58 protein-coding genes (2 of these 58 running past the window's edge) are annotated in these 57,671 nt (G+C 40.4%); 31 read left to right on the forward strand and 27 right to left on the reverse strand.

Going from position 1 to position 57,671, the window contains the following annotated elements; translation table 11 throughout:
- A protein-coding gene (locus KNQ97_RS10130) for a sulfurtransferase (RefSeq protein WP_000174475.1) crosses the window boundary here: on the reverse strand, positions 1 to 644 show its 5' portion. 205 nt of this gene lie to the left of the window's left edge; only the first 644 of its 849 coding nucleotides appear in the window; the start codon lies at positions 642 to 644; its stop codon lies off the left edge, out of view.
- Between the two features lie 150 nt (positions 645 to 794).
- Positions 795 to 2,009, reverse strand: coding sequence for a nicotinate phosphoribosyltransferase (gene pncB, locus KNQ97_RS10135; RefSeq protein WP_000074560.1), 1,215 nt, complete (start codon positions 2,007 to 2,009; stop codon positions 795 to 797).
- Between the two features lie 168 nt (positions 2,010 to 2,177).
- Here pncB and dtd point away from each other — a divergent pair, with 168 nt between their 5' ends.
- Positions 2,178 to 2,621: a D-aminoacyl-tRNA deacylase gene (gene dtd / locus KNQ97_RS10140; protein WP_253612178.1), complete on the forward strand. Its 444-nt coding sequence runs from the start codon at positions 2,178 to 2,180 to the stop codon at positions 2,619 to 2,621.
- Between the two features lie 39 nt (positions 2,622 to 2,660).
- Here the strand turns inward: dtd and KNQ97_RS10145 are convergent, their stop codons facing one another.
- The 3 genes from KNQ97_RS10145 to serB all read right to left on the reverse strand — a co-directional run bounded on the left by KNQ97_RS10145 (position 2,661) and on the right by serB (position 5,362).
- The gene (locus tag KNQ97_RS10145; protein WP_000778126.1) at positions 2,661 to 3,140 is read right to left on the reverse strand and encodes a hypothetical protein; all 480 of its coding nucleotides are present in this window, start codon (positions 3,138 to 3,140) and stop codon (positions 2,661 to 2,663) included.
- A gap of 253 nt (positions 3,141 to 3,393) precedes the next feature.
- The gene (gene aciT / locus KNQ97_RS10150; RefSeq protein WP_000255593.1) at positions 3,394 to 3,729 is read right to left on the reverse strand and encodes a ciprofloxacin tolerance protein AciT; all 336 of its coding nucleotides are present in this window, start codon (positions 3,727 to 3,729) and stop codon (positions 3,394 to 3,396) included.
- Positions 3,730 to 4,138: 409 nt separating this feature from the next.
- Positions 4,139 to 5,362, reverse strand: coding sequence for a phosphoserine phosphatase SerB (serB, locus tag KNQ97_RS10155; RefSeq protein WP_064479398.1), 1,224 nt, complete (start codon positions 5,360 to 5,362; stop codon positions 4,139 to 4,141).
- A gap of 59 nt (positions 5,363 to 5,421) precedes the next feature.
- On the opposite strand from serB, the gene KNQ97_RS10160 reads away from it, so the two are divergent.
- The 8 genes from KNQ97_RS10160 to glmS all read left to right on the forward strand — a co-directional run bounded on the left by KNQ97_RS10160 (position 5,422) and on the right by glmS (position 13,683).
- Entirely contained in the window at positions 5,422 to 6,729 is a 1,308-nt protein-coding gene (locus tag KNQ97_RS10160; RefSeq protein ID WP_002000748.1) for a hypothetical protein, read from the forward strand.
- Positions 6,730 to 6,968: 239 nt separating this feature from the next.
- Positions 6,969 to 8,090: a bifunctional 3,4-dihydroxy-2-butanone-4-phosphate synthase/GTP cyclohydrolase II gene (gene ribBA / locus KNQ97_RS10165; protein ID WP_001131392.1), complete on the forward strand. Its 1,122-nt coding sequence runs from the start codon at positions 6,969 to 6,971 to the stop codon at positions 8,088 to 8,090.
- 11 nt (positions 8,091 to 8,101) lie between these two features.
- Entirely contained in the window at positions 8,102 to 8,572 is a 471-nt protein-coding gene (gene ribE / locus KNQ97_RS10170) for a 6,7-dimethyl-8-ribityllumazine synthase (RefSeq protein ID WP_001007829.1), read from the forward strand.
- 3 nt (positions 8,573 to 8,575) lie between these two features.
- Positions 8,576 to 9,025: a transcription antitermination factor NusB gene (nusB, locus tag KNQ97_RS10175; protein WP_000084188.1), complete on the forward strand. Its 450-nt coding sequence runs from the start codon at positions 8,576 to 8,578 to the stop codon at positions 9,023 to 9,025.
- A gap of 15 nt (positions 9,026 to 9,040) precedes the next feature.
- Complete coding sequence (gene thiL, locus KNQ97_RS10180) at positions 9,041 to 9,958, forward strand: thiamine-phosphate kinase (protein WP_002057489.1); 918 nt, start codon at positions 9,041 to 9,043, stop codon at positions 9,956 to 9,958.
- Positions 9,936 to 10,451 carry a phosphatidylglycerophosphatase A gene (locus KNQ97_RS10185; protein WP_000380676.1) on the forward strand — a complete coding sequence of 172 codons (516 nt, stop codon included), beginning with the start codon at positions 9,936 to 9,938 and terminating at the stop codon, positions 10,449 to 10,451. The genes thiL and KNQ97_RS10185 overlap by 23 nt, the downstream gene beginning before the upstream one ends.
- A 16-nt stretch (positions 10,452 to 10,467) precedes the next feature.
- On the forward strand, positions 10,468 to 11,832 hold the full coding sequence (glmU, locus tag KNQ97_RS10190) for a bifunctional UDP-N-acetylglucosamine diphosphorylase/glucosamine-1-phosphate N-acetyltransferase GlmU (protein ID WP_000108581.1): 1,365 nt from the start codon (positions 10,468 to 10,470) through the stop codon (positions 11,830 to 11,832).
- Between the two features lie 12 nt (positions 11,833 to 11,844).
- Positions 11,845 to 13,683 (forward strand): glutamine--fructose-6-phosphate transaminase (isomerizing), encoded by a 1,839-nt coding sequence (gene glmS / locus KNQ97_RS10195; protein WP_000334188.1) that lies wholly within the window; start codon positions 11,845 to 11,847, stop codon positions 13,681 to 13,683.
- Positions 13,684 to 13,768: 85 nt separating this feature from the next.
- On the opposite strand, the gene murI is transcribed toward glmS, so the two are convergent.
- The 10 genes from murI to hutC form a co-directional block, all read right to left on the reverse strand.
- Entirely contained in the window at positions 13,769 to 14,569 is an 801-nt protein-coding gene (murI, locus tag KNQ97_RS10200) for a glutamate racemase (protein WP_001063774.1), read from the reverse strand.
- Positions 14,570 to 14,592: 23 nt separating this feature from the next.
- Positions 14,593 to 15,231, reverse strand: coding sequence for an HAD family hydrolase (locus KNQ97_RS10205; RefSeq protein WP_000414390.1), 639 nt, complete (start codon positions 15,229 to 15,231; stop codon positions 14,593 to 14,595).
- Positions 15,232 to 15,329: 98 nt separating this feature from the next.
- Positions 15,330 to 17,156: a DUF885 family protein gene (locus tag KNQ97_RS10210; RefSeq protein WP_253612180.1), complete on the reverse strand. Its 1,827-nt coding sequence runs from the start codon at positions 17,154 to 17,156 to the stop codon at positions 15,330 to 15,332.
- Between the two features lie 253 nt (positions 17,157 to 17,409).
- Positions 17,410 to 18,330 carry a formimidoylglutamase gene (gene hutG / locus KNQ97_RS10215; RefSeq protein ID WP_001016885.1) on the reverse strand — a complete coding sequence of 307 codons (921 nt, stop codon included), beginning with the start codon at positions 18,328 to 18,330 and terminating at the stop codon, positions 17,410 to 17,412.
- Positions 18,331 to 18,340: 10 nt separating this feature from the next.
- Complete coding sequence (hutI, locus tag KNQ97_RS10220; RefSeq protein ID WP_253612182.1) at positions 18,341 to 19,546, reverse strand: imidazolonepropionase; 1,206 nt, start codon at positions 19,544 to 19,546, stop codon at positions 18,341 to 18,343.
- Between the two features lie 51 nt (positions 19,547 to 19,597).
- Positions 19,598 to 21,010: an amino acid permease gene (locus tag KNQ97_RS10225; RefSeq protein ID WP_000081464.1), complete on the reverse strand. Its 1,413-nt coding sequence runs from the start codon at positions 21,008 to 21,010 to the stop codon at positions 19,598 to 19,600.
- A 64-nt stretch (positions 21,011 to 21,074) separates the two neighbouring features.
- Positions 21,075 to 22,613 carry a histidine ammonia-lyase gene (gene hutH, locus KNQ97_RS10230; protein ID WP_000421600.1) on the reverse strand — a complete coding sequence of 513 codons (1,539 nt, stop codon included), beginning with the start codon at positions 22,611 to 22,613 and terminating at the stop codon, positions 21,075 to 21,077.
- Between the two features lie 87 nt (positions 22,614 to 22,700).
- The gene (gene hutU / locus KNQ97_RS10235) at positions 22,701 to 24,377 is read right to left on the reverse strand and encodes a urocanate hydratase (RefSeq protein WP_000214181.1); all 1,677 of its coding nucleotides are present in this window, start codon (positions 24,375 to 24,377) and stop codon (positions 22,701 to 22,703) included.
- A gap of 251 nt (positions 24,378 to 24,628) precedes the next feature.
- A complete protein-coding gene (locus KNQ97_RS10240; protein ID WP_253612184.1) occupies positions 24,629 to 25,204 on the reverse strand; it encodes a HutD family protein in 576 nt (191 codons plus the stop codon).
- The gene (gene hutC / locus KNQ97_RS10245; protein WP_001138321.1) at positions 25,201 to 25,953 is read right to left on the reverse strand and encodes a histidine utilization repressor; all 753 of its coding nucleotides are present in this window, start codon (positions 25,951 to 25,953) and stop codon (positions 25,201 to 25,203) included. The genes KNQ97_RS10240 and hutC overlap by 4 nt, the downstream gene beginning before the upstream one ends.
- A gap of 351 nt (positions 25,954 to 26,304) precedes the next feature.
- Here hutC and KNQ97_RS10250 point away from each other — a divergent pair, with 351 nt between their 5' ends.
- The gene (locus KNQ97_RS10250; protein ID WP_253612185.1) at positions 26,305 to 27,417 is read left to right on the forward strand and encodes an acyltransferase; all 1,113 of its coding nucleotides are present in this window, start codon (positions 26,305 to 26,307) and stop codon (positions 27,415 to 27,417) included.
- A gap of 32 nt (positions 27,418 to 27,449) precedes the next feature.
- Here KNQ97_RS10250 and zigA read toward each other — a convergent pair whose 3' ends face one another.
- The 3 genes from zigA to KNQ97_RS10265 form a co-directional block, all read right to left on the reverse strand.
- Complete coding sequence (zigA, locus tag KNQ97_RS10255) at positions 27,450 to 28,715, reverse strand: zinc metallochaperone GTPase ZigA (protein WP_253612187.1); 1,266 nt, start codon at positions 28,713 to 28,715, stop codon at positions 27,450 to 27,452.
- 142 nt (positions 28,716 to 28,857) lie between these two features.
- A complete protein-coding gene (locus tag KNQ97_RS10260) occupies positions 28,858 to 29,541 on the reverse strand; it encodes a D-Ala-D-Ala carboxypeptidase family metallohydrolase (protein ID WP_253612189.1) in 684 nt (227 codons plus the stop codon).
- A gap of 162 nt (positions 29,542 to 29,703) precedes the next feature.
- Positions 29,704 to 31,092: an amino acid permease gene (locus KNQ97_RS10265; protein WP_000107090.1), complete on the reverse strand. Its 1,389-nt coding sequence runs from the start codon at positions 31,090 to 31,092 to the stop codon at positions 29,704 to 29,706.
- Between the two features lie 358 nt (positions 31,093 to 31,450).
- On the opposite strand from KNQ97_RS10265, the gene fahA reads away from it, so the two are divergent.
- From fahA to KNQ97_RS10285, 4 genes are all read left to right on the forward strand, one after another.
- Entirely contained in the window at positions 31,451 to 32,758 is a 1,308-nt protein-coding gene (fahA, locus tag KNQ97_RS10270) for a fumarylacetoacetase (protein ID WP_000435859.1), read from the forward strand.
- Positions 32,745 to 33,377, forward strand: a complete 633-nt coding sequence (maiA, locus tag KNQ97_RS10275; RefSeq protein ID WP_004839964.1) for a maleylacetoacetate isomerase — start codon at positions 32,745 to 32,747, stop codon at positions 33,375 to 33,377. Before fahA ends, maiA begins: the two co-directional genes overlap by 14 nt.
- Positions 33,378 to 33,394: 17 nt before the next feature.
- Positions 33,395 to 33,943, forward strand: a complete 549-nt coding sequence (locus tag KNQ97_RS10280; RefSeq protein WP_000141645.1) for a VOC family protein — start codon at positions 33,395 to 33,397, stop codon at positions 33,941 to 33,943.
- A 298-nt stretch (positions 33,944 to 34,241) separates the two neighbouring features.
- Positions 34,242 to 35,021: an IclR family transcriptional regulator gene (locus KNQ97_RS10285; protein ID WP_000568800.1), complete on the forward strand. Its 780-nt coding sequence runs from the start codon at positions 34,242 to 34,244 to the stop codon at positions 35,019 to 35,021.
- A 65-nt stretch (positions 35,022 to 35,086) separates the two neighbouring features.
- On the opposite strand, the gene hppD is transcribed toward KNQ97_RS10285, so the two are convergent.
- Entirely contained in the window at positions 35,087 to 36,142 is a 1,056-nt protein-coding gene (gene hppD, locus KNQ97_RS10290) for a 4-hydroxyphenylpyruvate dioxygenase (protein ID WP_000353163.1), read from the reverse strand.
- 521 nt (positions 36,143 to 36,663) lie between these two features.
- On the opposite strand from hppD, the gene KNQ97_RS10295 reads away from it, so the two are divergent.
- Positions 36,664 to 37,137, forward strand: coding sequence for a DUF523 domain-containing protein (locus KNQ97_RS10295; protein ID WP_151437829.1), 474 nt, complete (start codon positions 36,664 to 36,666; stop codon positions 37,135 to 37,137).
- Between the two features lie 9 nt (positions 37,138 to 37,146).
- Here the strand turns inward: KNQ97_RS10295 and KNQ97_RS10300 are convergent, their stop codons facing one another.
- The 3 genes from KNQ97_RS10300 to pncA form a co-directional block, all read right to left on the reverse strand.
- Entirely contained in the window at positions 37,147 to 38,490 is a 1,344-nt protein-coding gene (locus KNQ97_RS10300; RefSeq protein WP_253612191.1) for an MATE family efflux transporter, read from the reverse strand.
- A 177-nt stretch (positions 38,491 to 38,667) separates the two neighbouring features.
- On the reverse strand, positions 38,668 to 39,606 hold the full coding sequence (locus KNQ97_RS10305) for a bile acid:sodium symporter family protein (protein ID WP_253612192.1): 939 nt from the start codon (positions 39,604 to 39,606) through the stop codon (positions 38,668 to 38,670).
- A gap of 54 nt (positions 39,607 to 39,660) precedes the next feature.
- Positions 39,661 to 40,305, reverse strand: a complete 645-nt coding sequence (pncA, locus tag KNQ97_RS10310) for a bifunctional nicotinamidase/pyrazinamidase (RefSeq protein ID WP_031993889.1) — start codon at positions 40,303 to 40,305, stop codon at positions 39,661 to 39,663.
- A gap of 329 nt (positions 40,306 to 40,634) precedes the next feature.
- On the opposite strand from pncA, the gene dapA reads away from it, so the two are divergent.
- The 5 genes from dapA to KNQ97_RS10335 all read left to right on the forward strand — a co-directional run bounded on the left by dapA (position 40,635) and on the right by KNQ97_RS10335 (position 44,422).
- Entirely contained in the window at positions 40,635 to 41,528 is an 894-nt protein-coding gene (gene dapA, locus KNQ97_RS10315; protein ID WP_000193600.1) for a 4-hydroxy-tetrahydrodipicolinate synthase, read from the forward strand.
- A gap of 15 nt (positions 41,529 to 41,543) precedes the next feature.
- Complete coding sequence (locus KNQ97_RS10320) at positions 41,544 to 42,146, forward strand: hypothetical protein (RefSeq protein WP_001177091.1); 603 nt, start codon at positions 41,544 to 41,546, stop codon at positions 42,144 to 42,146.
- 36 nt (positions 42,147 to 42,182) lie between these two features.
- Positions 42,183 to 42,902, forward strand: coding sequence for a phosphoribosylaminoimidazolesuccinocarboxamide synthase (purC, locus tag KNQ97_RS10325; RefSeq protein WP_000917863.1), 720 nt, complete (start codon positions 42,183 to 42,185; stop codon positions 42,900 to 42,902).
- Positions 42,903 to 43,094: 192 nt separating this feature from the next.
- Complete coding sequence (locus tag KNQ97_RS10330; protein ID WP_000418560.1) at positions 43,095 to 43,298, forward strand: hypothetical protein; 204 nt, start codon at positions 43,095 to 43,097, stop codon at positions 43,296 to 43,298.
- Positions 43,299 to 43,582: 284 nt separating this feature from the next.
- A complete protein-coding gene (locus KNQ97_RS10335) occupies positions 43,583 to 44,422 on the forward strand; it encodes a formate/nitrite transporter family protein (protein WP_000349488.1) in 840 nt (279 codons plus the stop codon).
- Positions 44,423 to 44,436: 14 nt separating this feature from the next.
- On the opposite strand, the gene KNQ97_RS10340 is transcribed toward KNQ97_RS10335, so the two are convergent.
- The 3 genes from KNQ97_RS10340 to KNQ97_RS10350 form a co-directional block, all read right to left on the reverse strand.
- Positions 44,437 to 45,702 carry a replication-associated recombination protein A gene (locus KNQ97_RS10340; RefSeq protein WP_046127398.1) on the reverse strand — a complete coding sequence of 422 codons (1,266 nt, stop codon included), beginning with the start codon at positions 45,700 to 45,702 and terminating at the stop codon, positions 44,437 to 44,439.
- Between the two features lie 105 nt (positions 45,703 to 45,807).
- Positions 45,808 to 46,980 (reverse strand): PQQ-dependent sugar dehydrogenase, encoded by a 1,173-nt coding sequence (locus tag KNQ97_RS10345; RefSeq protein WP_253612193.1) that lies wholly within the window; start codon positions 46,978 to 46,980, stop codon positions 45,808 to 45,810.
- A gap of 109 nt (positions 46,981 to 47,089) precedes the next feature.
- Positions 47,090 to 47,548, reverse strand: a complete 459-nt coding sequence (locus KNQ97_RS10350; protein WP_000102817.1) for a YcgN family cysteine cluster protein — start codon at positions 47,546 to 47,548, stop codon at positions 47,090 to 47,092.
- Positions 47,549 to 47,742: 194 nt separating this feature from the next.
- On the opposite strand from KNQ97_RS10350, the gene KNQ97_RS10355 reads away from it, so the two are divergent.
- From KNQ97_RS10355 to KNQ97_RS10390, 8 genes are all read left to right on the forward strand, one after another.
- A complete protein-coding gene (locus KNQ97_RS10355) occupies positions 47,743 to 47,901 on the forward strand; it encodes a DUF1328 domain-containing protein (RefSeq protein WP_000490267.1) in 159 nt (52 codons plus the stop codon).
- Between the two features lie 172 nt (positions 47,902 to 48,073).
- Entirely contained in the window at positions 48,074 to 48,811 is a 738-nt protein-coding gene (locus KNQ97_RS10360; protein ID WP_000100767.1) for a dienelactone hydrolase family protein, read from the forward strand.
- 185 nt (positions 48,812 to 48,996) lie between these two features.
- Positions 48,997 to 49,359: an HIT family protein gene (locus KNQ97_RS10365; protein WP_000130110.1), complete on the forward strand. Its 363-nt coding sequence runs from the start codon at positions 48,997 to 48,999 to the stop codon at positions 49,357 to 49,359.
- Between the two features lie 140 nt (positions 49,360 to 49,499).
- A complete protein-coding gene (gene mutY, locus KNQ97_RS10370) occupies positions 49,500 to 50,534 on the forward strand; it encodes an A/G-specific adenine glycosylase (protein WP_114159247.1) in 1,035 nt (344 codons plus the stop codon).
- 47 nt (positions 50,535 to 50,581) lie between these two features.
- A complete protein-coding gene (locus KNQ97_RS10375) occupies positions 50,582 to 51,118 on the forward strand; it encodes a M23 family metallopeptidase (protein WP_253612194.1) in 537 nt (178 codons plus the stop codon).
- A 9-nt stretch (positions 51,119 to 51,127) separates the two neighbouring features.
- Positions 51,128 to 51,373, forward strand: coding sequence for a hypothetical protein (locus KNQ97_RS10380; protein ID WP_001287365.1), 246 nt, complete (start codon positions 51,128 to 51,130; stop codon positions 51,371 to 51,373).
- A gap of 30 nt (positions 51,374 to 51,403) precedes the next feature.
- Positions 51,404 to 51,964, forward strand: coding sequence for a DNA-3-methyladenine glycosylase I (locus tag KNQ97_RS10385; RefSeq protein WP_000857011.1), 561 nt, complete (start codon positions 51,404 to 51,406; stop codon positions 51,962 to 51,964).
- Positions 51,965 to 52,002: 38 nt separating this feature from the next.
- A complete protein-coding gene (locus KNQ97_RS10390) occupies positions 52,003 to 53,031 on the forward strand; it encodes an NAD(P)-dependent alcohol dehydrogenase (protein WP_000069844.1) in 1,029 nt (342 codons plus the stop codon).
- A 2-nt stretch (positions 53,032 to 53,033) separates the two neighbouring features.
- Here the strand turns inward: KNQ97_RS10390 and KNQ97_RS10395 are convergent, their stop codons facing one another.
- Positions 53,034 to 54,458 (reverse strand): PLP-dependent aminotransferase family protein, encoded by a 1,425-nt coding sequence (locus tag KNQ97_RS10395; RefSeq protein ID WP_253612195.1) that lies wholly within the window; start codon positions 54,456 to 54,458, stop codon positions 53,034 to 53,036.
- A gap of 90 nt (positions 54,459 to 54,548) precedes the next feature.
- Here KNQ97_RS10395 and KNQ97_RS10405 point away from each other — a divergent pair, with 90 nt between their 5' ends.
- On the forward strand, positions 54,549 to 54,923 hold the full coding sequence (locus KNQ97_RS10405) for a hypothetical protein (protein WP_103236398.1): 375 nt from the start codon (positions 54,549 to 54,551) through the stop codon (positions 54,921 to 54,923).
- Here KNQ97_RS10405 and KNQ97_RS10410 read toward each other — a convergent pair.
- Complete coding sequence (locus KNQ97_RS10410; protein ID WP_000843080.1) at positions 54,907 to 55,809, reverse strand: LysR family transcriptional regulator; 903 nt, start codon at positions 55,807 to 55,809, stop codon at positions 54,907 to 54,909. The genes KNQ97_RS10405 and KNQ97_RS10410 overlap by 17 nt on opposite strands.
- A gap of 120 nt (positions 55,810 to 55,929) precedes the next feature.
- On the opposite strand from KNQ97_RS10410, the gene dkgB reads away from it, so the two are divergent.
- Together dkgB and KNQ97_RS10420 are read left to right on the forward strand one after the other, a co-directional pair.
- Positions 55,930 to 56,733 carry a 2,5-didehydrogluconate reductase DkgB gene (gene dkgB / locus KNQ97_RS10415; protein ID WP_044120335.1) on the forward strand — a complete coding sequence of 268 codons (804 nt, stop codon included), beginning with the start codon at positions 55,930 to 55,932 and terminating at the stop codon, positions 56,731 to 56,733.
- A 4-nt stretch (positions 56,734 to 56,737) separates the two neighbouring features.
- Positions 56,738 to 57,671, forward strand: the 5' portion of a protein-coding gene (locus KNQ97_RS10420) for an MFS transporter (protein WP_001097146.1). Its footprint extends 257 nt past the window's final position; the window shows 934 of its 1,191 coding nt (coding positions 1-934); the start codon lies at positions 56,738 to 56,740; the stop codon falls past the right edge of the window.

The raw sequence follows: 57,671 nt of genomic DNA on the forward strand, positions 1-57,671 counted from the left end.
AGCGGATGCAATTTTAGATGATTTTGACGATTAAGTGCAGTACTCCATTCAAAATGGAGGGCATTTGGAATGTGACCACCGCGTCGCGCTGCTAAACGGACGCCACTATATTCATCACTGGTTCTGCAATCCCACAATTGCACACTTTCTTGCTCAACTTGTTTGCGTAGTTCTTCATAGTTCACTCGGAACTGAGCAGCATGTGATAAATCGATCTGAATTAAGTTATCAACTCGAGGAAGTTCTTCAACCTCGGCTGTGGTGGGTAAACCTGCACCAAGCCATGCATGAATTCCGCCATTAATTAAACTTGTACGGGTAAAACCTAAGCAATGGAGATTCCAGATTAAACGCCCTGCCCATGCTCCACCTTCATCATCATAGACCACCACGTGGTGATTTGGTGAAATATTCAATTTTTCAATAAGCGCTTGTAAACCTGCTTCATCCGGTAAAACACCTGTTGCTTCTTCATGTTGAGCAACTAACCATTTAGGCTGTAAGTGAATAGCATGCGGAACATGGAGCTGCTCATAAACTGATGCACGGCTCAAATCAACAATACGGATATATTCATTGCCTAAATAAGGCACTAACTCTTCTGCTTCTATTAATAAATCGAGTTTAAAATCAGGGAGTGTCATCGTCATGGTTACTTTTTATACCAGCTTAATTTCATCTTAGCATAAGCTTATATCTATCAAACTCTGATTTTCTGCTAGTGTTTAGCAGAAAATCAGATATTAAAATTCTCAAGTCTTAAGTGGCTGCCAAGCGCTTAAGCTCTATTGTAATTAAATTGCTTCATCCAGCTCTTCAATTTGGAAAACCTGACGTAAATAGGCCAAGAATGTATCGTTATCAGTCATGGTTTTGCCAGGGCTGTCCGAAATTTTAGCAACAGATTGGCCATTACACTCAACCAGTTTCAATACAATATTGAGCGGTGTTTGGCCCATGTCATTGGTCAAATTAGTACCAATACCGAAACTCACCTGAAAACGGTCTTTGAAATATTGGTGTAGTTCCCAAGCCTTTGGCAAATTAAGGCCATCACTAAAGGTCAACATTTTGGTTTTGGTATCAATTTTTAATTTACGATAGTGTGCATATGCTTTATCACCCCACTCGTACGGATCACCACTGTCATGACGTAAGCCATCAAATAATTTGGCAAAATACAAATCAAAATCTCTGAGGAAAGCATCCATACCAACTACGTCAGTTAAAGCAATTCCTAAGTCTCCGCGATATTCTTGAACCCATGTTTCTAAAGCAGCTTTTTGAAAGTCACGTAAGCGAACATCAAGTGCCTGAAAAGCTTGTAGGAATTCGTGGGCCATGGTTCCAATTGGCGTAATATTTAACTCTTTGGCAAGTAAGACGTTACTTGTACCACGGAACACATTTGGCACAGTGTTATGAAATGCAGCAACTACATGTTTTTGCCATTCAAAACTATAACGGCGGCGGGTACCAAAATCAGAAACTAAAAATGGTGGATCATTCGGTAGTTGAGATTTTTCGTATTGCTGAATTAATTCAAGTTTTGCTTGTAAACGACGCTCGCCTTCAGCCCAGACTTCATCTGTTTTAATCCGGCTAAAATATAATTCATTTACAATGGCTAAAACAAAAATCTCAAACATCATGGCCTGAACCATTGGCCCTTCAATACGGATGTCTAATCGACCTTCTTCATCTATACTCGCATGAATAAAACGGCGTTTGAGTTGAAATAATTCTAAATAATCGACAAAGTCGCTTTTAATAAAGCGTAATTTTCTTAAATATTGTAGTTCGTCTTCTTTATATTTGAGATTACATAAATGGTCGAGTTGCTCGTTTAAGTCATCCAAAATATCCACTAATGGATAGACAGTATCTTCTAAATTTCTGCAACGAAAGTGATAGACGCTATGCGTTTGCGGGAATTTATGCAGAACCACTTGTAGCATCGTAAATTTGTACAAGTCTGTATCAAGTAAAGAATGGATAATTGGAGACATAGTCAATGATTATTCGCTTGCTTCTTAGCATTAAAGCATATTTTTCTAGATGAATTGCGAGCTTTTATACCATTGTTGCAGTTCCATAAAATTTCCTTTTAAAAATCATTTAATTTAATTTCTGCTAAACTGCATCCATTCAATTAATTGCAGAAACTTTCTCTAACAATGCGCGCTTTAATACAACGAGTTCTTGAAGCTAAAATAGTAGTAGACGGTGAAACGACCGGTGAAATCCAGCATGGCTTATTGGTTTTTTTAGGGATCGGTCGAGACGACACGCTCGCCACCGGACAAAAGCTCATCGACAAGATTTTGAAATATCGTATTTTTGATGATGAGCAAGGCAAAATGGGCTGGAATGTATCTCAGGCAAATGGCGGAGTCCTGCTTGTTTCACAGTTCACTTTAATGGCTCAAACGCAAAAAGGACTACGTCCAGACTTTGGTCCGGCCATGCCACCTAGCGATGCAAAAGCACTATATGAACAGTTGGTAGAATATACTCGTTCACAGTTTGAAAATGTTCAAACAGGTATTTTTGCTGCGGATATGAAAGTTCATTTGATTAATGATGGACCAGTCACTTTCAATTTAGAAGTTGAAGCATAGATATAAAAAAACTCCCAATCGGGAGTTTTTTGTTAGATCTTAACGACCAGTTTTTTCTTTAATAAAAGCACGTGCTTGACGTACTTTATCTTTTACTGGTTTTGGTAATTTTGGTGGAATCAATTTAGCTGCTTGGTTAAACCAAACGAGCAAGCTGAAATCGCCTTCCATTTTAATGCTGCCGTCTTGCATACCCGTCATAAATGCTGTTGGGTCACCTTTGAGTAAAGTTTTTACGCCTTGTTCGCTATCTGCAAACTGCAAAATAAAGTCAGCTTTTTCAGGTGATCCAGCAACTGTATCGATGTGACCATGATTAATAATAATTTGGCGAGCCACACCTAAATCAGTACCAATTTGAATGCGGAATGCGCGGTCATGCACTAGCTCAATAAACTTAGGACTTGTACGTGCCAACTGTTTCATACGCAGCGCCAAACCTGCTACCAATAAATCTAACGGGTCTGTACTGACATCAACAAGTGGTAACTTGACTACAGGTATAGAAGAAAGTTTCATGAACATTCACGCCTATTGTATTTTTATGAAAACCTTGGGGCAAAACTCAGCAAGGACTCACCATTGCCTGTTTCGTGCATCGACTGATGATATTCTAATTGGCAACGCAATCTATATATGAAACGTCAACAGACCAGTCTATCGTAGCATAACTGGCTATTTTTTAATAAATGCTTTGTATAATAAAAATCATGTTTTCGTAAATAAAAAAGGCATGCTGTGCATACCTTTTTACCGTTAGATAACAATTAAATTATCGGCTAGAACATTGCTGCTGATCATCTTCATATACTGGCGTGTGTTCTATATATTGGCGATTTGCCAAAGCCTTCTGTGCCTGTTTATCCTCACGTAATAAAACAAATGTAACCATTACCATCGCTAGACTTAGTGCAGTTAAATAACTATATGTGACTGGCATTTCAAAAGTGACTTGAACTCCAAAACGGACCACTTCCAATAGCCCCCAAAAAAACATCCCTGCAAGCATAAAACCAAGCCAACGACGGTAAGGAGAAAAGAACACAGCAACAAGCGCGACAGCAATTAAGCTGAGTCCGGCGATAGCGGCAAAATTCGCTGTTACCATAGAAACCTCCGTCTTAATGAAAACGTCTAAAAACATTCGGTCTGAACACCAGACCTCATTCCAAAAACAACTTTAATTCATGATTTGTGTTGAAGCTTAGAAAGCATTATGGATGTTTTTTTTTAGAAAAAAAGACCTGTTATTTGTCGATGCGACATACTTTGTCGCAACATTCTTTTGTCATTACATTTTTGTAAATTTAAAAAAGTTCTACTTCCTATATGGCATCAATTCTGGCGTGTCATTACAAAAAACTATGCTGTTTTTTTGCCTCAAAATAAGTTTTTTTCAGTTTTTTTTATTGCCTTTTTTCTGTGCATAATTTTGTCATAACTTGCTTGTTTTTATGACTATTCTGCATAAAAAAAGCGCTACTCTTGAGCAGCGCTTAATGATTGTTCACTATTATTTAAGCACGGCTTAAATCTTTATCATGCATACCGAGTAAATACAGTACTCCATCCAGACCAACGCTTGAAATCGCCTGATTTGCATTTTGACGCACCAGTGGTTTAGCACGATATGCTACGCCAAGTCCTGCAATCGCAAGCATCGGTAAATCATTTGCGCCATCGCCAACAGCCATCGCTTGCTCTAGTGAAATACCGAGTTTGTTCGCCAGCTCACGCAGCAACTCTGCTTTACGGGCACCATCAACAATTACACCTTTTACTTCACCAGTCACAACGCCATCTTGTACATCTAAAACGTTAGCGTGAACTTCATCAATGCCTAATTTAGCTTGTAAATATTCAGCAAAATATTGGAAGCCACCAGATAAAATTGCCGTTTTATATCCAAGGGCTTTTAAAGTCGAAATGAGGCGCTCGGCACCTTCAGTGATCGTCAATCGCTCTGCAATTTTAGGTAAAACTGATGCATCAAGACCTTTGAGTAAAGCAACCCGCGCACGGAAACTTTGCTGGAAGTCCAACTCACCTTGCATCGCTCTTTCAGTAATTTCAGCAACTTGCTCGCCCACCCCTGCTTCAAGCGCCAATTCATCAATTACTTCTTGTTCAATTAAAGTTGAATCCATATCGAAGCAGACTAAACGGCGGTTACGTCGATAAGCGTTATCTTCCTGAACAGCTACATCAATATTCAATTCGCTTGAAAGAAGCAAACAAGCTGCACGCATAGCTTGAGCATCTAAAGTCGGACCACTGCTTAAACCAAACTGTACACAAGCACGGCGAGGCAATGTGCTATTTTTTTCAAGATCTACACGGCCAGATAAACGAGTTACAGTTTCAATGTTAAAGCCTTGGCTAGACACAATTTGTGTAACGGCTTGTAAATGTGCAGCAGTGAGTTCCGGTGCTAAAGCCGTGACGATATAACGAGTTCGTCCACCTTCGCTGACCCATTGATCGTATTCTGCGCCCGAGATAGGTTTAAAGCGCACTGTTAAGCCAATATCATGTGCTAAAATCAAAATCTCTTTCATTGCCAACGCGGTCGCAGTTTCATTTTCAGAGGCGACCACAATGCCCAATGTCAGTTGATTATGAATAACAGCCTGACCTACATCCAGTATTTGCAATGAATGTACGGATAGTACTTGCATTAATCGGGTAAACTGGTTTGGTTGGTCCGGTCCTAAAAAGGATATAAGAATGATTTCTCGCATGAATTGACTCTAGTCTGAGTGACAACTATTGTAAGAATCATAATCGAATTTCAATATAATTGCCTTGGAAGTTTAACTTGATTGCGCCTAGACAAGGGCTATTTGCTAGCCTACTGATCATTAGTTTTGCATTGCATACCTTTTTATTGGTGATTGCAACGACACACCAGCTCAATGAAAACCGTGCGAGTCAAGGTCAGCTCATGACCAGTCAACTCGTTGCAGACAGCTTATCTGAGCTTGAACCTGCCAATACGGTCTCTTTAGCTCTGATTGCCAATCGCTATGCGACCAATCCAAGTGTGGCATCTATCCGTATTCTTGACGCCAATAAACAAGTTTTGGCAACAAGCGGCATGTCAAAAACTCGCCAAGGTGAAATTTTTGTTCGTGATGCGCTTCAAAACGAGAAAAAAGTCGGTTCTATTGAAATCACACTAATTCAACCAAGTATTGGGGAAATTCTTCGTACCCAATGGCTTGCAATTTTAGCCTCACTGTTTTTACATGTTTTATTATGGCTTGCTTACCGTGCCATTGCTCGCCCAACGCGTAGTGAATACTTAGCCCGTATTAACGAAGAAAACCGTTTAAAACATGAAATTCAAGAGTTAACTCAAGCTCTCGCGCTTGAAAAACAAAATACAGTGACCTTGGTAGCCCAAGCTCAGCAGCAAGCTAAAGCTAAACCAATTGTTCGCTCACAACCAGAAAAAAGCTTAGAGTCTACAGACCAAAATACCTTGGCACTTAATATTCAATTTTATGACCCTAAACAGTTATTAAGTAGTGTTAACCAGTCTGTTTCTGTACCGTACTTTAAACTTTGTCAGCTCTTTTTAAATAAGAGTATTGAGCTATGCACGAAGCATTATCATTTGAAAGCAACTGATATTGATGTTGTAGATGAGTTTCATGCAGAGGGCGCAACACTTGCCATTTCGACTTCACATCCACACGCTGTAGAGTGTCTACTTATGGTAGGTACGGTTTTTCAATTGCTTTCAGATGTTTTATATAAGCGTTACCGTGAAGATAAACGCTTTGCGCTACAAACTCGCAGTGCCGTGTGTAATGCCGTAGAAGCAATGCAAATTGATGCCAAAGAAGCTGCTCAACGTTTAGCGCAACATCTTCATGCGAAAGAATCTGCACTCTACCTTGATAATGAACAGCTTAAAGCAATTCAAGACAGCTATCAGCTTGTTGCAATGCCTAACCCAAGTAATGTCATGACTCGTCATGCATTTATGATCAATGGTATGAATGCTGAATGTGCAGAGCTTGCACAAAATATTCGAACTGAAATTTTAATGGGGAAAAAATCAATCCCACAAAATGACAGCCCGAGTAGTGCAGCATCTTAAAAATTTATTGTGCGCATTTAAACCTAGCCATTCGGCTAGGTTTTTTTATCTAAATTTATGGTATTTATTTTAAATAATTTTATTTCTTTATGATTTATTTATCTAAATAAATCCGGTTCTATGATGTTGAGTCGTAAATTTGGATAAATCAGAATCATAGGCAAAATTCTATAAACAGCGTAAACTATGCGAAATTTATTCAATAGAAATTGTCTTACGACAAAAAAAGGTGAAAGCGAATGCCGCTGAGTCGTGTTGAAGAACTTGTCGCCGATATTCGTGCAGGCAAAATGGTCATCTTAATGGATGACGAAGACCGTGAAAATGAAGGTGATCTTGTCATCGCAGCAACGCATGTACGCCCTGAAGATATTAACTTCATGATTACACATGCACGCGGTTTAGTTTGCTTAACTTTAAGCCGTGAACGTTGTAAACAATTAAACCTCCCGCTGATGGTTGACCAGAACGGTGCCCAGCATGGTACTAACTTTACGTTATCTATCGAAGCAGCTGAAGGTATTACCACAGGTATTTCGGCAGCAGAACGTGCTCACACGATTCAAGCTGCTGTGGCAGCACATGCCAAACCAACCGATATTGTACAACCGGGTCATATTTTCCCACTCATGGCACAGCCAGGTGGTGTATTACACCGTGCAGGTCATACCGAGGCAGGTTGTGATTTAGCACGACTGGCAGGTCTTGAGCCTGCATCTGTCATTTGTGAAATCATCAAAGAAGATGGCACAATGGCACGCCGCGCAGATTTAGAAATTTTTGCTGAGAAGCATGGCCTAAAAATTGGTACAATTGCCGACCTAATCCACTACCGTATGACCAATGAGCAAACTGTAGAACGTTTGGATCAAAGAACGATTCAAACAGAATATGGTTCATTTGAGCTCTATCGCTATCGTGAGATAGGTAACCCTGATATTCATTTGGCTTTAGTCAAAGGTGAGCCAAAAGAAGGTGTTACAACGGTACGTGTACATGGTTTTAGTCCTGTTCGCGATTTGCTTAAGCTAAATAAAGCTGACGGTGAACCGGCTTGGAATCTAGACCGTGCGCTACAAACGATTGCAGCAAGTGACCGCGGCGTTTTAGTCTGGATCGGACAAGATCATTTGCAAGACTTGGGACCAGCGTTGGATGATTTAACTAAGCCAAAACCGGTGAAATCCAATGCAGCACTTTCACATCAATATCAAACTATTGGTGTTGGTGCTCAAATTTTGCGTGATTTAGGTGTTGAAAAAATGAAGCTTCTGAGCTCACCATTGCGTTTCAATGCCTTATCTGGCTTTAATTTAGAAGTAGTGGAATATGTCACTGCTGATCAAATCACAACGAAATAATCGAGGTTGCTATGGCAATTCGCCGTATTGAAGGTTTATTACATCTCGCAAGCGAAGGTCGTTATGCGATTTTAGTGGGTCGTTTCAACAGTTTTGTTGTTGAACACTTATTAGAAGGCGCGATCGACACGTTAAAACGTCATGGCGTAAATGAAGATAACATTACTGTTATTCACGCTCCAGGCGCATGGGAACTACCGATCGTTGCTAAAAAATTAGCTACATCAAACCAGTTTGATGCCATCATTGCACTCGGTGCAGTCATTCGTGGTAGCACACCTCACTTTGACTTTGTTGCTGGTGAATGTGCGAAAGGTTTAGGTGTAGTTGCGTTAGAAAGCAGCTTGCCTGTTATCAATGGTGTATTAACTACTGACAGCATCGAGCAAGCAATCGAACGCTCAGGTACAAAAGCAGGAAACAAAGGTAGCGAAGCTGCTTTAACTGCAATTGAAATGGTTAATTTATTAAAGGCAATTTAAAGCATGTCTCAAACACTGCAAGCCGCTTATGCAGCAAAACGTAAAGCACGTCGTTTTGCTGTACAAGGTATTTATGAGTGGCAAATGAGTCACAACCCTGTACATGAAATTGAAGCGCGTACACGTGCTGAAAATGCAATGCACAAGGTAGACTTGAACTATTATCACGAACTACTTACTCAAGTTATCGCTCAGCACGAAGACCTTGATGCGTTACTTATTCCGGTACTTGACCGTGAAATTGACGCGCTAGATGGTGTAGAGCTCGCAACTTTGCGTTTAGGTGCTTACGAGTTACGTGATCATCTAGAAATTCCATATCGTGTGGTACTTGATGAAGCAATCGAACTTGCGAAGCATTTTGGCGGAGCAGACAGTCATAAATACATCAATGGTGTATTAGACCGTTTAAGTTCGACACTGCGTAGCGCAGAAAAACAACAAGCAAAATAATAGGCTTGATGTTCTATGGCTGAGTTCTCAATTATTGACCAATACTTTAATCGTCAGTCACATCCTGACGTTGCGCTTGGTATTGGTGATGACTCAGCCTTAATTACTCCCCCTCCAAATCAACAATTGGTGATCTGTGCAGATACACTTGTTGCTGGACGTCACTTCCCTCTTGAAACCTCGCCCCATGCGATTGGCTGGAAAAGTGTTGCCGTAAATCTGTCTGATATTGCTGCAATGGGCGCCAAACCACATAGTATTTTACTTGCGATCAGCTTGCCTCAAGTTGACCATGAGTGGCTTGAAGGATTTAGTCAGGGAATCTATGACTGTTGTGATCAATTTGGAGTTGCCTTAATTGGCGGAGATACCACTCAAGGTCCGCACCTTACCATTACCGTCACAGCCATGGGCTGGATTGAAACAGGAAAAGCTGTATTACGTTCAGGCGCTAAGGTCGGTGATTATGTTTGTGTAAGTGGGCAGATTGGTGATGCTGCTTATGGGCTTCAGCATTTAGGACATTCCCTACAACAAAGACTGGACTATCCGACGCCACGTTGTAAGCTTGGAGAAGAGCTAAAAGGGCTCGCCTCTAGCATGATCGATGTGTCAGATGGTTTAGCTCAAGATTTAGGACATATTTTAAAAGCGTCCAAGGTTGGAGCACGACTCATCCTGGAAAAATTACCTGTTGATCCTGTACTGCAACAACTAGAAGAACAACAGCGTTGGCAATATGCGCTTGCAGGTGGTGATGACTACGAATTATGTTTTACAATAACACCGCAAAATTATGAAAAACTTTTGCAAAAACAACTAGACGTTAAGATTACAATGATCGGACAGATCGTTGAGCAAACAAAACTAACTTTTGAGCATTTGGGTTCAGATTACCCATTGCAAATTCATGGATACCAACACTTTGCATAAACCGCCGATTCATTTTAAAGACATGTCTTGGTTCAACCGCTGCATCGTTTTCTGTGGGGTTGGTTTTGGATCTGGTCTTGCTCCTAAAGCACCTGGTACTTTTGGCTCTGCTTTCGCCTTACTTTTTGTTCCCATCTGGTTATCTCTCGGGTTTACTTTAAGTTTAATCGCTATTCTCATCATGTCAGTGGTGGGTATTTATATTTGCGGTCAAACTGCAAAAGTAATCAACGTACACGATGATGGTCGAATTGTGTGGGATGAATTTGCAGGACAATCTATTACCTTTCTTCCCCTACTCTATTTACAACAAATAAATTGGATTTGGGTAATTACAGGATTTATATTATTTCGAATTTTCGATGTTTGGAAACCTTGGCCTATACGCGTCATTGATCGCCAAGTACACGGTGGTTTTGGTATTATGCTTGACGATATTATTGCCGGTGTATGGGCTGCTCTTTGTACACTAATTATTATCCATTTGAGTTAAATCATTCGAGTTATTCATGTCAACTACTGTCATTATTCTTGCTGCAGGCAAAGGAACGCGAATGCGTTCTCAGCTCCCTAAAGTACTACAACCTTTAGCTGGACGCCCGCTACTAGGACATGTTATTAAAACAGCAAAACAACTATTAGCAGAAAACATCATTACCATTTATGGACATGGTGGCGATCACGTAAAAAAGACATTCGCACAAGAAAATATTCAGTGGGTTGAACAAGCAGAACAGTTAGGGACCGGTCATGCTGTACAGATGACTTTACCGGTACTTCCTAAAGACGGCATTTCATTAATTTTATACGGTGATGTTCCTTTAGTCCGTCAAACAACGCTTGAACAACTGATTGAAGCATCAAATAAAACCGGTATTGGCATGATTACTTTACATGTCGATAACCCAACAGGTTATGGCCGTATTGTCCGCCAAGACGGTAAAATCCAAGCGATTGTTGAACATAAAGACGCAACCGAAGCTCAGCGTCAAATTCAAGAAATCAACACAGGTATTTACTGTGTCAGCAATGCAAAACTGCATGAGTGGTTGCCTAAGCTTTCAAATGAAAATGCACAAGGCGAATACTATTTAACTGATATCGTTGCGATGGCTGTTGCTGATGGTTTAGAGATCGCTTCAATTCAACCAGAGCTCGCATTTGAAGTTGAAGGTGTAAATGACCGCCTGCAACTTGCAGCACTTGAGCGTGAATTTCAGAAGCAACAAGCAAAAGAACTTATGCAGCAAGGCGTAACTTTTGCTGATCCTGCACGTTTTGATTTACGTGGTACAGTAAAAGTTGGACATGATGTTCGTATTGATGTGAATGTCATTATTGAAGGCGACTGTGAACTTGGTGACTTTGTCGAAATCGGTGCTGGCTGTATCTTAAAAAATACAACCATTGCAGCGGGCACTAAAGTCCAAGCGTACAGCGTTTTTGATGGAGCAGTTGTTGGGGAAAATACCCAAATTGGTCCATTCGCACGCTTACGTCCAGGTGCTAAATTGGCAAACGAAGTACATATCGGCAACTTTGTTGAAGTCAAAAATACAACGATCGGTCTAGGCAGTAAAGCTAACCATTTCACCTATTTAGGTGATGCCGAGATCGGTGCTGAATCAAATATTGGGGCAGGTACAATCACCTGCAATTATGATGGTGCAAATAAACACAAAACCACTATTGGCGATGCAGTTTTTATCGGTTCTAATAGCTCGCTGGTTGCGCCTGTGACTATTGGTAATGGAGCAACAGTCGGTGCGGGTTCTGTGATTACGAAAGATGTGGCTGAACAAAGTCTCTCCTTTGAGCGTGCTCAACAAATTTCTAAAGCAAATTATCAACGTCCCCAAAAGCTTAAAAAATAAGAGGATTGAAATATGTGTGGTATCGTCGGAGGCGTTGCAGAACGTTGTGTAACCGAGATTTTAATTGAAGGTTTAAAACGTCTTGAATATCGTGGTTATGATTCGGCAGGCGTTGCTTTACTCAATAACCAGCAAATTTTACGTGAACGCCGTGTTGGTAAAGTTGCCAATCTTGCAGACGCTGTTTCAGAACACCAGCTTACTGGAGCAATTGGTATTGCGCATACCCGTTGGGCAACACACGGTAAACCAACCGAAAATAATGCTCACCCGCACATGTCAGGCAAGGTAGCAGTCGTTCACAACGGTATTATCGAGAACTATCAAGAGCTTAAAGATGACCTTCAAGCTTTAGGATATGTATTTACTTCTCAAACAGATACTGAAGTGGTAGCCCATTTAGTTGCAGAAGCTCTAAAAAATACTGATAGTTTACTTGAAGCAGTAGAATCTGTAGTTCCTCAGCTTAAAGGTGCCTATGCGTTAGGTATTATTCACAGCGATTACCCAGATGAACTCATTACTGTACGTGAAGGTTCACCACTTGTAATTGGTGTGGGTATTGGCGAGAACTTTATCAGTTCAGACCAATTGGCTCTTTTACCAGTAACAAACCGTTTTATTTACTTAGAGGAAGGCGATATTGCCCGTCTTACTCGTACTTCAATTGAAGTATTTGTAAAAGGTGAACGTGTTGAACGTCCAGTTAAAGAACTTGATGCAACTGTAAGCAGTGCTTCAAAAGGTGAATATAAACACTACATGCTCAAAGAAATTTATGAGCAGCCTGAAGCAATCAAACAAACAATTTCTCAAGCACTTGATGGCAACAATTTACGTGATGATTTCTTGAAAGATGCTGATGCAGATTTCAGTAAACTTCAAAGTGTTCAAATTATTGCGTGTGGTACAAGTTATCACTCAGGAATGATCGCTAAATATTGGTTTGAGCAATTGATTGGTGTGCCTTGCCAAGTTGAGATTGCGAGTGAATTCCGTTATCGCTCACCAGTGATTGTGGAAAATACACTTTACATCTGTATTTCACAATCAGGTGAAACAGCGGATACCTTAGCTGCACTACGTGAAACTCAAAAACGTGCTAAAGCAAATAATATCGATATTCAGACTTTAACGATCTGTAACGTCGCAACTTCTTCAATGGTGCGTGAAACTGATCACCACTTATTGACACTTGCAGGTCCAGAGATTGGTGTTGCATCAACAAAAGCGTTCACGACTCAGCTTGCTGCATTAATGTTGTTAATTTTGAAAATTGGTCAAGTGAAACAACGTATTAGCAATGTGATGATTGAAGAGCTTGCTCGTGAATTGTGGCACAGCCCGAAAGTCATTCTTGATACGCTTAAGCAAGATGCTGAAATTTTACGTTTATCAGAATTGTTCGTTGAAAAGCAGCACTGTTTATTCTTAGGCCGTGGCACACATTATCCAATCGCATTGGAAGGTGCTTTAAAGCTTAAAGAAATTTCATATATTCACGCAGAAGGTTATGCAGCTGGTGAGTTGAAACACGGCCCATTGGCACTTGTTGATACTGAAATGCCAATCGTGATTCTTGCACCAAATGACGAAATGCTTGATAAGCTTAAGTCAAATATGGAAGAAGTTCAGGCGCGTGGCGGTGAATTATTCGTTTTCGCTGATGAAAATAGTGGTGTAGTTGAAAAAGACCGTCAACATGTCGTTCATATTCCAGCAGTAAACGAATGGCTTGCACCAATCATTTATAGCGTACCAGTTCAGTTGTTGTCTTATCACGTTGCTGTATTACGTGGTACAGACGTTGACCAGCCACGTAACTTGGCGAAGTCAGTAACTGTAGAGTAATTCAAAAAAGATCATTATTAAGGCATCACCTGCTTTAATAACTGATTGATTAAGCCCGATATGCATTAATTGCCTATTGGGCTTTTTATAGCTCTACAGCTTTTACAGACAATTTCTCAGATAACAAAGAAAAAGTAACATCCGCAACTTCCAACGGGTCTGAACTGGTCCAAATAATATGATTCCCCTCATTTGGACTTTCAGAACTTAAATGATATTGATTGAGCTGCCGAATTAATTGCGCTGTCACAGCTTCGGAAGGCTCAATAATTTGAATATCACGGCCTACAATTTCCTGAATCGTGTCTGAAACAAATGGATAGTGTGTGCATCCTAAAATAATCGTATCGACTTTTTGCTCGACCAACGGCGCTAAAATATTTTTTAAATAATCCTTAACTTCCGCTGTATGTGCTTTGCCCGTTTCAATTTTTTCGGCTAAGCCAATACAAGGCACTAAAGACACTTTAATATCTTGCGCGTACGTTTCAATTAAACTTTTTAAGTTTTTGCCCTTCACCGTGGTGGCAGTTGCCAAAACCGCAATATGCTTGCTCACAGTCATTGCCACAGCGGGTTTTACCGCTGGTTCTATCGCAATAAGTGGCACATTAATTTGCGCTCTAATCGTTTCAACCGCAACAGCCGTCATGGTGTTACAAGCAATCACAATCGCTTTGCATTTGCCCTGAGTAACTAGGTTTGAAATTAAATGCGTGGTTCGTGAAACAATCCAGTCGCTTTCTCTGTCTCCATAAGGGACATATTTCGAGTCGGCGAAATAGATAATGTCTTCATTCGGAAGCGCCTCCCGAATATGCTTAAAGAGAGACAACCCGCCTAAGCCAGAGTCAATCATTCCAATCGGGCTGTTATTGTTATTCATGCATTATCCTGTATTTCATGTATTTAGAAAAATTCTTTCATGGTTGCCAAGTCTGTGAGCACGACTTTGGGCTGAATGGTTTTTAATTTTTCGGCCGATGTATAACCCCAACCTACCGCAGCAAAATCAATACCTGCTTCATGTGCAGCTTCGCCATCCGTGGTTTGGTCGCCGACATAAATTGCTTGGTTTTTACTTACATCCAAAATGTTGAGAACACGCTTTATTCGCTTCGCTTTGCCAAATATAGACGAGCCACCATCAATATGGCTAAAAAGCTCACAGAGTTCTTTACCCAGTACATTTTGACAGTTTTCTTTAGAGTTTGAAGTAATAATTGCGAGCGTATAACCCCGCTTATGCAGTTCAATTAAGTGGTCCCGCATACCCTCAAACAAATGAATTTCTTCATCTCTTTCTTTCATTAACCGAATAAAGTCTTTCGCAATCCAAGGCAGTTTCCACCGAGAAACGTTCATCTCTTTCATAATTTCTCTAGGCGTAAGTTGTTTGTAGTAATCGACTTCGTGAAGGCTTACCGATTTAAATTTATACTTTGCGGAAAGTTGATTTAAAACGCTTAGAAAAAAATGAAAGGAGTCGGCTAAGGTGCCATCTAAATCAAAAATAATAGCCTGATATTCTTTTAGGTTTTTTTCCATTTCTAGTTTCGAAAATATATTTTTTATTATTATATTCTGTTTTCTATCGGTTTTTAAATCAGGCCCAACAAGGACCTGACCAAATTTCGATTTTTGTTTTAAGCTGCCGCTTTTTGTTCCTTTATCCAATTTTTAATACGGGCATCGAGTATATTTAAAGGCAATGTTCCTGCATTTAAAACCATGTCATGGAACGCTTTGATATCAAAACGGTCTCCAAGCTCATGTTTCGCGAGCTCCCGTAGCTCTAAAATTTTTAGTTGGCCCATCTTATATGCCAATGCTTGGGCAGGAATAGCGATATAGCGATCCGTCTCTGCCTGAATATCAGGTTCATCTAAAGCTGAGTGTTCTCTCATGAAATCAATCATTTGCTGACGCGTCCACTTTTTATAATGCACGCCAGTGTCCACCACTAAGCGACAAGCACGGAACAACTCACTCGATAGTCTTCCATAGTCTGAAAGCGGGTCTTTATAGAAACCAACATCTTTACCCAGTTGCTCTGCGTAAAGTGCCCATCCTTCAATGTAGGCGGTGTGGTTGGGTTGCTTTCGGAACATCGGCAAATTTGGCAAGTTTTGGGCAATATCAATCTGCATATGGTGGCCGGGAATTGCCTCATGGTAAGCGGTTGCTTCCATGGATATTTTGGAACGTTCAGAGAAGTCGCCAGTATTTACATATACTTGTCCCGGCCGTGAACCATCAGGTGTTCCTTGGTGATACTCCGCACCTGCCGCTTCTTTTTCTCGATATTGCTCTACAGGTAAAACTTCGACTTTATTTTTGGGTAATAAACCAAAGAGCTTTGGCAACTCTGGTTGCATTTGGGCAATATATCCGCGATAAATCTCTAAAATTTCTTCACGAGATTTTGGGAAAACCGCGGGATTTGTTTTTAGAGATTGTTGGAAACTTTTTAAGTCATTGAAACCTTGTGCTTTGGCAATTTTCAGCATTTCCGCTTCTATACGAGCAACTTCTTTTAATCCGAGCTGATGAATGTTTTCAGGGCTTTCCGAGGTTGTCGTATTATTTTCTACATAAAAGCGATAGAGTTCGTCACCGTTTGGCAAACTCCATATACCCTCGTGTTGTCGTCCATAGGGTAAGTAATCTTTCTGAATAAACGTCCCGAGTTTTTGATAGGCAGGCCGAACATTCTGATCTATGGCTTGTAGCACTTCACGGCTTAAACGCTCTTGTTCTGCTTTCGAAATATTTTTTGGAAATTGCTTTAATGGAGAGGCAAAAACACTGTCCTTCCCTGCGGGCGTCGCAATGCTAGTAATCTGCTTTGCCACCTTTTCAATTAAATATTTGGGTGGCATCAAGCCATCTTTTTGTCCTTGTTTCGCTAACTGAATACCTTGCTCAAGAATAAGAGGGATTTGTTTTAAACGAGAAATATAGTCTTGATATTGTTTAGCATTATCAAATGGAATCGAACTAATAAATCCCGGAAATTGTAAATGTAGTCCCCACATTTGATTAAAAGGCATCTCATACAATTTCAAATCATAATATTTAAGTGTTTCTTTCAACTGATAAATCATTAAATCTTTATTTAATTGATCAGTTGCTGAAAACCCTGTGCTATCAATTGCTTCAAAACGTTTTAAAAAATTTTGCGTAGTTTTTTTATCTTTCTTAATCTGATTTTTTGAAAACTCGGTCCACCGATTGTTGTAGCGTAAATCACCTAAAGTCGTTGCAATTTCAGGATTATTTTTTAAAGTATATTCCCACTGCTCTTGTAAAAGCTGGTTTAAAGCTTTCACCCGAACAGAGATATCACTCTTTTGTTTAGATTGTGATTTTTCGATGGTATTCGTATTAATTTCGGGGTTTGCAGCACCAGAAGAATGAGACATCCAAAATAAAACACTGATACAAGCAAAATGTAAGGTTCTGTTTTTCATTTAATTATCCAAACATATTTAACGAAGTTTAAAATAAAGACAAAACAAATTACGTGCCAAGCAGCCTATAAAATAGTGTAAAAATCGAGTATTTTTTAACTCAATGATTTTATAAATTAATTTTCTTTTTAATTATATTATTTATAGTTGCTATCTATATTCCGTATCTGACTTTAATTTACCAGAAAGTCAAAAAAAAGCGCACATGAGCGATCTCAGTGCACTTTTTCATTTCTACATTAAAAATTGTTTCTCAAGAAAACAAATATTGATAAACAATATAGGCAGCCAACTTTGCAGTTCTATTGTCTAAATCAAATTTTGGATTGCACTCAGCAATATCTAAAAGTTTGATTTTTCCAGTCTCTTGAATATGCTTAAAAATCGCTTCAAAAGTCGCTAAATCAATTCCTTTTACAGCAGGTGCACTGACTCCTGGTGCAACCGCAGCCGTGAATACATCTAAATCAATCGTAACGTACAAACAGTCTACTTTTTCAATAAAAGCATCAACCGCTGCAAGCACGTTGTTTAGGTTAAAAATATTAACCTCATGATCACGTAAATATGAACAATTCAGCGCATCGGCAGTATCAAACAAAATTTTAGTATTGGCATGGTTGGCAACCCCAATACATAAATAATTAAATTGTTTTTGATACTGTTCTGAAAGACGAGCTGCCTGTAAAAAAGGTGTTCCAGAGGTGGCATGCTCAGCTTCACGCAAATCAAAATGGGCATCGAAATTAATAATGCCGATTTTTTTATCTGGCGCGTGGGCTTGTACATATTGGAACAGACCGCTAAAGCTGCCAAATGCAACTTCATGTCCACCGCCCAATACAACAGGTTTTAAGCCATGTTCTAGGCTATTTGCGACTTGTTCAGCTAATTCGCTTTGTGCTTGCTCTAAATTGCCATATTCACAGGTCACCGTCCCCAAATCGACAATACTGACTGGACGATGAATTGGTAAGTTAGCCAGTTGGGTACGAATCGCATCTGGTGCGTCGGCAGCACCAACTCGGCCTTTATTACGTTTTACGCCTTCATCAGAGCTAAAACCAATCAGGGCAAATTCAGCATGTTGGGTGGTGTTCACTATATGGTGAATACGTTGATGTGCCTCACCCTCGCCATCATGTCGGCCTTGCCATTTAAATGTGTGATTCATGTGACACCGTTTAAAAAATAACTTCTTGTCCATGCTGAACGACTCGCTTAGGCAAATCTCCGCCCAGCCAGTAAACAATTTCAGATGGATGCTCAATATCCCAAGCGACAAAGTCAGCGACTTTACCCTGCTCCAAACTACCGTGTGTTTGCTCTAAACCAAGCGCTTGTGCAGCATGAATAGTGACACCTGCTAATGCTTGCTCAGGCGTTAAACGGAATAACGTACTGCCCATATTCAGCATTAAACGTAAAGAAAGTGCTGGAGATGTACCCGGATTTAAATCACTCGACAGCGCAATACGCACGCCATGTTTAATGAGGCTTTCAATCGGTGGGTATTGTGTTTCACGCAATAAATAAAAGGCACCCGGTAATAACACTGCAACCGTGCCCGACTCTGCCATGGCTTTGACATCATCTTCGGTCATGTACTCTAAATGGTCAGCCGACAAAGCATGATAACGTGCTGCCAAACTTGAACCACCTAGCGATGAAAGCTGTTCGGCATGAAGCTTAACGGGTAGCCCCAATGATTGTGCCGTTTTAAAAACACGTTCAACCTGAGCAGGTGAAAATGCTAAATGCTCGCAGAAAGCATCAACTGCATCGACTAAGCCTTCAGCATGCAGTTTAGGCAGCATTTCTGTACAGATATGCTCGATATAAGCGTCGCTTTGGTCTTTGTACTCTGGCGGTAAAGCATGTGCAGCTAAACACGTACTTTTTACCGTCATCGGTAATTTTTCACCAATTTGACGGATCACACGCAGCATCTTGCGCTCGTTTTCGTAGTTGAGTCCGTAGCCAGACTTAATTTCAATGGTGGTTACACCGTCTTGTTGCATGCAGCGAATACGCTTAAGGGCTGAGTTCAGTAATTGTTCTTCGCTGGCTTCTCGGGTTGCGCGTACTGTACTAGCAATACCGCCACCACTTGCAGCAATTTCAGCATAACTCACGCCCTGTAAGCGCTTTTCAAACTCAACACTACGGTTACCACCAAATACGCTATGCGTATGACAGTCGATGAACCCTGGGGTTACCCAAGCGCCATTTAAGTCAACTGTTTCGGAATAAGTGTCGGCAGGAAGTTGTTGTTGTTTTCCAATCCAGTGGATGAGATGCCCTTCTGTGACAATTGCAGCATCTTCAATGTAGGAATATTGCCCATTTTGCATGGTGGCAATATGGCAGTTTCGCCAAAGTTTTTTCATTAGCCTATCCTCGAAACTGCCCAACAGTAAAACTATTGGGCAGCTGATTTGTTAGCTTTCCATTTCTATGTTTTGCTGGACAGGCTCACTTTCCTTTCCCAAGCTTTGCTCTGGTTTTACCCAAATACGATAAGCAATAGTTAAGAGAGCAAGCCAAGTGATTCCTACATAAATTGCAGGACGCGAATCTGGGAAGTAGCCCATCATCACTAAAATGAACACCATAAAACCGATTGCAAAAGCAGGAGCATATGGCCAGCCAAATACAGGGAAATCAAGTGCCTTAATTTCAGCAGTAGATAATTTACGGCGCATAGCCACTTGCGAAAGCAAGATCATGAGCCATACCCAAACAGTTGCAAACGTTGCAATTGATGCAATGATGACAAACACATTTTCAGGAATCAGGTAGTTCAGCACCACACCAATTAACAGCACGCCAGCCATAACCACAACAGTCATCCAAGGCACGCCATTACGCGATAATTTTTGGAAAATTCGAGGTGCTTGACCACGATTTGCCATACCGTACAACATACGGCCTGCACCAAACACATCACTATTAATTGCCGAAATTGCAGCAGTTACCACTACAATATTTAAAATATTTGCAGCAGATTTAATGCCTAAGTTTTCAAAAATTTGTACAAACGGACTGCCTTGGCTACCAATCTGGTTCCATGGGAAAATCGACATGAGTACAAATATAGTCAGTACATAGAAAAGTAAAATACGTACCGGAACAGCATTAATTGCTTTTGGTAAAGTGGTTTTCGGGTCTTGTGATTCACCTGCTGTAATACCAATAATTTCGATACCACCGAAAGCAAATACCACTACAGATAAACATGCAACCAAGCCTGCAATGCCATGTGGCATAAAGCCTTCATAGATCCATAAGTTTTGAATCCCCGGCACTACACTGCTATGGTCAGCATGGAAGCCATAGAACATCAAACCTAAGCCACCTAAAATCATGGCAACAATGGCACTCACCTTGACAATTGAGAGCCAAAATTCGAGTTCACCAAAGACTTTCACATGAATGAGGTTAATTGCGCCCAAGAACATGATGAGAGACAAAATCCAGATCCACCGTGGGACATCGGGATACCAGAACCCCATATAAATACCAAACGCAGTGACATCGGCAATTGCAACAATCACCATCTCAAAAACATAAGTCCAGCCTGTCGTAAAGCCGGCCAAAGGACCAATGTATTGAGAAGCATAGTGGCTAAATGAGCCAGAGACAGGGTTATGGACTGCCATTTCACCCAGTGCGCGCATCACAATATAAATTGCAATCCCTGCAACGATGTACGCAAGTAATACTGAAGGCCCTGCCATTTTAATAGCAGTTGCCGAACCATAGAAAAGCCCAGTTCCAATTGCTGAGCCCAATGCCAAGAAACGAATGTGGCGGGTGTTTAAGCCCCGCTGTAGTGTGGAGTTTTGTGACATTATAATCTCCAATCCTTGAGGAAATTTAGTTGGATTCGGCCACTCCATGTGACCGTTTTATCAATCACACTTCAGATAAACTAGGGAGTAGTTTTGGAATGAGTAACTCGTTTAGGCAACCACTCGCAAGCAATTCACTAGCCTGTTCGATATCAGGAGCAAAGAAACGGTCTTCACTGTAGTAAGGAACTTGGTCGCGCAAGATTTTACGAGCTTGTTCAAGTTTAGGCGAGCTTTTTAAACCTTCACGGAAGTCTAGACCCTGACAAGCGCCTAACCATTCAACAGCTAAAATGCCGCGAACGTTATCAGCCATATACCAAAGACGTTTACCAGCATTTGGAGCCATCGATACATGGTCTTCTTGGTTGGCTGAAGTCGGTAGGCTATCCACACTTGCAGGATGTGCAAGCGCCTTGTTGTCACTTGCAAGAGCAGCAGCGGTTACCTGAGCAATCATAAAGCCCGAGTTAACACCACCATTTGCTACCAAGAACGGTGGAAGCTGTGACATATGACGGTCCATCATCATCGAAATACGACGTTCAGATAGTGAACCAATTTCTGCAATTGCCAATGCTAAATTGTCGGCCGCCATTGCAACAGGTTCTGCATGGAAGTTACCACCAGAAATCACGTCACCTTGTTCAGCAAATACAAGCGGGTTATCAGATACGGCATTTGCTTCAATTTCTAATACTTCAGCAGCCTGACGGATTTGAGTTAAACATGCACCCATCACCTGTGGTTGGCAACGTAAAGAATATGGGTCTTGAACTTTGCCACATTCTTCATGTGAACGAGAGATTTCACTCGAATCAGTCAATAAATCGCGATAAGCCGCAGCTACATCAATTTGACCACGTTGGCCGCGTACTTCGTGAATACGCGCATCGAAAGGTGCACGTGAACCAAGCATTGCTTCAACACTTAAGCCACCACAAACTGTCGCGGCAGCAAATAAATCTTCCGCTTCAAATAAACCACGTAAAGCGTAAGCTGTCGAAACCTGCGTACCATTTAAAAGTGCCAAACCTTCTTTAGCCGCTAAAGAAATTGGTTCTAAACCTGCAATTTTTAAAGCTTCAACTGCTGGTAACCATTCACCTTTATAACGTGCCTTACTTTCACCAAGTAAAACTAAAGACATGTGTGCAAGTGGTGCCAAGTCACCAGAAGCCCCTACTGAACCTTTAAGTGGAATGTGTGGGTAAACTTCAGCATTAATTAAGGCCAACAAAGCATCAATGACTTTACGACGAATACCAGAGAAACCACGTGCCAAGCTATTTGCTTTCAATAGAATAATTAAACGGACCATTGCATCATCAAGTGCTTCGCCTACACCTGCGGCATGGGAAAGCACCAAAGAACGCTGTAATTTTTCTAAATCTTCAGGCGCAATTTTAGTTGAAGCAAGTAAGCCAAAACCTGTATTAATACCGTAAGCTGTACGTCCTTCATTTACAATTTGCTCTACACAAGCCACGCTTGCATTAATTGCAGATGAAGCACTTTCATCTAATTTAACTTTAATTGGGTTGAGGTAAGCTTGACGTAAATCGGCTAAGGTCAGTTTTCCCGGTTGGATCAGTAATTCCATGTTGGCTTCCTAATTTTTTGCACTATATTCTGCTGAGACGGTGCTTTTCACAATTGCAAAAAGCACCGCCAGTTCTTCCATGTATTTTTATTGCGTGATCATTGGCAAGTGTAGGCCTTGCTCTTTGGCACAGTTAATCGCAATTTCATAACCTGCATCGGCATGACGCATAACACCTGTTGCAGGGTCATTGGTCAGTACGCGAGCAATACGTGCAGCAGCTTCATCTGTACCGTCACACACAATCACAACGCCCGAGTGTTGAGAGAAGCCCATACCTACACCACCACCATGATGTAGAGACACCCAAGTTGCGCCGCCTGCTGTATTTAACAATGCATTTAATAAAGGCCAGTCTGATACTGCATCTGATCCGTCTTGCATTGCTTCAGTTTCACGGTTAGGACTTGCAACCGAACCTGAGTCTAAGTGGTCACGACCAATCACGATCGGTGCAGACAATTCACCGCTACGAACCATTTCGTTAAATGCCAAACCAAGTTTTGCACGTAAGCCTAAACCTACCCAGCAAATACGCGCTGGTAAGCCTTGGAAGCTAATACGTTCACGAGCCATGTCTAACCAGTGATGTAAATGCTCATCATCAGGAATTAACTCTTTAACTTTGGCATCTGTTTTATAAATATCTTCTGGGTCACCAGAAAGCGCTGCCCAACGGAATGGACCAATACCGCGGCAGAACAACGGACGGATGTATGCAGGTACGAAGCCTGGGAAATCAAAAGCGTTTGCTACGCCTTCTTCTTTCGCCATTTGACGGATGTTATTACCATAGTCAAATGTTGGAACACCCATTTTTTGGAAATCAAGCATGGCTTGTACGTGTTTTGCCATCGACTGTTTTGCAGCTTTTACAACAGCTTCCGGTTCTTTTTTCGCGCGTTCACGGTATTCATCCCAAGTCCAGCCTACTGGTAAGTAGCCATTAAGTGGATCGTGTGCACTTGTTTGGTCAGTCACCATGTCTGGACGTACACCACGGCGTACAAGCTCAGGTAAAATTTCAGCAGCATTACCATGAAGTGCGATTGAAATTGCTTTACCTTCTTTTGTATAGCGATCAATACGTGCTAAAGCGTCGTCTAAATCAGTCGCTTGTTCATCTACATAACGAGTACGTAAACGGAAATCGATACTTGCTTGTTGGCATTCAATGTTTAAAGAACATGCACCTGCAAGTGTTGCAGCTAAAGGCTGAGCACCACCCATACCGCCTAAACCAGCAGTAAGAACCCAACGACCTTTTAAATCACCATTGTAATGTTGGCGACCTGCCTCAACGAAAGTTTCATAAGTACCTTGTACAATACCTTGGCTACCAATGTAGATCCACGAACCCGCTGTCATTTGACCGTACATTGCCAAAGCTTTAGCGTCTAATTCGTTAAAGTGTTCCCAGTTCGCCCAGTGCGGTACAAGGTTTGAGTTTGCAATTAAAACGCGTGGCGCATCTTTATGAGTTTTAAATACACCTACTGGTTTGCCTGATTGAACTAATAAAGTTTCGTCAGTTTCAAGATTTTTTAGCGTATCTACAATTTTGTCGAAACATTCCCAGTTTCGTGCTGCACGGCCAATACCACCGTATACCACCAATTCTTTCGGGTTTTCTGCAACGTCCGGATCAAGGTTATTCATCAACATACGCAATGGGGCTTCAGTTAACCAACTCTTAGCCGTTAATTCAGTGCCGCGTGGTGCACGAATTTCTACATCACGAAATTTTGTTGTCGTTGTTGTCACAGTCGGACTCCTTCCTTTGAGCTTACATCAGCAGAACATCACTTGTTTCTGCATTTGTATAGTAATGTATTAACTTGTATATACATCTATATACTACACAAATATTTTTCGGCGTGAAGAGGCTTGCTCGTATTTTTTTAAAAAAATTGAATAAACTCATGAATTAAATTAATTTATTTTTATATCTGACATAAAAAAAGCACATATCTTCTAACAAGACATGTGCTTTTTAATCAGTAAACTATATCTTTTTAACGTTGAATTAACTCAATGATATAGCAACTTTTGTGCTGTTTTTTTGGAAAATTGATTGATGTGACACTAGCATTTTTCTCAATTTTTAGCGTCTCATGAGCAGCAAGCTGAACGGAATGCTCATCAACGTTCACTTCCGTTTCACCACCCTGATTAAAAATAAAAATCAGGTCTGCCGAGCTTATAAATGCCTGCTCCGCTGCCTCATTCAACCACTGAAAACGGGCATGAAACTTTGCAGGATCATAAATTAAATTTAAATCCCGAATTGCACCGTCAACTAGTTCGCTTTGGACCTGACTCTCGCCATGGAAAGCAAAAATATCGCCCTGTTTCAGCTTTTTGGCAGGAAGGTCATCGACATGCAGTACCATGCCCTGCCCATCAAGTACGCTAATAATGCGTTGTTTATTGGGAAATAACGAAAATGGCCCAGAAGTTGTTACATCTGCCATCGAAATGCGCCACTCAAAGTCGGCTTCACCTTGGCTTCGAGCAATTTCTAAAGTAAAGCCTGCACCATTTTTCCAAAGCATTTTTGTATATTGATCGACCCTGATCAATTCAATCATGGATTAAATTTCCCTTCGAGATAATAGCGACTGCCCGGATAAATCAATCGTGCACTTGAAATGAGTTGTTTGTTTGACCATGTGCGACGGCGGATGAGTAAACACGGTTCAGCTTTAGTAATCTTTAACCACTTACACTCTTGAGGCGATGCTAAAACGGCCTCAACAATGTGTTCACCTTCTGTCACGGGTGCTTTTGCCATGAGGTAAGCATTTGGGGTAATGGTTTTAAAATCTTGTTCTAAATAATCTGGAATCAGTGCTGCATCAACTAAACGATCTTCGACCTGAACAGGTACATCATTTTCATAATGCACAATAATCGAGTGAAATAATTTTTGCCCTTCGCGAGTCTGCATTAACACGCTTTGCTCTGCATTTGCATAAACTTGTTCTAAGACTAAAACTTCAGCGTGGTGCTTATGGTTTCGTGCAATAATCTCATCGGCAATATTATTAATTTGAAAAAGTGCAGTTCGGCCTTGCCCTTCAGCAACGAAAGAACCAACACCCTGAATTCGAACAAGTAAGCCTTCTGTTGTTAACTCACGTAGCGCACGGTTTACCGTCATACGGCTACAGCCGAGTTGATTAACGAGTTCACTTTCCGAAGGAATTTTTTTATTTACAGCCCAAGAGCCTTCATAAATCTTCTGTGAAATCAGCTGTTTTACGCGCTGATATAAAGGAACTGGACTATCAGCTTCAATCGAAAGCTCAGTATGTTCTTGTTTTGATGTTCTGGGCATAACAAATACTCAAAAAGGCAGCAGGCAAAAAGGTATTTTAGTTGACATGCTATGTATATACAACCACATACAACATGTTAATTTATGAATTAAATATATTTTAAAAAGTTTAAAAAATAAACATAGCTCGACAAGAGCTAATTTAAAGTTTTATGTAGAGAAATTCAAATATATAAAGGCTTTATCAACATTTATTTAATAGTTATTTCTGCTAAGCCAGTGCCCATCCCAGAAAACAAAAATATCATTTTTTCTGGTTTACGAAATGATGCTTAAAATTTTTATTTAAAATAACTGATCGATAGTATTCTTCTGCCACACAGTATATTAATAAAACTGGAAGCACATCGAATGCGTAATTATAAAATAGATATTCTTCGAGGAATTTCTATCCTTTTGGTTCTTTTACATCATTTTAATATTCCTTATAAACTTAAAGATACATGGTTAGGTTTTGATTTTTTAGGTGAAGCATTTAGCACAGTCATCGCAAGAAATGGAAATTATGGCGTCACCATGTTTTTTGTGATTTCGGGTTTTTTAATTACCCATCACACTTTAAAACGAGACAAACAATTTTCTGCAATTAACCTCAAGCATTTTTATATCCGACGGGCAGCACGTATTTTACCGTGTCTGGTATTACTCATTTTAGGTGTAAGCATACTTGGTTCATTTGACTTAAAACCCTTTATGAACCAAGCACCGAATGGCATTGAGGTCTCTTATCCTTTAACCATATTTGCAGCCTTAACCTTCTGGATGAATATCCTGATTATTAAATTTGGTTGGGTAAACTACGCTTTGGGCGTGTTGTGGTCGCTCTCTGTAGAAGAAGTTTTTTACTTTGTTTTTCCATTATTGTGTCTACTCACCCGTAGTAATAAGGTCTTTATTGCTGTACTTGTTGGAGTGATTTTATATGGGCCTTATTTTAGGTCTCTCCATTTTGGAGAAGAAAGCGGCGCTTATTTATATCATTATTTTTCAAGTTTTGATGGTATAGCGGTGGGCTGTTTAACGGCGATTTTTTCTCATAAATATCAGCCAAATTGGACCTATAAAAAACCTCTTTCATGGTTGATTATTTTGAGTATGACCGCTCTATATTTATATGCGCCCATTAAAGAAGTCAGTACATGGGGTATTAGCTTATTTGCTCTTGCCACAGGTTTACTCATTTTGTGTTTCCAACATCCTTCCGAAACACAAGCACATAATCTATTTACCAAAGTAATGGTCTGGTTGGGGCAAAGAAGTTACGAAACTTATTTGTTTCATCTGGTTGTGCTGGGCCTTATGAAGGTTGCTTTTATTCCAGCCCAAACCGACTCTAGCATCAAAATTATGCTTTTAATTGGCTATTTGGTTCTGACTTTTATCATTAGCGCAGCAATAGAAAAATACTATTCCACCCCACTTAACAGCTACATTCGAAAGGTTTTTATTAAAGATAAATCATAAAAAATAAGCCCCTTGAAAATGGGGCTTTTTTATTAAGCAATCAACATCGTTTCATCATCTTGCTTAAAAGGATTAGACCAGCTCTGCCATGCTTGTGGTCCTAAAGCCATTTCTTTATCGTTTAACAAGCAGCTATCTAAGCGTTGTATTAAAGCTTGCTCATCCATTTGCATACCAATTAAAACCAGCTCCTGACGCGCATCACCTGTGCGGGCATCCCAGTTTTTCTTAATTTGTTCAATACTGGCGAGGTCACTCGGCCAGTCTTCTTCTGCAACGGCTGCCCACCAATAACCAGCTAAACCGTGTCGAGCCATTGCACCCGCTTGCGACCATGAATAAGCCAATGTCGGTTCGGCAGCCAACCAGAAAAAGCCTTTGGAACGCACGACTCCCGGCCATTCAGCCTGTACCAAATCATAAAAACGCTCGGGATGGAAAGGTCGGCGGGCACGGTAAACAAAGCTACTAATGCCATATTCTTCAGTTTCAGGTGTATGCTCGCCGCGTAACTCTTTTAACCAGCCCGGTGCTTGCGTGGCTTCATCAAAATCAAATAACTGTGTATTTAAGATTTTATCTAAAGCGACCTTTCCAAATTGAGCAATTTCAATTCGGGCACGCGGGTTTAACGTTTTTAAAATGGCGATAAGCTGGTCTTGCTGAGCCTGATCAACCAAATCAATTTTATTCAGTATAATCACATCACAAAACTCGATTTGATCAATAAGAAGATCGACTACAGTTCTTTCATCTTGCTCACCTAATGATTCGCCGCGTTGTTGCAGTGAGTCAACTGAACTGTAGTCCTTAAGAAAGTTAAAAGCATCGACTACCGTAACCATAGTGTCGAGTCGAGCAAACTCATTGAGTGAGTTTCCGTCTTCATCTTCAAAAGTAAAAGTTTCTGCCACAGGTAAAGGTTCTGAAATGCCTGTTGACTCAATCACCAATTGGTCAAAGCGTCCTTCATTGGCTAAACGTCTCACCTCAACCAATAAATCTTCTCGTAGCGTACAGCAGATACAGCCATTACTCATTTCAACCAGCTTTTCATCCGTTCTTGAAAGCTCTGCCCCACCTTCGCGTACTAATGCCGCATCAATATTTACCTCAGACATATCATTAACAATCACGGCAATACGGCGGCCTTCGCGATTATTTAAAATATGGTTGAGTAATGTGGTCTTTCCTGCACCCAAAAAGCCCGATAAAACAGTGACGGGAAGCTTGGCAAATGAGTTGGCGATTGCAGTGTGCATGGCTTGATCTCTTTGAATAATATTTAAACTGATCATGGCTGGCCATTTAAATATGGCCAGATCACAGGCGTAATCTATTTCTAAACCACAATAATGTTATGTTATAACATAACCATTGATCAAGTTTTTATTCCAGTTTTATCTAAGCCAAATCACTTAGTCTTTGAAAAAGTTGCTTTTATAGCCCCTGACAAATTGAGGTTCTATAGTGATGGTCTGGCCCCCATGCTCTAAAACCTTGACTATCAATATGGATTTGTCCTGAAGCATAAACACCCAGTCCCATATTAAACGCTTGGCCTTTAGTCGCCCAGAACTGACAAAGCTTGGTTTTAGTTTGTTGAATATTGAACTGGTCTAAGTCGCTAGGCTGTTCTGGCCCAATTCTAAAATCAAGTGCTGCATTAAAGACATGTCGGGAAGCATCAGCACCACCTGCACAACGGTTTAAAGCTAAAGCTCGATAGACCGAAGTCACTTCAAAATCGTTAATTACGCCTTCGTCAACCAATGCTTTTAATATATTGAGCGTCGGAACAATATTGGACCAAATCTCGCGTGGTGGAACTGCGTAAGGCTCAACTCCACATTTTTGCCAGTCTCGGGCTGAACGTAATAACTCGTGGTCTGGAACTAAATCGGCAAGTCCTTTTTGCTTAAGAAATTGCTTATAAGCTTGTACAGACTGTCTGTGATCTACGGTTGCGATCCAAACGACATAATCTTCAGGCTGTTGTTTGATTTTAACCACAGTTTTAGATGGTTGAGGCAAAGAGGGAGAGCGATGAGTAATCGTCGGCTGGGGTGTTTGAGTACTACAAGCCGCCAGAGATAATACGAGTAAACCTAAATAGCGCTTCATAAATATATTCTATCTTCCCTAAACATCTGGAAGCCTTTAATCATTTAATTTCAGAAATGTTATAATATAACACTTATTAAATTCTTTAATTTCTGTTGTAAATTTTAAAAAATAAAAAAGGACGTATTTATACGTCCTCTTTAGCTTCTAACTAAGATCTGTTTACATATCGGCTTCTAAAGCATGTACAGGCTGTTCAGCTTTTAATTTACGGCGTTTAAATTGATAAGCCACCATCAAACACAAAATCCATCCTGGAATCATCATAACTGCCACACGCATGTCTGGCGTTAAAGACATCACAACTAAAATTCCAAGCATGAATGCCATACAAAGATAGTTGCTAAATGGATACATGAAGCTTGGGAATTTAGTCGTTTGACCTTGACGTTGCATGAATTTACGGAATTTTAAATGTGTCCATGAAATCACAACCCAGTTAATTACAATCGCTGCTACGACAAGCATCATGAGTAAACCAAATGCTTTTTCAGGGAAAATATAATTAAGTAAAACACACAATACCGTTACAAATGCAGAGACTAGAACCGCATTGGTTGGAATACCGCGTTTATTAATACGGGCAAGAGCTTTCGGGGCATTACCTTGTTGGGCAAGACCTAAAAGCATACGGCTGCTGCAATAACTGGTTCCGTTATAGACGGAAACCGCAGCTGTCAAAATAACGAAATTTAATAATGTCGCAACACCTTGGCTATCTAAAGAGGCAAAGACCATCACAAAAGGACTGCCACCTTCTGCCATTTGATTCCACGGAAATAATGAGAATAAAACAAAAAGTGTCGCAATATAGAAAATCAAAATACGATAGATAATCTGGTTTACAGCTTTAGGTAAAGTTTTGTCTGGATCACGCGCTTCAGCAGCAGTAATACCAAAAAGCTCAATACCGCCAAAAGCAAAAATAATCACAGCCATTGCCATAACCAAGCCTTCAATACCAAATGGGAAGAAACCACCTAATGCCCAAAGGTTAGAAATACTGGCCTGAGGTCCTGCTGTGCCGGTTGCAAGTAAATATGAACCGAAACCGATCATGGCTAAAATTGCTAAGATTTTGACAATGGAAAACCAAAATTCCATTTCGCCAAAAAACTTAACATGCAGTAAATTGATACCATTAATGAGAATAAAGAACGTTAGAGCAGATGCCCACGTTGGGATTTGCGGCCACCAATATTGAATATAAAGACCAATTGCACTTAACTCTGCCATACACACAAGTACATTGAGTACCCAATAATTCCATCCTGACATGAAGCCTGCAAAAGGTCCCCAATATTTGTAAGCGAAGTGGCTAAAAGATCCACTTACAGGTTCTTCTACGACCATTTCACCGAGCTGGCGCATCATTAAAAAAGCAATAAATCCTGCAATCGCATAACCCAAGATTACCGATGGACCTGCCAATTTAATCGATTGTGATATACCAAGAAACAGCCCTGTACCAATCGCTCCACCCAACGCAATCAGCTGGATGTGACGATTACTCAAACCATGTTTCAGGTTTCCTTGCTCTTGTGTTGACATATGATTATTCTCATCCTTGTCACGTAATTTTTTTCCAATAAATTACGTATATCATAAATTGATCGGATTTTCATAGAGATTGATGAAAAAATAATTGCGTTACTTTTCTCACAACCGCGCATGAAAACAGAAAATGCAAGAAATAACAATTATTATGCAATGTGTAATTAAATTATGTATTGCGTAATTTGATGAATTCAGTATTATAAGAACCATGAAGTAATTGGTTGTTCTCGGTCTCTATCAAACTCATAAGTAAAAAGATGATCTAAATAACGGTTAAAACTTATTGAGTAGCTCAGTCCCTAGACCGAACTTTTATTTGTATAAGACGCGAGATGAAGACAAGGAAGCGAAAATGGAACAAAAACTAAACTCTTTTATTGAAGTTTCACCTCAATCTGATTTCACTATTCATAATTTGCCTTATGGTATTTTTAGTAGAACAGCCGAAGGCGAGCGTCAGGTCGGTGTAGCTATCGGTGATTGGGTCATTGATCTCGCTGCCCTTGAAAAGCATGGTCTTTTAAAACTTTCAGATCAAGACACCTACTTTAACCAGCCTACACTGAATAAATTTATTGAATCGGGCAAAGCCAATTGGTCTAAAGTTCGTAAAACGCTACAGTCTCTTCTTTCAGTTGATAATTTAACGCTTCAAGAAAATGAAGCATTACGCCAAGAAGTTTTGGTTAAGCAAGACAGTGTTACTTTGCATTTACCACTTCAAGTATCTGGTTATACCGATTTCTATTCTTCTAAAGAACATGCCACCAATGTAGGCTGTATGTTCCGCGACCCTAAAAATGCCTTACTTCCAAACTGGACTGAATTGCCTGTTGGTTACAATGGCCGTGCTAGCTCTGTTGTAGTCAGTGGCACTCAAGTCGTGCGTCCATCTGGACAAATTAAACTTCCAAATGAAGAGCGTCCAGTTTTCTCAGCTACGCGTAAACTCGATTTTGAACTTGAAACAGCATTTGTTATTGGTAAACCAACGGAGCTTGGCCAGCCAATCTCAATTGAAAATGCTTGGGACCATATTTTTGGAATGGTATTACTCAATGACTGGTCAGCGCGCGATATCCAACAATGGGAATATGTACCTCTAGGTCCTTTCAATTCAAAATCTTTTGCTAGTGCCATCTCACCTTGGGTAGTCACGCTTGAAGCACTTGAGCCATTTAAAGTGGAAGGCCCAAAACAAGAGCCTAAACCTTTAGCGTATCTACAAGAAAATATCGCGAATAGTTACGACATTAATTTGAGTGTTGAAATTCAAAGCCCGAAATCAACACAACCTGATGTGATCTGCCGTACTAATTTTAAATATATGTATTGGTCTATGGCTCAGCAGCTAACTCACCACACCATTGGAGGCTGTAACGTTCAGGTTGGTGATTTAATGGGTTCAGGTACCATTTCAGGTTCTACACCAGATTCGTATGGTAGCTTGCTTGAGTTGACTTGGAACACCACCAAGCCTCTAACACTTGCGAATGGTGAAACTCGTGGTTTCTTGCAAGACGGCGACACACTCATCATGAAAGGCCACTGTGAGAAAAATGGTATCCGTATTGGTTTTGGTGAAGTCCGAAATACTGTACTTCCTGCATTAACTTTTGATTTTGCAGAAACTTCGGAGCCTAATTATGAAGCTGTATAGTTACTTTCGTAGCTCTGCAGCTTACAGAGTACGGATTGGTCTCAACCTTAAAAATCTCGCTTATGAAACTGTACCCGTTCATTTGGTTAAAAATGAGCAGCAAAGCGAAGACTATTTAAAGTTAAATCGCAGTGCCTTAGTACCAACTTTAGTGGACGGCGATTTAACCCTGTCACAGTCATTAAGTATTTTGGAATATCTGGATGAACAATATCCTGAAACCAAATTACTTCCAAATGATGTGAAAGAAAGAGCCAAAATCCGTGCTTTTGCACAGGCGATTGCCTGTGATATTCACCCGTTAAATAACTTACGCGTGCTGAAATATTTAAAAAATGATTTAAATGTTTCGGACGAACAAAAAAATTACTGGTATCAGCACTGGATTCTTGAAGGCTTTCAAACACTCGAACAGCAACTTCAAGATTCAAATGGGCAATTTTGCTTTGGACAACACGCAACCATTGCCGACTGCTGCCTAATTCCACAGGTTTACAACGCGAAACGCTTCAAGATTGATTTGTCGGCGTTTCCAAAAATTGAATCAATTTATCAACATTGTTTGTCTATCCCAGCCTTCTATAACGCGGCACCAGAACAACAACCAGATTGGGAATAGTAAAAAGGAGTTTCAACATGACATTTGCCATTAAAAAAATACATCACGTTGCATATCGCTGTAAGGATGCGAAGGAAACTGTTGAGTGGTATAAAAAAATGCTCAACATGGACTTTATCTTAGCTTTTGCAGAAGACCATGTACCTTCAACGAAAGCTTTTGACCCGTATATGCATTTATTCCTAGATGCAGGCCAAGGCAATGTTTTAGCATTTTTTGAATTGCCAACCCAACCAGAAATGGGCCGTGATGAAAATACGCCTCAATGGGTGCAACATATTGCCTTTGAAGTTGAAGATTTAAATGCCCTTTTAGCTGCCAAAAAACATTTGGAAGACAACGGTGTTAAAGTGTTAGGGATTACCAACCACGGTATCTTCCACTCAATTTATTTCTTTGACCCAAATGGGCATCGTTTAGAACTGACTTATAACGATGCACATGCTGAAGAAAAAATTGCAAAAATTACTGAAGAAATGAAAACTGAAATGTTAGAGGAATGGAGCAAAACCAAACGCGCTCCACACCATACTCATTTCTTGCATGAAGAAGAATTAGGCGCGTAATTCTTTCAAAGCAATCGTTTTAAAAGTCGGCATTGATGGGAATAGTTGAATGAACTGTTCTATATCAATGCCGATTTATATTGTTTAAATCTACTAAACCTCTATCAATTTACGCTATAAATGTAAGATGAAGATGTTTGTAAAAATTGTGGATTATTAAACATGTGAATTTCGCTAATAGAAAAAGGTGATTTCTATTTTTCTATAGGCTCAGGCATGATGTAAAACGCATCAATGCCAATTTATGTTCTGAACAAAACTGTTTAACTGTTGAAGTAAATCGATTAAGGGTATTTAAATGATTGAAGAAAAAATATCTGGGGGGGTTCAATCACTTGAAGTTGGCTTATCCGTACTAAATGCCCTTTTAGAGCACAATCAACCCATTATTCTCAAAGACTTATCTAGTAAGCTTGAGATGCATCCTGCCAAAGTACACCGCTACTTGGTGAGCCTAATTCGCATGGATTACGCCAAACAGCTTGAGGATGGCCAATATGCCTTAGGTGATCAAGCATGGCGTTTAGGCTTAAACTGCATTCAGCACAGCGATACTTTACAGTTAGTACAACATTTAATTTACGACTTACAAAGCAAAATTGGCTGTGGTATTCAAATTAGTAAGTGGTCACCCAAAGGCCCTGTCGTGGTTCAATCGATTGAATCTAACCACCCAATTTCGATTGTGACCAAAGTCGGCTCAATTATGCCTTTAGTCAATTCTGCTGCTGGGCGTTTATTTGCTTCTTACCTTCCTGAGCATTTTGTTCGTCCTTTATTAGAAACTGAGTGGCAAAAACATCAGGAACTTGGGCTAAACATTGCGCCACATAACTGGGAAGAATTTTTAGAACTTAAAGAGACGATCCGCCAACAACAAATGTCTGCGGCGAAAGGTGATTTACTTACCGGTATTAACGCAGTAGGCCTGCCAGTATTTAACTCAAACCAAGGGATTGAGTTTTGTATTGTGGCGCTTGATAGTGAAATGTTTTTACCCGTCGATCCACAAAGTAAAATTATTGAAACGCTTAAAAATGAGATTAATTCAATTAATCAATATATTAAAAGCCGCTAATCAATAGCCATAAAAAAACCAAGAGCCTTGCTCTTGGTTTTTTTAGATTAGAGACAAAGCAAAACTTATTTTGCTTCGAGCACACCACGGCGAATCTGGTCACGTTCAATCGATTCAAACAATGCCTTGAAGTTACCTTCACCGAAACCGTCGTCATCTTTACGTTGAATAAATTCGAAGAAGACTGGCCCAATCATATTTTCAGAGAAGATTTGTAATAAAAGCTTCTTCTGGCCATCTTTAGTACTGCCGTCTAATAAAATACCACGTTGTTTTAACTCTTCAGTTGGTTCACCATGTTCAGGTAAACGCTCTTCAAGCATTTCATAATACGTATTTGGCGGTGGTGTCATAAACTTAAGACCCAAGCCTTTTAACTTATCCCAAGTCGAAATTAAGTCATCACAAATAAACGCGATATGCTGAATACCTTCGCCATTAAAATCAGCTAAGAATTCTGCAATTTGACCGTTACCCTTGTCTGAGTCTTCATTTAAAGGAATACGGATCATGCCATCTGGTGCAGTTAATGCTTTAGAGGTTAAACCTGTATATTCACCTTTAATATCGAAATAACGAATTTCCTGGAAGTTGAAAATCTTCTCGTAGAAGTTTGCCCAATATTCCATACGTCCTTTGTAGACGTTATGCGTTAAGTGATCGATTTCTTTTAAGCCCGCACCTTCAGGGTTACGCTGCGCATCATCAAAGAAAACAAAGTCATTTTCATAAATATCGCGGTCAACCAAGAAGATTGGCATACCACCAATACCTTTAATTGCCGGAATGTTAAGCTCCATTGGCCCAACTTTTGAGTACATTGGTTCTGCACCAAGCTCAACCGCCTTTTTAAAAGCTTTTGCTGCATCACGAGTTTTGAATCCCATCGCACAAGCAGATGGACCATGCTCATTAAAAAAGAATGAAGCATAAGATTCTGGCTGATAATTCAGGATAATATTGATATTTCCTTGACGCCATAAGTACGCTTTTTTCGATTTATGCTTGGCTACTTTTGAAAAGCCGATTGTTTCAAAAATTGGATCTAATTCATTTTCTTTTGAAACAAACTCAATAAATGCAAAACCGCATAATTCTAATGGGTTCTCTAAAATATCCATCTAGTTTCCCTCTGGTAATTACCTGATCCGTTTACTTCTCATGCTGATCTGGTCAGCTCCTTTCTCTATAGAATACGCATTTGCTGGGAGTATGTTTGAACCGTCAAAATGCCTTAGCCCAACGCATCCTATGAGAAAAAAACCAATAACTAAAACGAAGATTGAGTGAGCGCAAAGCCGATGATTAATTTCCCTTCTATATGGTGTTTGTTTTCCATACACACTGTCCTTTCTTATCTAAAAGTACGATTGAGATTTTTCAATAAACCTTTAAAAATCGTCTTTTCCTAAAGTTATTCCTAGATTTATGGAGGCCAACATCCTTGTTGGACCTCCAATGGCCATTTACCTTAAAACAGATGCTACTAAAAACAATTAAATTATGCAATACATAATTTAATTATGAATTGTGTAATTTATTAATCAAATTACTCTGTTTGCTTGTGCTTGTTTTAGATTTCATATTTTTAAATCATTGGGTACACTCACATGGCTTTTAAAGTTCTAAGGGCGGAAAAATCATGCTTTTAATCAGTGCCTGTTTAATTGGAGAGCCTGTACGCTACGATGGCCGCTCTTGCTTACACACTACACTTAAGCAGTTATTTTTAAATAAAAAAGCGCATGCACTTTGTCCGGAGTTATTAGGTGGTTTTACTACTCCAAGGTTACCTGCAGAAATTGTGGGAGGAACAGGTCAAGATGTGCTTGATGGCAAGGCAAAAATCCTGGATTCATCTGGTTTAGATGTGACTGAGCTATATTTAAAAGGCGCCTACCGTACTTTAGACATTGCACGGCAAATACAAGCAACTTGTGTAGTTTTAAAAGAAAATAGTCCGTCTTGCGGTAGTCAAAGAATTTATAACGGTACTTTTCAAGGCGAGAAGATCACGGGTGTTGGGATTACCACGGCACTGTTACAGCGCCATGGTTTTGAAGTGATTTCTGAAAATGAGATTGAAGAATGGTTAGCAGCACGTCCTCTTTGTTGATCTACCCAATCAAAAACCTCTTAATTGCTTTCTAAAACGAAAACAGAAAGCACTCATTAGACAAGCTACTAAATAGCTTATGGCTGCCATACTCCAGAAACCATAAATTCCCATTGCAGATATAGAGTGACTCCCCCAGTGCAGCCCTTTATAAGCCATCCACCAACCACCGCCCAATCCGAAACATAGCACCACGACTAAAAAAATCAGCATGGGTAAAATCGACACATCCCAACAACGCAACAAAGAGGTTAGTAACGTCATTAAGCCATCGAGAAAATGAGACATGCAGACAATCAAGAGCAGTGATGCAGCTAAAATCTGTACAGCCAAATCATCTGAATAGAACGTGACAATTAAGCCCCTCTCCAACCATAAACACAAGGATAAACTGCCACTCACTGCCATAATGACCCATATACTTTGTCTGGCAATTTTGTCTGCTTCTTTCATGTTGCCGCTGCCCATAGTTCTTGACACCAAAATGCTATAAGCCGAGGCAATTGATGAAGGAAAAATAAACATGAAACCGCCAGTGCTCGCGACAATTTGATGGGCTGCAGATACCACACTCCCGAAAGGCAAAATCAGAATAGCAACTGAACAAAATGCAATAACGTCCATCAATGCCATGATCGCTGTGGGTATCCCTATTTTTAAAATCATACGCAGACTTTGCCAGCTATCTTCAACTGACCGTTCTGGATGTTCAATAAAGATGTACTTTTTCTCTAGAAAAAACAGGTAATAAACGGTCAACATAAACCACCGTACAATGATAGTGGCTAACAACGCCCCTATCGCCCCGAGTGGCGGAATTGAAAATAAAGCGACACCATAAATCAGAAGATAAGACAAAATAATTTTAAGAATGAAGAAAAGACTATCTGATAATAAAACCTTATACGCATTTTCAGTGACCTGAGACAAAGCTGTAAATAAGCGCATCAATAAATGGGCAGGTAAAATAAATACCAAAGCCCAAATACAGTTTTTAGTAATTGAAACGACATGTTCAGATGCACCAAATAATTTTGGTAAATCACGGAACAAGTAAAGCAAGGCAATACTCACCAATGCCGAACCTAACATCAGCCAAACGCCTTGAATAAAAATTTGACGAATACGTGGTATGTCATGGCAACCATAAGCTTCCGAGAGCTTAAGCATCACACCTTGCAGTATCCCCATTCCAATGACATAAACCACTGTATATAAAGATAAGGTCACCGATAAGGCGGCAACATGGTCATTACTAAAATGCCCTACATAAGCAATATCAATCAATCCACTTAAAATTAGAATCAAATTGCTAGAGAGCATGGGAATAAATAATTTAAAAATCTGGTTCATCAAAAAAATGCCTTATTTTTTCTTTGCGATTTATGTTGATATTCACGTTATTTTTAGTGCATCAATTCGAAGCAAAAGACATACCAGTTTTAAATTCAGCTCAAATAAAAAGTGCTTTAAATAAAAAGACCAAACTATCCGTTTGGCCTTCTTTTCTAATGTATATCGTTTATATAGTTATTCTTTTTTGTGTTTACTTGCCCAATAAGTCGCAAGTGCAGGACCAGAAATATTATGCCAAAGGCTGAAAATAGCACTTGGTACGGCAGTAATCGGGGAAGCCGCAAAATGCACTGCTGCAAGCGCCACGCCTAAGCCTGAGTTTTGCATTCCTACTTCTACCGCAATTGCTTTACTGTCCGCATAAGGCAATTTAAAGAAACGCGCTGCGGCAAAACCTAATAAATATCCAAGCCCATTATGCAATATCACTACCGCCAAAATGAGCAAACCCGACTGTAAAATAGCTGCTTTACTGTCACCAATAATGGCTGCCACAATCGCGACAATTGCAATCACTGAAACTAATGGCATGACTTGAATATAGGATTCAACCTGACGTTTAAGCCAAGTTCGCAAAATCAGCCCAATCACAATCGGAAGTAGTACGACCTGCAAAATCGAAATAAACATCGAAGCCGCGTCAATCTTTAGCCATTGGCTGGCGAGTAGATAGAAAATTGCAGGTGTTAACACAGGAGCCAAGAGTGTTGATACCGAGGTACAGGCGACCGATAAAGCCACATTGCCTTTGGCCATATAGGTAATGACATTTGAAGCTGTTCCTCCTGGGCAACAACCTACCAAAATAACGCCGACCGCAATTTCAGTAGGCAAATTAAATAATTTACATAAAATAAATGCCAAGCCCGGCATCACGACAAACTGCGCAACAACCCCAATTAACACGGCTTTAGGGCTTTGTAGTACCCCTTTAAAATCATCAACGGTCATGGTCATTCCCATGCCAAGCATAATAATGCCCAAAATCCATGGAATATAAGCTTTCAGCCAAACAAAAAATTCAGGCTGCCATAGCGCCAGAGCTGCAAAAATAATTACCCATAGGGCAAACGTCTTTTGAACAAACTGAGTAAAACGGAGTAATGCAGACATACTGTTCATCCATACCAAATCGCAATTAAAGTCCAAGCATCAAAATCAGTATCTCTAGCATTCATTCAACAGATCAGTCGATTGAATACGGATAACCCCTTGTTGCTGCATAGTTTGCCACGCTTGTTCTAATGAACCATTAAGATCAATACCTTTGCACGCATCTTCAACCACTAAAGTTTTAAAGCCTTGCTTAACCGCATCTAAAGCAGTCCATGCGACACAAAAGTCTGTGGCAATTCCGACCACATAGACCGTATCAATACCACGTTCTTTTAAGTAACCCGTTAAACCTGTCATTGTTGAGTGGTCGGCTTCCATAAAAGCCGAGTAACTATCAATATGAGCATGAAAACCTTTTCGGATAATCAGTTGAGCTGTCGGGATATTTAAATCCGGATGAAATTCGGCATCATGAGTGCCTTGTATACAATGCTTAGGCCAAAGCACCTGTGATCCATAATCCAGTTCAATCGTTTCAAATGGCTGCTTGCCCGGATGGTTGGCTGCAAAAGAAATGTGATTATCCGGATGCCAGTCTTGAGTGAGGACTACATTTTCAAAACAACCTGCCAATTGGTTAATGGTTGGAATAATCGTATCGGCGTCGGCAACTGCTAGGTTTCCACCAGGGGTAAAACCATTTTGCACGTCAACTACGACTAAAGCCGAATTTTGTGGTTGTTTATTCATTTTCATGCCATCTTAAGTCCCATTCGGGAAAAATATGCATTTTATCTTGCCATAAAAAAGACCGTGTTAAGTAGAGGTTGGAAGAATTGCACCATATTCTCATTTTTACTGTCTTTTACTTAAAATGATCAAATTGGCATTCTATGTTTTGCTCAAGTTTACATAGGGTTTATCAGTCAAGCATATTGTTCTTATGCGTCTGATCAGTCATAATTTGCATAATTGTCATTCAACAATCTGTTATTGTTAGAACTGGACAATCAAAATACTGCAACCATCCCACATTTTGTTTTTCTTACCTCAGATTCGGATGGATAAATAGGATATTTTTTAAAATGACTCAGCAAGCACAGACCATTCAAGGCTCAATCGTCGCAATCGTCACTCCCATGTTGAAAGATGGCGGTGTAGATTGGAAGAGTCTTGAGAAGCTGGTTGAGTGGCACATAGAACAAGGTACAAACAGTATTGTAGCCGTCGGTACAACCGGCGAAGCCTCAACATTGAGCATGGAAGAGCACACACAGGTTATTAAAGAAATTATTCGTGTAGCCAACAAACGTATTCCAATTATTGCCGGTACTGGTGCAAACTCAACCCGTGAAGCAATCGAATTAACTAAAGCTGCCAAAGACCTTGGCGCAGATGCAGCTTTACTTGTAACCCCATACTATAATAAGCCGACTCAAGAAGGCCTTTACCAACACTATAAAGCGATTGCTGAAGCTGTTGAATTACCGCTTATTCTTTACAACGTACCTGGTCGTACAGGTGTAGATTTGTCAAACGATACAGCTGTTCGTTTAGCGGAAATTCCAAATATTGTCGGCATTAAAGATGCAACAGGTGACGTACCGCGCGGTAAAGCTTTAATCGATGCTTTAAACGGCAAGATGGCTGTGTACTCAGGTGATGATGAAACTGCATGGGAACTTATGCTTCTTGGCGCAGACGGTAATATCTCGGTTACTGCAAACATTGCACCTAAAGCAATGAGCGAAGTATGTGCGGTTGCAATTGCAAAAGATGAGCAACAAGCAAAGACGCTTAACAATAAGATTGCAAATTTACACAATATTCTATTTTGCGAATCAAACCCAATTCCTGTGAAATGGGCACTACATGAGATGGGACTGATTGATACTGGTATTCGTTTACCACTCACTCCTCTCGCTGAGCAATATCGCGAACCTCTCCGCAATGCCCTAAAAGATGCGGGAATTATTTAATAAGAGCAATTTATGATGCAATTACGTCTTGGTTTAGTCCTTGCAGTTTCAGCCTTAAGTTTAGCTGGCTGTGGTCGCTTCGCACTCAATAATCACTCTTTAGATTATAAAAATGCAAAGCAACTCGCCCCACTTGAGTACCCTGCCGATGCAACTGTACGACCAGCGACACCTTTGTATCCTGCACCAACAGTAGACCAGCTTGCTATCGATCACGCACCGAAGTTTGAAAACAAGCGTGGCAATCGTTTTGCATTGCCACGTCCTGAACCACTTCAAACTGATACGACAGCAGATGCATCTGCTCAAACAGGTAGTGCGCTTGGTCGCCCTCAACTTGTGACAGATGGTAATAAAAACCCACTGTTAAAAATTGATGGAAGTACTGCCGAGATTTGGCAATACACCAAAGCTACGTTAAGCACGTTAAATTACAACGTCATCGCTCAAGGTAACAATCAAGCGACGATTAAAGTAAATGACAACACATATGTGCTTAAGCTCACTGGTGTTGGCTCTAGTCATAGCCTTGCTCTATTTAATCCAGATAACACTTTTGCCAGCCCTGATGTTGCCGCAGAAGTGTTAAACCAGATTTACCAAAATTGGCCAGCCTAGTCGTTTACTAGGCATTTTTTTTAAAAAGGTTCCCTCATGTTAAAACAAACCTTGCTCTATACTGGTAAAGCAAAATCTGTATATGAAACAGACAATGCCGACCATCTGATTTTAGTCTTTCGTGATGATGCCTCTGCGTTCAATGGCGAAAAAATCGAACAACTAGATCGTAAAGGCAAGGTGAACAACCGTTTTAACGCCTTCATCATGGAAAAACTTGCTGAAGCGGGTATCGAAACGCATTTTGAAAAATTGCTTTCTCCAACTGAAGTTCTTGTTAAAAAACTTCAAATGATTCCTGTTGAATGTGTAATCCGTAACTATGCAGCAGGTTCTCTATGCCGTCGTTTAGGTGTAGAAGAAGGTAAAGAGTTAACTCCTCCTACATTTGAATTGTTCTACAAAGATGATGGCCTAGGCGATCCAATGGTTAACGAATCTCAAGCGATTGCTTTAGGTTGGGCAACTGCTGAACAGTTAGAACAAATGAAAGTGTTAACTTATAAAGTAAATGATGTATTAAAAGCATTATTTGCTGAAGGCAACATGATTTTGGTGGACTTCAAACTTGAATTTGGTGTTTTCCATGATCGTATCGTACTTGGTGACGAATTCTCTCCAGACGGTTGCCGTTTATGGGACAAAGACACTAAGAAAAAACTCGACAAAGACCGTTTCCGTCAAGGCTTAGGCGGTGTTGTTGAAGCTTATGAAGAAGTTGCTGCTCGTTTAGGCGTAGATTTATCTGACATCTAATCAGCTCAACTTTATAAAAAACCGAGCATTTCAGCTCGGTTTTTTTATTTTCAGCACCCAAGAATTTAGGAAAAGTAGACAGATTTGTATATTTAATTAAATTATGACTTGCATAATCTCAAAACAAGGCACTAAAATCAAAAAAAATATAAATTGCATCACAATAATTAAATTTTTAAATAGGATGAGTCTATGGAACTATTCAAGCCTGAAAAGAGATTAATGAATCATCCAATCCATTTTGGTGAAAATCCATTAGTGATTCTATCTAATTTTAGCCACTCTGCCTTAAAGCAGGGATGGAGCCAAGCTGAAGTCGAAACTGTCATTTCTGAAGCTTCCCAAGGCGACTATATGAAACTCATACGTACCTTGAGAGCATATACCTTGTTTTAATTATTGTTGCCATTTTCATGACTACAAGCGCTTAACTTCAACGTTACACTTTTTATAGCAGGCTGTTTGAGTTTACTATCTTTTCTTATACTTAACTTTTCTCTCAGGTCTGATCGATTCTTTTTTCATGCATTATTGTTCTAGTTCGCTTACCCCCAGAGTGTTCAATTTATAAAAAAACACATAAAGCTGGTAGGAATCTTCTAGATTTATCCTGAACACTGCCTTAACAATAAATAAAAAACGATAAATATAAAATATTTATTCAGTGAGGAGTAAACCTGATGGACCATGAACTAGAAGAAGAGAAAGTCGATCAAACCCTAAGCTGGCGTGAAAAAATGGCAGTTGAAGAACACGAGAAACTGTCGCCCCGTTTAGTGTATGAAATTATTCGCCGTGATGGTGCCGAAGAGTTAGATCGCCCGACAGCCGCGCTCATCTTTTCAGGCATTGCAGCAGGTCTAGTCATCAGTTTTTCATTTGTATTTAAAGCGATTATTGCTTCTTATATCCCTACTGATGCCATCTGGACCGATTTAATTACCAATTTCGGTTATACCATTGGGTTCCTGATCGCTATTTTAGGACACATGCAGCTCTTTACCGAAAATACCATTACTACAGTTGTGCCGTTATTTAAGCCCTTTACCTTAGACAAATTACGAGCTGTAGGCCGTCTATGGGGAATCGTGTTTCTATGCAATATCATTGGAACAGCTTTGGCGAGTTTATTCTTCCTGACCACCGACCTGTTTACTCCAAACATTGACAAAGCCCTAGATGAGCTCGCACATCATGTTGCGTCTTTTTCCGCCATCCAAAATCTGCTTAAAGGGGTTATGTCTGGACTTTTAATTGCTGCATTGGTCTGGATGCTACCTTCCGTCAGCAATAAATTCCTAGTCATCTTTTTCATGACTTATCTAATAGGACTAGGCGACTTTACCCATGTGGTCGTTGGCTCTACCGAAATGTCCTATCTGGTCTGGCAAGGAGAAGCTTCTCTTGGTGAATATCTGTTTAATTTCCTGATCCCAACCACCATTGGCAATATTATTGGTGGTACAGGCGTGTTTACCCTGCTGATTTATGGTCAGGTGACTGAAGAATTGGAACAATAGCAGGAAACAATAAACTATTGTTCCTGCTGCCATCTGCGTTGTTGTAAGCGTTCACCTTCAACTTCACGCTTGTTTCTTGCCGACTCATAGAGTTTGGTTCCCTTTAACTCAGGTGGCAAGTAGTCTTGCAATACAAAGTGCTCAGGGTAGTCATGAGGATAAAGATAATTAACTCCATAACCTTGCTGTTTCATCAGTTTGGTTGGCGCATTTCTCAAGTGTAAAGGTACTGGTAAATTTGCCGTTTTCTCAGCAAGTTCTAAGGCCTTATTAATCGCGAGGTAAGTACTATTACTTTTTGCACTGGTCGCTAAATAAACTGCTGTTTGACCCAAAATAATTCGAGCCTCAGGCATTCCCACCGCCTGTACAGAACGGAAACATTCACCTGCAAGCAATAGTGCATTTGGATTCGAGTTTCCAATGTCTTCTGAAGCGGCAATCAACATACGTCTTGCAATAAAAACCGGATCTTCCCCGCCTTTAAGCATCCGCGCCATCCAGTACAAAGCCGCATCTGGATCACTACCACGAATCGATTTGATAAAGGCAGAAACGAGGTCGTAATGCTGTTCACCCGATTTGTCATAACGCGCAATATTTTGCTGAGCGACTTTTACTACAACTGCATTGGTAATGGTATTTTCAACTTCGGGCTCAAAAGTACTTGCAATTAAGTCTAGTAAATTTAGTGCTTTACGGGCATCACCTGCTGCAAACTGTAAAAGAGCATCATACTCTTCAATATGAATATAGCGTTCTTTTAAAAATTTATCGTTTTGGAGTGCATTGTTAAGTAGCGTCTGAATTGCCTCACTGTCTAAACTGTTTAAGGTATAGACCTGACAGCGTGATAAAAGTGCACTATTGACTTCAAAAGACGGGTTTTCAGTGGTGGCGCCAATTAAGGTAATTTTACCTTTTTCTACGGCACCTAATAATGCATCTTGCTGTGATTTATTAAAGCGATGGATTTCGTCAATAAAAACTACAGGGGTCAGTAAGTCACCACTTTCTGCAATCACTTCACGTAATTCTTTTACGCCCGTATTCAGCGCAGATAAGCTCACAAATGGACGATCTATTGCCTGAGCTAAAAGCAAAGCAATTGTCGTTTTACCGACGCCTGGCGGCCCCCAAAAAATAATAGAAGGCAAATGTCCCTGATCAATCATTTGACGTAAGGGTGCATGTTCACCTAACAAATGATCTTGCCCAATAATTTCAGACAAGTCTCTCGGGCGCAGGCGTTCAGGAAGTGGAATATGGGTGTCTGACATCTCAAATAGCTTTATCGTCTTTTCACTATAGTCTATTGTGTCTCACAGAAATCTACAATTTGAATCTATGAGACACATCCTTTATTTACAGGGTATTTCCTAGCATTAAGAGGGTTTCTTACTCAGCTTGAGTAAGCGAGCATTGGGGCCATCTTCAATTACCCAAATTGAACCGTCTTGTGCTTCATGTAACCCACGAATACGTTGCTTCATCTCTAATCTTTGTACTTCTTTTACGGGCTTATGCTCTAAATCTACAACTACAATTGCTTCTGAAGATAACCCGCCAATTAAAGCTTTATTTTGCCATGCGGGAAATTGTTGTCCGCGATAAATAATTAAGCTCGACGGTGAGATTACAGGGGTCCAGTCAATTTCTGGTGCTTTAAACTCTGGGCGCGTGTGATGATCTGGAATAGGCTGACCTGAATAATGATCTCCATTTGAAACAATCGGATAACCATAGTTTTCGCCTTTGGTAATAATATTAAGCTCATCACCACCTTTTGGCCCCATCTCAACCACCCATAGCTGTCCTTTACGGTCAAAGGCCATTCCTAATGGGTTACGATGTCCAAGTGACCATATTTCAGCAGTGACACCGCCTTGCTCATAAAAAGGGTTACCTAAGGCTGCTGAACCGTCGTCATTTAAACACAAGATTTTGCCCAAGTTGCTTTTCATATTTTGGGCAGGGTCAAACTTTTGGCGCTCACCTGAACTGACCCAAAGCTTACCATCTGCACCAAAAAGCATGCGATGCCCATAATGGCCTTGTCCTGAGACTTTAGGTACTTGCTGCCAAATCTGCTTTATATCGGTGAGTTTTGGCTGATTAGGATTAGATAAATCTAGTTTCGCACGTGAAATCACTGCACCAGACCCACCTTGCCCTTTGGCTGCATAACTAAGATATATCCAGTGGTTTCTGGCAAAGTCCGGGTGCAAGGCTACATCACCTAAACCGCCCTGTCCGCCATAGTTCACCGCTGGAACACCCTGAACATCTAGCACTTGTTTATTTTGTGGATTAAAAATTTTTAGCTTACCTTGCCGTTCAGTCACCAATAACCGCTGATCAGGCAAACTGGTGATCGCCCAAGGCTCATTAAAATGTGCGACTGCCGCGACCTGATAAGTTTGTTTGGCAGCACTGGTCTGCTCTGTTTTTGCAGTTGTATTTTGTTCAGGATTTTTTGAATTAGTATTATTAGAGCCACAGGCCATTAACAAGAAGAAACTACTACATAATAAGGGGGCTGCTAATCGTCTCATCATTTTTATCTCCTTTTGCTTTTATTTTTATATAACGGAGATGATTAAAAAATTTACGATAAAAATGTTACTTTATTATACGCTGTAATTAAAAATGCTCATCGGGAGCGTATTAACGCACCCAACGCACCACATAATCTTCAATATCATCTTCATGTACATCAGTTTCAGGAATACAACGCCCTGCTACCGACTTTTTCGCTTTCACTACGCTTTGTCTGGAACCCGTATTTAAATAGTGCCAAGAAGGTAAATTTTTACCTTCATTCAAACGTTTATAGGCACAGCTCGATGGCAGCCAGTGTATGGTTTTTAAGGTTTCCGGCGTTAGTTGTAAACAGTCGGGTACTTGCTGCTGACGGTTTGGGTAGTCAGAACAACGTCCAGTATTGCAATCAAGTAACTTGCACGCCACTTTGGTGTACGCAACTTCATGTGTATCTTCATCTTCTAGCTTGACTAAACAGCACAATCCGCACCCATCACACAGTGCCTCCCACTCAGCCTGAGTCAGTTGCTCTAGCGTATAATTTTTCCAAAACAATGGACGAAGTGAGGTCTCGGTAGACATAAGATTTTAACGGCTATATAGATCAAGCAAAGTGAGATTATAGCATTGAAGTACGCTGGTCTTAAGAAAAGAAGCCGTATTTTTGGCATCACAAAATGATTGTTTAATATACATTTCAACCACATAAACGACACATTTCGTGCAAAAAACACGCTATATAGTAAAAAGACAATGAAAAATAAGGAGGACAGCATATGTTCCGTTGGGCAATAATTTTTGCAGTGATTGCACTCATTGCCAGTCTATTAGGGTTTGGTGGTGTTGCAGGGTTATCTAAAGACTTTGCCGTGATTTTATTAGTGATAGCTGTAATTCTCGCTGTTATTGGTTTTATTTCGCGAGGCCGAACTTAATTTAATCATGACCATATCAAAAAGAAGGAACTCGTTCCTTCTTTTTTTTATTGCATAAATATTTCTATGCTTTTCTTTTGATGTAGTTTTTTACATAGTTATTTATATGGCTTTTATTTTTTATGCTTTAATCAAGCGTATTTAAATCGAATTTAATTTCAGGATTAATGTCATGAGTACAGCAATTAAAACCCGTGAAATTCAATATACTGCACCAGATGGTAGCCATTTAATTGGTTACTTTGCGGCTCCAGAAAGTGAAACACCTGTACCAGGTGTCATTATTGGTCCTGAGTGGTGGGGTCGTAACGAATACACTGAACAACGTGCGCGTGAACTTGCTGAACACGGTTATGCTGCACTTGCAATTGACATGTATGGCGATAAAAAAGTAACAACGACTGCAGCTCAAGCTTATGAATGGATGATGCAGACATTTGAAGATCTAGACACGGTGACTGATCGTGCCAACGCAGGGCTTCAGACTTTGGCTGCTCAACCGGAAGTAAATAGTGAAAAACTTGCAGCGGTAGGTTTTTGTTATGGTGGCAAAGTGGTACTCGATCTAGCTCGCTCAGGTGCTCCCCTCAAAGCAACTGCGACATTCCATGGTACATTAGCTCCTAAGGCTCCTGCTCAAAAAGGCAACATTCAAGGTGAGGTATTGGTTCTACATGGTGAACTAGACAGCATGGTCACCTTAGAAGATGTTGCTAATTTTGAAAAAGAGATGCAAGCTGCTGAGGTTAAACATGAGGTAGTGGTTTTAAAAGATGCTAAACATGGCTTTAGTAACCCGCTTGCAGATGAAAGAGCTAAAGCGAATGGTGTAGACCTTGGCTACAACAGCGAAGCGGAGAAACAAGGCCTTGCTAAAATGTACGCTTTATTAGAACGTACTTTAAAATAAAAGAAGCAAATTTGGAGCAAATGGCATTTTTCGCATTTGCTCCCTTAAATGTTTATGACTTTGCAATATTTTTACTGTATTTTTTAAACCATACTTCAATAAATATACTCCCGTTGAGCTAGAGCAAAGCCTAGTCTTATTTCCCGCACTCGGGGTTTAATGGAATAACATGAGAGGATACAACAATGACTGACAAGAAATGTCCGTATTGCGATTTTGATGAATATGACATCATTGATAAGAATGAATTTGCTGTAATTTTACCAGACCCAAATCCGTTGTCTAAAGGTCACTGTGTAGTGACTCCACTACGCCATGTCAGCTCGTTTTTTGATATTACGTCTAAAGAGCACCAAGGCTTACTGACACTTCTTGAAATTGCCCGTCATGAAACCCAGCTTCGCCATCAGCCAGACGGTTTCCATATTGGCTTTAATGATGGTGAAGTGTTTGGACAGACTTCTGACCATTTCCACATTCATGTCATTCCATACTACAAAAACCAACCGTTGAAACTTGATCAACGTTGGGGTGTACAAAAGGATTAATCCTTTTTACTCATAGAACAGGGACTACGTTTTTGATGTAGCCCCTGTTTTCATATGTCCATTTTCTTCGTTTGCTTTAAACAAAATTTCACCCAAATTTCAGCTATAATTTAGCCCTTACTTTTCTTCTATAGCTGTTCATGCCTGAATTTTCTTTTTCTGATGCCCTCTTAAACTGGTTCGATCAACATGGTCGGCATGATTTGCCTTGGCAAGTCGCAGATGATCCATATAAAGTCTGGGTTTCTGAAATTATGTTACAGCAAACTCAGGTAAAAACAGTTCTGCAATATTTTGAACGCTTTATGGAACGCTTCCCAACTGTAGAAGCTTTAGGCTATGCAACTTGGGATGAAGTCGCCCCTTATTGGGCAGGTCTTGGCTATTACGCTCGTGCCCGCAATTTGCATAAAGCTGCCAGCCTTGTAGCACAGCAAGGCAAATTTCCTGAAACTCTAGAAGAATGGATTGCACTACCCGGCATTGGGCGCTCGACCGCAGGTGCACTCATGTCTTTAGGTTTACGTCAGTATGGTGTGATTATGGATGGCAACGTGAAACGTGTCTTAGCCCGTTTCTTTGCCATTGAAGATGACTTAAGCAAACCACAGCACGAACGTGAAATGTGGAAACTGGCTGAAGAGCTTTGTCCCACCCAACGCAATCATGACTACACTCAAGCCATTATGGACTTGGGTGCGACCATCTGTACGCCTAAAAAACCTCTTTGTTTATATTGCCCAATGCAAGCTCATTGTCAGGCTTATCAGCAAGGTTTAGAACAAGAATTACCTTTTAAAAAACCGAAAAAAACACCGCCTGTTAAAACGGCAGATGTTCTTATTATTCAGTGCGAAGATGAATGGTTCTGGCAGCAACGCCAAGCTCATGGTCTATGGGGCGGTTTATTTTGTTTACCTATTTTAGAAAATGAACATGAACGCTTGAAATTAAGTCAGCAATTTAAGCTACAACCTCAACCACAAACTTTTCAGATTAGTCATAGCTTTACTCACTTCACATGGTTACTTAATGCTCATGTGTTCCACGTGGAACCTGATCAAAAAGAACATCTGGCGATTGAACTTGAAGGCCAATGGCTGAGTCCAGAACAAGCTATTGCTAAAGGTGTTCCAACTGCTATGAAAAAATTGATCTCGACAAGCCGTTCATGACATAGTGAGCAAAATAATTTTGATATGGCTGTGACAGGGAGTATTTTGTGCGACGTTTAGTTTCCCATCTCTCACTTGGTTTTCTCATTATTCTATTAGCAGCCTGTGCCAGTGCGCCTAAAAAACCTGCCCCGCTTTCACCAGCCCAAGTTAGCAAACTCAAGAGTATGCAGCTTCCAAATCGGCTTCCTGTTCCGGTAAAAGGTGTCGATCGAGAAGAGCTAAAAGACACATGGGGAGCTGCTCGTAGTCAGGGCCGTAGCCACGAAGGAATTGATATTTTGGCTCCACGTGGAACCAAAGTGTACAGTGCAACTGAAGGGCTCATTGCCGATCTTCGTAATAACAACTTGGGTGGCAAAGTGATCTGGATTTTAGGCCCGGCAGGAACATGGCATTATTATGCTCATCTTGATGGACATAAACGTGGCTTAAACGTAGGCGACTATGTCAAAAAGGGTGACCTCATTGGTTATGTCGGCAACACGGGCAATGCACGTTATACTTCACCTCATCTTCATTATGGTCTTTACTTAGATGGTAAAGGTCGTGGTGCTGTTAATCCTTATTCATATTTACGCTAGGAACATTTTATGTCGGAAGCGCTGATCAATCGCTTAGTAGAGTTTGCCGAGTCTGGCAACCAGCAAAAGATCATTTTAAATGGCAATAGCTATCAAGGCTGGATCATGGAAATCAGTGATGATGCCCTACTGATCAGTACCGGTTTTTCAGATAAAGTTGGCAAAGACTTTTGGCTAAAGTTTGAAGACTTAACTCAAGCTGAACTGTATTATTGGGATACTCGCCCAAATGAATGGGTACCATTCAAACTCTAAAATACCAAGATAAATATAAGGAGCATCATCATGAAAACTCAACGCTGCGGATGGTGTTCCGATGATCCACTCTATATTGCTTACCATGATGAAGAATGGGGCAAACCAGAACACGACGAAGCCCGATTATTTGAAATGCTCTGTCTTGAAGGACAACAAGCAGGTCTATCTTGGATTACCGTACTAAAAAAAAGAGAAAGCTACCGCCAGCACTTTTTTAATCATCCTATTGCTGACATTGCCGCATTTACGGATGACTTTTTAGAAACAAAACTATCCGATGCAGGCTTAATTCGTCACTTAGGCAAACTCAAAGCTATTCGTGATAATGCGATTGCTTGGCAAGCCCTTAAAGCCCAAGTTGGTGATGTTTCTAAATGGCTTTGGCAGTTTGTAGATGCAGCGCCACAAAACAATGATGTTGCAGATTATCGTAAGGCCCCTGCTCAAACTGAGCTCAGCCTAAAACTTTCCAAAACGCTCAAAAAAAATGGTTTCAAATTTGTTGGTCCAACCACCTGCTATGCTTTTATGCAGGCAGTGGGTATGGTCAATGACCATGAAAACGATTGTCAATTTAAAGCTTCCTAACCCACCAGAACGGTTCAAATCCGCTTAAGGAGTTTCCGATGAGCAATAATACGATTCAGGCTTATGCTGCAATGCAGGCAGGTGAAAAACTGGTCCCATACCAATTTGATGCAGGTGAATTACAACCGCATCAGGTTGAGGTAAAAGTTGAATACTGTGGTTTGTGTCATTCTGATATTTCTGTTTTAAATAATGAATGGCGTTCAACCGTGTACCCTGTAGTTGCAGGCCATGAAATTATTGGACGAATTGTTGCTTTAGGCTCAGAAGCCAAAGGACTACAAATTGGGCAACGTGTCGGTATTGGCTGGACCGCTGAGAGTTGCCAAGCCTGTGATGAGTGTATTGGCGGTCAGCAAGTTCTTTGTACGGGCGAAAATGTCGCAACAATCGTGGGACATGCGGGTGGCTTTGCCGATAAGGTTCGTGCTGGTTGGCAATGGGCCATTCCCCTTCCCGAAGATTTAGACCCAGAAAGTGCAGGTCCGCTACTTTGCGGCGGAATTACCGTTTTTGACCCACTACTCAAACACAAAATACAGGCAACACATCACGTGGGTGTGATTGGTATTGGTGGTTTGGGTCATATCGCCATTAAGCTCCTTAAAGCGTGGGGCTGTGAAATTACGGCGTTTAGTTCTAACCCAGATAAAACCGAAGAACTCAAAGCAATGGGAGCCGACCATGTGGTGAATAGCCGCGATACAGAAGCGGTAAAAGCTCAAAAGGGTAAATTTGATTTATTGCTGAGTACCGTAAATGTGACTTTAAATTGGCGTGCTTTCATTTCAACGCTAGCACCAAACGGTTCTTTGCACTTTTTAGGACTAACCCTAGAACCTGTTCCTGTTTCTGTCGGCTCACTTATTGATGGTGCCAAATCAGTAACTGGTTCACCTACAGGTTCACCTGCCGCTCTACGCCAACTTTTAAAGTTTGCCGCACGCAAAAAAATTGCGCCTCAAATTGAGCTATTTCCAATGTCACAGCTCAATGAAGCAATTGAACATCTACACTCAGGTCAAGCACGCTACCGCATTGTGCTTAAAGCAGACTTTGTAGAATAAAACTAACTCACTGTTTGCATCTGTTGTCGCGACCAGTCTGCCAAGCTCATAATTGCTTGGCGGACATCGGCAGTTAACTCATGGCCTGCGTTTAAACGAATGAAATGTCGATAGCGTTCATCCTCACCAAAAACATGGCCCGGTACTACAGTAATTCCCTGAGCTTGGGCAGTGTAATAGAGCGCTAAACTATCTACACTCTTAGGTAACTGTATCCATAATGCATATCCGCCTTCGGGCTGGCTCAATGCAATTGGTATACCTTCAAAGGCTTTTAAAATACAGCTACGGTATTCTTCGACTTGTTGCATCAAGTTAGGCCTTAACTGCTCTAAATGCTCTCGATAACCACGACTATAAATAAAATCAGCTAGACCTAACTGCAAGGGTGTATTCACGCCAATATTACTTACCAGCAGTTCAAGCTTTAAATGTTCTAACTTTGTCGTTAAACAAAACCATCCTACTCGATACGCACTCGACAAAGACTTCGACACTGAACCACACCAAATCACATAACCTTCGCGATCCCAATATCGAATGGGTAATGGTCGCTCGCTACTGTAGCCACATTCACCAAAAATATCGTCTTCAATAATAAAACACTGATATTTTGCAGCTAATTCAGCAATCTTCTGTTTCTCTGCATTGCTAAAGCAATATCCCAAAGGATTTTGATAATTGGCTGTCATTAAGCAAACCTTCGCCAAACCTTGCTGCATTAAAGATTCTAAGCGCTCAAGATCAATGCCACGATGATCTGCCGGAATCTCAACAATCTGTCGTTTTAAACTTGCTAATAACTGTAAATGACCATTATAGGTGGGTGTAGGAATAAGAATACTATCGCCCACTTCAGTGAGCTTCTGAATCACCAAAGACAAAGCCGGCATACAGCCATTGGTAATAAAAATATCTTCTGGAGCGATATAAATACCATCTTCACGCCAATGATCGGATAGCGCTTTTCTTAATTGTTCATGACCTTGTTTATTACAATAAAGAAAATCTTGAGGCTGACAATTTTTTAAAGCACGTTGAATAGAACGACGTAAACCTTCTACAGGAATAAAGTGCGGCGTTAACTGAATCGATCCCAAAGGTACAAGATGACTTTGTAAGGCAGCTTCCTGAATTTGGTTATGCAACTCCAGATTTGAGACATGTCGAGGCAAAGATAAGAAATCCGGACTATCCGGAATAGGGCTGGATGGGGTACGAGCAACCACAAAATAACCTGACTTCGGCTTTACATAAATGAGTCCCCTCGCCTCAAGTAATTCATAGCAACTTTTTGCTGTACTTAAACTAATACCTTGTTGACGGGCAAAATCTCGTAAGGAAATGAGCTTTTGATGAGGTTTAAGTTCATCTTGATAAATACGATGTGCTAATTGATTGGCAAGAACCTGATATTGAAAAGTCATTCTGTGCTGCTTTTTTAAAAATTTCTGTATCTGTACTGGTTTATAGAACACCTTTAGGCTATGGAAATCAACTCAGAGAGTAGCAAGCTAATGAAATTAAAAATTATATTGTTATTTACTATTGTTTTAGCAGGTTGCCAACCACAACCAAAAAATGAACAGCACAGACACACGGTTTGCCAAAGTTTGATTGAAGGTTATTTAAAAATGACCAACCAGCAAGACTACAAAATGGAGCAACGCACTGATGACGAGACCAGTACGATTTCTCATTATCAATATAAACGAAATAGCTCAAATGAAGTTGTAATGGTGAATTCAGTCTATTCCAAACTATATTTTAGCTGCCGAGAACAGCAAAAAAGCTATTTTCTGTCTCAACATTCATCAGAAGGACAAACGACACCTATTTTAGAAGTTCATATTCCAACTGATAGTTATACGACCTTTAGAGAGCGTTTTTAAAACCATCTCTTAATTGTTCTGCCAAAAATTCAATGAATAAACGGATTCGTTTTGGTAGATGCTCTTGTTGATAATACACCGCATGGATGCTTTGATATTGATGCTCAATTTTGTCTTCAAATAATGCAATTAATCGCCCTTCTTCCATATCTTTCCAAATTTCAAATTCAGATAGTCGCGCAATGCCGTGTCCTCTAATCGTCAGTTGGCGTACGGTCTCCCCACTTGATGCTTTAATTTTTGATTGCGCAAAAAAATATTCATCGCCAACTTTAATTGGCCAACTATTGATATAAGTAGGTCTAGTAAAGCCAATCAAATCATGCTGTTCAAGTTCTTCAGGTTGTGTTGGCGTTCCCTTAAGAGCTAGATAGTCAGGACTTGCCACAATATATAAACGGCTCTTACATACCAATTTGGCGTGCAGACTAGAGTCATTAAGTTCCCCAAATCGAAATGCGACATCGGTTTTATGCTGAAGTAAGTCAATCACCTGATCATTGCTATTTAATTCAATTTCAATATCGGGGTAACACTCACGGAATTTATGCATTAATGGTGCAATCACGTGCAAAACAAACGGTGTGGCAGAATCAACCCGAATAAGACCGGCAGTACCTTGATCAGACTTTTGAAGTTCTTCTTCGGCCGCATTCAGCTCATTTAAAATTTTACGGGCCTTTATAAGAAATTGTTGCCCTTCTTGAGTCAATTTCAATTTACGCGTTGTTCGCTCTAGCAAAGTCACATCTAACTTTGCTTCCAAGCGGGTTAAAGATCGGCTCACCCCCGAAGGTGTTTGCTTTAAATGTTCTGCTGCTGCCACAAATGAACCTGTATCAACAATTGTGATAAAGGCAACAAGTTCTTCAATTGTTGATTTCATGGTTTATTCTATTATTGACTAAACATCAAAGATATTTTGCTTATTCATCTATTTTTTCGCAACAATAAAAAAAGCAAAATGCACCTCAAGTTAAACAATTATTTAATTTCAGGTGAATACATGAATATCCCACGTTTTGGTCTAGGAACTTTCCGCCTTAAAGAACAAGCTGTGATTGATTCTGTTAAAAATGCGCTAGATGTCGGTTATCGTGCAATTGATACTGCTCAAATCTATGAAAATGAAGCAGCAATTGGTCAAGCGATTGCTGAAAGTGGCGTATCACGTCAGGACTTGTTTTTAACTACAAAAATCTGGGTAGATAATTTTGCTCAAGAAAAGTTTATTCCAAGCTTAAAAGAGAGCTTACAAAAGCTTCGTACTGACCATGTCGATTTAACTTTGATTCACTGGCCAGCACCGGATTTAGGCGTTTCGATTCCTGAAATCATGCAGCTTTTACTTGAAGCAAAACAACAAGGCTTAACCAAGCAAATTGGTATTTCAAACTTCAATATTGCACTTACCCAACAAGCAATTGACACAATTGGTGTAGAGCATATTGCAACGAACCAGATTGAGCTGAGTCCTTATCTTCAAAACCATAAACTTGTGAATTTTTTACAAGAGAAGAATATTGATGTCACTTCATACATGACGCTTGCATACGGTAAAGTGCTTCAAGATCCTGTTTTAGCGGAGATTGCAGCAGCTCATAAAGTAACGACAGCGCAAATTGCATTAGCATGGGCATTGCAGCGTGGTTTTGCAGTCATTCCATCTTCGACTAAACGTGAAAACCTGATTAGTAATTTAAAAGCACAGGATATCGAGTTAACTGCAGCTGAAATGCAAATGATTGCCGAACTTGATCGTAACAGTCGTGAAGTTAGCCCAGAGCCATGGGCACCAGTTTGGGACTAAACTCATGAACACTCAATCAAATACGGCGTTCTCGTTATTGGCATTGGCAATAGGTGCCTTTGCCATTGGCACCACGGAATTTTCCCCAATGGGGTTACTTCCGAACATCGCTAATGATTTAGGGATTTCTATTCCAACAGCCGGAATGTTAATTACAGGCTATGCACTTGGCGTAATGCTAGGTGCACCGTTTATGACCCTGTGGTTTGGTGGTTTTGCACGACGTAATGCGCTTATTTTTTTGATGGCGATCTTTACGGTCGGTAACCTGATTGCAGCGTTTTCGCCAAATTATATGAGCTTATTAGGTGCACGTCTCATTACAAGCCTGAACCACGGTGCCTTCTTCGGGATTGGTTCTGTTGTGGCAGCGAGTATTGTCCCAGCGCATAAACAGGCTAGTGCAGTGGCAACCATGTTTATGGGCTTAACCATTGCCAATATTGGTGGTGTGCCTTTAGCAACATGGGTTGGGCAAAACATTGGCTGGCGTATGTCTTTCCTTGCGATTTCCGTGCTCGGCATCATTACTATGCTCGCTTTGTGGAAAGCATTACCGCAAGGTATGGTTGCCCAAAAACCAAACGTGAAGGCCGAGTTAAAAGTATTAACGCGTACCCCTGTGGTCCTTGCATTACTCACTACCGTACTCGGTGCAGGTGCAATGTTTACGCTCTACACCTATATTGCGCCAAGTTTGACTGAGTTTACGCATGCTTCACCGACCTTCATTACGTTCATGTTGGTGCTGATTGGTGTCGGTTTCTCGATTGGTAACCATTTAGGCGGCCGTTTTGCAGACTTGTCCATCAACAAAACTCTGATTGGTTTCTTGGTACTGTTGATCGTGATGATGGTGACTTTCCCAATTCTTGCTCAAAGCCAGATTGGAGCAGCCATTGCGTTGGTGATATGGGGTGCAGCAACCTTTGCTTTAG

It is taken from the genome of Acinetobacter sp. UC24323, assembly GCF_024151445.1.
Lineage (GTDB): Bacteria > Pseudomonadota > Gammaproteobacteria > Pseudomonadales > Moraxellaceae > Acinetobacter > Acinetobacter baumannii.

What these genes read in the sequence shown, in the direction of transcription:
- pncB (WP_000074560.1), bottom strand. Translation starts at nt 2,009, where the DNA reads ATGTCTCCAATTATCCATTCTTTACTTGATACAGACTTGTACAAATTT.
- dtd (WP_253612178.1), top strand. Translation starts at nt 2,178, where the DNA reads ATGCGCGCTTTAATACAACGAGTTCTTGAAGCTAAAATAGTAGTAGAC.
- KNQ97_RS10145 (WP_000778126.1), bottom strand. Translation starts at nt 3,140, where the DNA reads ATGAAACTTTCTTCTATACCTGTAGTCAAGTTACCACTTGTTGATGTC.
- aciT (WP_000255593.1), bottom strand. Translation starts at nt 3,729, where the DNA reads ATGGTAACAGCGAATTTTGCCGCTATCGCCGGACTCAGCTTAATTGCT.
- serB (WP_064479398.1), bottom strand. Translation starts at nt 5,362, where the DNA reads ATGCGAGAAATCATTCTTATATCCTTTTTAGGACCGGACCAACCAAAC.
- ribBA (WP_001131392.1), top strand. Translation starts at nt 6,969, where the DNA reads ATGCCGCTGAGTCGTGTTGAAGAACTTGTCGCCGATATTCGTGCAGGC.
- ribE (WP_001007829.1), top strand. Translation starts at nt 8,102, where the DNA reads ATGGCAATTCGCCGTATTGAAGGTTTATTACATCTCGCAAGCGAAGGT.
- nusB (WP_000084188.1), top strand. Translation starts at nt 8,576, where the DNA reads ATGTCTCAAACACTGCAAGCCGCTTATGCAGCAAAACGTAAAGCACGT.
- thiL (WP_002057489.1), top strand. Translation starts at nt 9,041, where the DNA reads ATGGCTGAGTTCTCAATTATTGACCAATACTTTAATCGTCAGTCACAT.
- KNQ97_RS10185 (WP_000380676.1), top strand. Translation starts at nt 9,936, where the DNA reads ATGGATACCAACACTTTGCATAAACCGCCGATTCATTTTAAAGACATG.
- glmU (WP_000108581.1), top strand. Translation starts at nt 10,468, where the DNA reads ATGTCAACTACTGTCATTATTCTTGCTGCAGGCAAAGGAACGCGAATG.
- glmS (WP_000334188.1), top strand. Translation starts at nt 11,845, where the DNA reads ATGTGTGGTATCGTCGGAGGCGTTGCAGAACGTTGTGTAACCGAGATT.
- murI (WP_001063774.1), bottom strand. Translation starts at nt 14,569, where the DNA reads ATGAATAACAATAACAGCCCGATTGGAATGATTGACTCTGGCTTAGGC.
- KNQ97_RS10205 (WP_000414390.1), bottom strand. Translation starts at nt 15,231, where the DNA reads ATGGAAAAAAACCTAAAAGAATATCAGGCTATTATTTTTGATTTAGAT.
- KNQ97_RS10210 (WP_253612180.1), bottom strand. Translation starts at nt 17,156, where the DNA reads ATGAAAAACAGAACCTTACATTTTGCTTGTATCAGTGTTTTATTTTGG.
- hutG (WP_001016885.1), bottom strand. Translation starts at nt 18,330, where the DNA reads ATGAATCACACATTTAAATGGCAAGGCCGACATGATGGCGAGGGTGAG.
- hutI (WP_253612182.1), bottom strand. Translation starts at nt 19,546, where the DNA reads ATGAAAAAACTTTGGCGAAACTGCCATATTGCCACCATGCAAAATGGG.
- KNQ97_RS10225 (WP_000081464.1), bottom strand. Translation starts at nt 21,010, where the DNA reads ATGTCACAAAACTCCACACTACAGCGGGGCTTAAACACCCGCCACATT.
- hutH (WP_000421600.1), bottom strand. Translation starts at nt 22,613, where the DNA reads ATGGAATTACTGATCCAACCGGGAAAACTGACCTTAGCCGATTTACGT.
- KNQ97_RS10240 (WP_253612184.1), bottom strand. Translation starts at nt 25,204, where the DNA reads ATGATTGAATTGATCAGGGTCGATCAATATACAAAAATGCTTTGGAAA.
- hutC (WP_001138321.1), bottom strand. Translation starts at nt 25,953, where the DNA reads ATGCCCAGAACATCAAAACAAGAACATACTGAGCTTTCGATTGAAGCT.
- KNQ97_RS10250 (WP_253612185.1), top strand. Translation starts at nt 26,305, where the DNA reads ATGCGTAATTATAAAATAGATATTCTTCGAGGAATTTCTATCCTTTTG.
- zigA (WP_253612187.1), bottom strand. Translation starts at nt 28,715, where the DNA reads ATGATCAGTTTAAATATTATTCAAAGAGATCAAGCCATGCACACTGCA.
- KNQ97_RS10260 (WP_253612189.1), bottom strand. Translation starts at nt 29,541, where the DNA reads ATGAAGCGCTATTTAGGTTTACTCGTATTATCTCTGGCGGCTTGTAGT.
- KNQ97_RS10265 (WP_000107090.1), bottom strand. Translation starts at nt 31,092, where the DNA reads ATGTCAACACAAGAGCAAGGAAACCTGAAACATGGTTTGAGTAATCGT.
- fahA (WP_000435859.1), top strand. Translation starts at nt 31,451, where the DNA reads ATGGAACAAAAACTAAACTCTTTTATTGAAGTTTCACCTCAATCTGAT.
- maiA (WP_004839964.1), top strand. Translation starts at nt 32,745, where the DNA reads ATGAAGCTGTATAGTTACTTTCGTAGCTCTGCAGCTTACAGAGTACGG.
- KNQ97_RS10280 (WP_000141645.1), top strand. Translation starts at nt 33,395, where the DNA reads ATGACATTTGCCATTAAAAAAATACATCACGTTGCATATCGCTGTAAG.
- KNQ97_RS10285 (WP_000568800.1), top strand. Translation starts at nt 34,242, where the DNA reads ATGATTGAAGAAAAAATATCTGGGGGGGTTCAATCACTTGAAGTTGGC.
- hppD (WP_000353163.1), bottom strand. Translation starts at nt 36,142, where the DNA reads ATGGATATTTTAGAGAACCCATTAGAATTATGCGGTTTTGCATTTATT.
- KNQ97_RS10295 (WP_151437829.1), top strand. Translation starts at nt 36,664, where the DNA reads ATGCTTTTAATCAGTGCCTGTTTAATTGGAGAGCCTGTACGCTACGAT.
- KNQ97_RS10300 (WP_253612191.1), bottom strand. Translation starts at nt 38,490, where the DNA reads ATGAACCAGATTTTTAAATTATTTATTCCCATGCTCTCTAGCAATTTG.
- KNQ97_RS10305 (WP_253612192.1), bottom strand. Translation starts at nt 39,606, where the DNA reads ATGTCTGCATTACTCCGTTTTACTCAGTTTGTTCAAAAGACGTTTGCC.
- pncA (WP_031993889.1), bottom strand. Translation starts at nt 40,305, where the DNA reads ATGAAAATGAATAAACAACCACAAAATTCGGCTTTAGTCGTAGTTGAC.
- dapA (WP_000193600.1), top strand. Translation starts at nt 40,635, where the DNA reads ATGACTCAGCAAGCACAGACCATTCAAGGCTCAATCGTCGCAATCGTC.
- KNQ97_RS10320 (WP_001177091.1), top strand. Translation starts at nt 41,544, where the DNA reads ATGCAATTACGTCTTGGTTTAGTCCTTGCAGTTTCAGCCTTAAGTTTA.
- purC (WP_000917863.1), top strand. Translation starts at nt 42,183, where the DNA reads ATGTTAAAACAAACCTTGCTCTATACTGGTAAAGCAAAATCTGTATAT.
- KNQ97_RS10330 (WP_000418560.1), top strand. Translation starts at nt 43,095, where the DNA reads ATGGAACTATTCAAGCCTGAAAAGAGATTAATGAATCATCCAATCCAT.
- KNQ97_RS10335 (WP_000349488.1), top strand. Translation starts at nt 43,583, where the DNA reads ATGGACCATGAACTAGAAGAAGAGAAAGTCGATCAAACCCTAAGCTGG.
- KNQ97_RS10340 (WP_046127398.1), bottom strand. Translation starts at nt 45,702, where the DNA reads ATGTCAGACACCCATATTCCACTTCCTGAACGCCTGCGCCCGAGAGAC.
- KNQ97_RS10345 (WP_253612193.1), bottom strand. Translation starts at nt 46,980, where the DNA reads ATGATGAGACGATTAGCAGCCCCCTTATTATGTAGTAGTTTCTTCTTG.
- KNQ97_RS10350 (WP_000102817.1), bottom strand. Translation starts at nt 47,548, where the DNA reads ATGTCTACCGAGACCTCACTTCGTCCATTGTTTTGGAAAAATTATACG.
- KNQ97_RS10355 (WP_000490267.1), top strand. Translation starts at nt 47,743, where the DNA reads ATGTTCCGTTGGGCAATAATTTTTGCAGTGATTGCACTCATTGCCAGT.
- KNQ97_RS10360 (WP_000100767.1), top strand. Translation starts at nt 48,074, where the DNA reads ATGAGTACAGCAATTAAAACCCGTGAAATTCAATATACTGCACCAGAT.
- KNQ97_RS10365 (WP_000130110.1), top strand. Translation starts at nt 48,997, where the DNA reads ATGACTGACAAGAAATGTCCGTATTGCGATTTTGATGAATATGACATC.
- mutY (WP_114159247.1), top strand. Translation starts at nt 49,500, where the DNA reads ATGCCTGAATTTTCTTTTTCTGATGCCCTCTTAAACTGGTTCGATCAA.
- KNQ97_RS10380 (WP_001287365.1), top strand. Translation starts at nt 51,128, where the DNA reads ATGTCGGAAGCGCTGATCAATCGCTTAGTAGAGTTTGCCGAGTCTGGC.
- KNQ97_RS10385 (WP_000857011.1), top strand. Translation starts at nt 51,404, where the DNA reads ATGAAAACTCAACGCTGCGGATGGTGTTCCGATGATCCACTCTATATT.
- KNQ97_RS10390 (WP_000069844.1), top strand. Translation starts at nt 52,003, where the DNA reads ATGAGCAATAATACGATTCAGGCTTATGCTGCAATGCAGGCAGGTGAA.
- KNQ97_RS10395 (WP_253612195.1), bottom strand. Translation starts at nt 54,458, where the DNA reads ATGACTTTTCAATATCAGGTTCTTGCCAATCAATTAGCACATCGTATT.
- KNQ97_RS10405 (WP_103236398.1), top strand. Translation starts at nt 54,549, where the DNA reads ATGAAATTAAAAATTATATTGTTATTTACTATTGTTTTAGCAGGTTGC.
- KNQ97_RS10410 (WP_000843080.1), bottom strand. Translation starts at nt 55,809, where the DNA reads ATGAAATCAACAATTGAAGAACTTGTTGCCTTTATCACAATTGTTGAT.
- dkgB (WP_044120335.1), top strand. Translation starts at nt 55,930, where the DNA reads ATGAATATCCCACGTTTTGGTCTAGGAACTTTCCGCCTTAAAGAACAA.